Source organism: Candidatus Halobonum tyrrellensis G22 (assembly GCF_000495475.1).
Lineage (GTDB): Archaea > Halobacteriota > Halobacteria > Halobacteriales > Haloferacaceae > Halobonum > Halobonum tyrrellense.
In genome coordinates, this window is sequence record NZ_ASGZ01000008.1 from 55,285 (window position 1) to 112,173 (window position 56,889).

Consider the following 56,889-nt stretch of genomic DNA (forward strand, 5'->3'; position numbering starts at 1 on the left):
ACCGTCTCGGTCGACCTCGACGACGTCATCGCCGTCGAACGCGAGGAGCGCGACTTCGGCAACGGCGCGCGGCCGGTCGTCTCGTTCCGCCACGTCGCCGACGGGCGCGCCGTCACCTCGGAGGTCGGGCTGCCCTCGGGGCGGAAGACCAACCTGCTCGGCCGGTACATCCGGCTGCGCTACGCCGACGCCAAGGCGGAACTCGAGGAGTTCGACCCGAACGAGGCCGAACTGGAGGTGCTGGTCGCGCTCTACACCGCCGGGAGCGACGTGTCGCTGCCGGCCGTCGTCGACATCGACCCTCAGCGGCTGACGATGCTGCTCAACGGGTTGGCCGACGAGGGCGTCGTCGTCGACACCGTCGACGGCACCGAACTCACCCCGAAAGGGCGGATCGTCGTGGGTCAGCGGCTCGAATCCGTCAACACCTGACGCGGCACGCGACTTTTCACGGCTCCGTCCGACGTGAGCGCGTGACACGCTCCATCCGTCCAGTCGAATCCGGAGACGCCCCCGATATCGTCGACATCTACGCGCCGTTCGTGACCGACTCGTGGGTCTCGTTCGCGGAGACGCCGCCCGATGCCGCCGACGTTCGCGAGCGTATCGCCGAGACGACCGAGCGGTTCCCGTGGCCCGTCTGCGCGCGCGACGACGGGTCGGTCTGCGGGTACGCGTACGCGCACGTCTACCGCGGCCGGGGCGCGTACCGCTGGTCGGTCGAGAGTTCGGTCTACGTCGCCGAGGACGCCCGCCGCGCGGGCGTCGCCACGGCGCTGTACGAGTCGCTGTTCGCGCTGCTCCGCCTCCAGGGGTTCGTGAACGCCTACGCCGTGACCGCGCTCCCCAACCCCGCGAGCACGGGCTTTCACGACGCGATGGGGTTCGAGCCGGTGGGGACGCACGAGCGGGCGGGGTACAAACTCGGCGCGTGGCGCGACGTGCGGTGGTGGCACCGGTCGCTCGGCGACCACCCCGCCGACCCCGACCCGCCCGCCGACGCCGCGGCGCTCCGCGGCACCGACGAGTGGACCGCCGCGACGGCGACCGGCGAGGCGTCACTCGACGGGTAGTCGGCTCCCGTAGTTGCGGGGTAGTACCTACGTAGCGACCGGTCCGAGGCTACTCACTCCGAGAGCGGCGACCAGAGAACTCGCCGCACGGCCGGAGTGGCTGCTTCCGGCCGCTCACTGCTCGTTCATCGCTTCGCTCGCGATGTTGCGCCCGCGGGGTTTCAGGCTCACCTCGCGTCGCAGCCGCACCTCCTCGAGGACTTCGAGTTCGACCAGCCGTTCGAACGTCTCCTCGACCCGGTCGACGTCCATCCCGAGGAAGTTGGGCACCTCGAACGACGAGACGCCCGAGTACAGCGCCATCAGCACCTCGCGTTCGGACTCCGAGAGATCGATCGACCCCTCGTTTTTCGACTGGCCCTGTTCGAGAAACGACTTCATCACCGCGACGTGCCACGGCTCCCCCGAGAGGTACGTCCGCACGCTCGTCCCCTCGTCGTCGGTGTGTTCAGCCTCGATGATCTGGCGCTTCTCGTCGAAGACGGTGCGCTCGGACTCCTCGATGGTGCCGATGTCGTCGAGTTCCAACCGGACGAACCCGCCGCTCTGCTGGGCGACGCTGATCCCGTCGGCCTCTACCTTCAGCCGGGCCTTCTCCCACGAGGTGTCCTGGACGACGCCGCCCGCGACCGCAGGGTGACACGCGAACACCACCTGCCGGTCGAGGAAGGCGCTGTAGAGGTCGGTCCGGAACTCCTCGTGGTCCTCGGCGGCGACGAGGTAGACGTCCTCGCCGATCCGGAGGCTCACGTAGTTCGAGACGCGCTGGACCGACTGGTTCGTGTCGTACCGGCCGCCGAGCCCGTCCACCTTCGACAGCGGGATGGTCCGCTTGCCGTCGTTGCCGACGAACACCAGCCGCTTGTTCGAGAGGACGACCCGCCCGGCCGCCCACGAGACGTCGTTGAGCGAGCGGCCCCCCTTGACCGCCTGCGTGAACCGCCCGCGCGTGTCGGCCACCTTGTACTCGTCGCCGCCCGCGTCCTTTCCCTGCATCTACCGCACCCCCCCGAGCTTCGACAGCGCGGCGAACGCCCGCTTGCGCACCTGCTTGTCGGGGTCGCCGTCGGTGAGCCGGTCGAGCACCTCGCGGGCGCGGTCGCCGCCCACGTCGCCGAGCGCGTACGTCGCGCGGGCGCGCGAGTCGACCGGCGCGTCGTCGTCTCGCACGAGTTCGATCAGCGCCGACTCCACGTTGTGCCCCTCCAGCCCGGTGATGCTCGTCGCGGCGAACTGCGCGGTCATGCGGTCGTCGTCCGACAGCGCGCCGACGAGCGCGTCGACCGCCTCGTCGGGCGGGTGGTCGCTGGTCACGCGCCCGAGGAACCAGACGGCGTTGCGCCGCTGGCGCGACTGGTCCGCCTCCGCGAGAATCTCCACGAGCGGCCCGACGACCGTCGAGTCGTCGGCCTCGCGGAGTTCGGAGACGACCGCCTCCCGGACCGCGTGGCTCTGGTCGGTCGGCGCGTTCGCCAGCAGTTCGATGATCGAAAACACCGCGGCGCGCCGGACCGTGTCGTGTTCGTCGCCGAGCGCGGCTGCGAGCCGCGGCACCGGCTCCGCGCTGTCGGCGTTGCCGAGCGCGCTCGCGGCCAGCCGGCGGATCGACGGGTTGTCGTCGTCGAGCAGGTCCACCAGCGCCGCGAGCGCGGCGTCGGTGGCGATGGTGCCGAGCGCGTCGGCCGCCGCGGTCTTGACCCCGCCGTGGTCGTCGGCCAACTGCGCCCGGAGCCGGCTGACCGGCCGCGGGTCGCCGATCCGGCCGAGCGCGTGACACGTCCGTTCGCGCACCCGCGGGTCGTCGTCCGAGAGCGTCTCGACCAGCGGGCCGACCGCCTCGGCGTCGCCGATCCCCCCGAGCGCGTTCGCGGCCGCCATCCGGAGTTCCGGCATCGACGCCGACAGCGCCTCCGTGAACGCCCCCACCGCGACCCACTCGGCGGCGTCGGGTTCGATATCGGTCTCGGCGGCGAGCAGGCGTTCGAGCGCGTCCGGCCCGATTTCGTCCAGCCCGTCGATCGCCGCCGCGCGGACGCCCTCGTCGTCGTCCTCGGTCGCGAGCGCCACGAGCGTCTCGACCACCGCCTCGTCGTCCGGGTCGGCCACCTGGCCGACGACTTTCGCCGCCCGACCGCGGACCGCGGGGCTCTCGCTCTCGCGCGCGCGTGCGAGGAGTTCGTCCGTCTCGTTGTTTCGTGCGAGCGTGTACAGCGACATCGTCCTCCCCTCTAGTCCGCCCCGACGTAGCGGTAGATCCGGCTGCGTTTGGCCACCGGTTCGAACGCGCCCCGACAGCCCGGCGGAACGGTCTCGGTCTTCCCGACGACGAGGTAGCCACCCTCCCCGAGTGACGCGGTCAGCGTCTCGAACAGCGGCTCCTTGTACGCGCCGTCGATGTAGATGAGGAGGTTCCGACAGAACAGCAGGTCGACGTCCGACTTGGGTCCGTCGCGGATCAGGTCGTGCGTCTCGAACGTGACCCGCTGCTTGATCCGGTCGCGGACGCGGAACCGGGTGCCGTCCTCCTCGACGTACGGCTCGTACTCCGAGAGCGGGCCGAGTTCCGCGCCGATGTCGGTCGTCCGGGTCGTCTCGTAGACGCCCGCCCGCGCCGCCGCGATGGCGGGTTCGCTGATGTCCGTCGCCAGGATGTCGACCCGGCGCTCGGTCACCTCGTCGTCGTCGGCCGCGAGCATCGCCAGCGAGTACGGCTCCCGGCCGTCCGAGCAGGGGGCGCTCCACGCGTTGACCCGGCGGCGCTCGGTCGACAGTTCCCGCAACACCGGCCGGAGGTCCGCCCACATGTCGGGGTCGCGGAAGAAGCCGGTGACGTTGACCGTGAGCGCGTCCAACAGCGCCTCGCGCTCGTCGTCGTCGTCGCGGAGCACCCCGAGGTACTCGTCGTGGTCGGCCGCGTCCCGGCGCTGCATCCGCGCGGCGATCCGCCGTCCGAGGTACGCCTCGTTGTAGTAGCCCGGCTCGAACGGCACCGCGTCCTCGACGAACGCGATGACCCGTTCGAGCCCGTCGTCGCCGGCGCGGCTCCGGCTCATCGGCGCCCCCCGAGCGTCTCCACGTCGAGGATCGACACCACGTCGCCGTCGCCGAGCACCGCCGTCCCCGAGAGGCCGGGCGTCCCCGAGAGCACACCCTCCAGCGGCTTCACCACGACCTCCTCCTGGTGGAGCACCTCGTCGCAGTGGAGCGCGACCGAGCGCTTCGTCTCGTGGATCCGCAGCAGCATCCCCGGCCCGCCGGTTCCGCGACCGGCCGTCTCGTCGCCGCCGGCCGTCTCACCGCTGGCGGCCGTTCCGTCGCCGTCAGCCGTCTCACCGCTGGCGGCCGTTCCGTCGCCGTCAGCCGTTTCCCCCCCGTCGGACAGGGCGGGCGTCGAGACGCCGCCGCGGTCGTGGAGCACCGACGAGAGGCGGACGACCGGGTAGATGTCGTCGTCGTGCCGCACCACCTCGTCGCCGTGGACGGTGTCGACGGCGTCCGCCCGGGACACCTCCGCGATGTTCTTGATCGGGACGCCGTACTCGACGCCGTCGACGCGGACGAACATCACCCGGACGATGGCCACGGTGACGGGCAGTCGGATCTCGAAGCGCGTCCCCTCGCCGGGTGTGGAGTCGAGCGTGACCGTCCCGTCGAGTTCCTTCACCGTCGTCCGCACCACGTCCATCCCGACGCCGCGACCCGAGACGTCGGTCACCTCGTCGTTGGTCGAGAAGCCGGGGTGGAACACGAGTTCGCGCGCCTCGGCGTCGGTCATCGCCTCCACCTCCGCGGGCGTCTTGGCGCCCTTCTCGACCGCCTTCTCGCGGATAGCGTCGGCGTCGATGCCGCCGCCGTCGTCCTCGACGACGATGGTGACGTGGTCGCGCTCGCGGGTCGCGCGGAGTTCGATCGACCCCTCGGGCGGCTTGCCCGCCGCCTCGCGCTCCTCGGCCGACTCGATGCCGTGGTCGACCGCGTTCCGCAGGATGTGCACCAGCGGGTCGCGGATCTCCGTGAGGATCGTCCGGTCGAGTTCGATGTCGCGGCCGTCGATGTCGAACGACACCGACTTCCCCTGCTCGCGGGAGAGGTCACGCACCAGCCGCGGGAACGTGTCCACGACCGCCGACAGCGGGATCAGCCGCATGTCCATCACCGTGTTCTGGAGGTTCGACGATATCTTGTCGAGTTCGTCGAGGTTGCCCGAGTCGACGTCGGCCTCCTCCATCTCCCGGCGGAGTTTGATCCGGCTGGTCACCAACTGCTCGACCAGCCCGTACAGGTCGTCGAGCCGTTCGACGTCGACCCGGATCGACGAGATGGTGTCCGACGACGACCCCGAGTTGGACCCGGAGTCGGATGCCGACGCCGCGTCGTCGTCCCCGGTCTCCGTCTCGTCGCCCGCGTCGTCGCCCGCGTTGGCACCCCCCTCGTCGCCCGCGTCTGTCGCGTCGTTCGCCTCGACCGCGTCGTCGCCGTCCGCGCCCGCCGCGTCGCCGGGCGCGGGGTCGACCGCCCGCACCTCGACCGAGTCGGTCTGTCTGACCGCGTCGAGACCCGCCGCCACCGCCTCGCCCGACTCGGCGACGACGTAGCAGTCGAACGAGCCGTCGAACGCGCCGTCCTCGACCGCCTCCCGGTCGGGGTCGGTCGCGACCCCCGCGAACGCATCGTCGGCCGCGTCGAGCACGAAGATGGCGTCGACGCCCGGCATCTCCGTCTCCGCGAGCGTCACCGTCGCGCGGTAGACGCCCTCGCTCTCGCCCGGCGTCAGGCCGTGGTCGAAGCCGTCGGCGGCCGGCGCGTCCGTCGCCGCCGCGTCGTCGGCGTCGTCGGCGTCGTCCGAGTCGGTGTCCGTGTCGTCGGCGTCCGTGTCGTCGGCGTCGTCCGCACCGGCAGCCCCGCCGTCGTCGGCGTCGGCGGTGACGCCGGCCACCTCCTCGGCCGACACCGACCCGCTCTCGGCGAGCGACCGGAGCGCGTCGGCCAACTCGCCCGTCTCGACGGTCGCCTCGCCCGTGTCGTCGATCTGGCCGAGCATCTCGTCGAGGCTGTCGACCGCCTCGAACAGCAGGTCCATCAGGTCGCCCGACACCGCGATGTCGCCGTCGCGCACCTCGTCGAGCAGGTCCTCCATCGCGTGCGCCAGCCCGGAGAACTCGCCGAACCCCATCGCGGCGGCGTTCCCCTTCAGGGTGTGGGCGGTCCGAAACACGCTGTCCATCGCCGCCCCGTCGTCGGGGTCGGATTCGAGCGCCAGCAGCGCGTTGTTGAGGTCGGTGATCCCCTCCTCGCTCTCGCGGACGAACGCGCGGACGTGCGCGTCGGACATCACGGGGCCCCCCGGACGATGCCGCCGGCGACGTCCGCCAACGGGAGCACCGCGCCGACGCGGCCCGTCGCGGCCGCGCGCTTGGGCATCCCGTACACCACGGACGTCTCCTCGTCCTGTGCGACGACGAACCCGCCGGCGTCGGCGATGGCGTTGACGCCGTCGGAGCCGTCGTCGCCCATTCCGGTCAGCACCACGCCGACCAGCGGGTCGTCGACCTCGCGGGCGGCCGACTCCATCGTCACGTTGACCGACGGGCGGACGTTCTGTCCGCGGTCCTCGTCGACGAGTCGGACCCGGAGCCGACCGTCCCGGTAGTTCGACACCTCCATGTGGAGCCCGCCGCGGGCGACGAGCACCTCGCCGCGGCCGACCCGAGCGCCGTCGGTCGCCTCGCGCACGTCGAGTCCGCAGGCGGCGTCGAGGCGGGCGGCGAACCGGCCCGTGAACGCCTCGGGCATGTGCTGGACCACCAGCACCCGGATGTCGGCGTCGGGCGGCAGGTCGCACAGCACCCGCTCGACCGCGTCGGGACCGCCGGTCGACGACCCGATGACGACCGTCGTGTTGGGCGCGACGTCGGCCGCCGTCGACGCCGACCCAGCGGCCACCTCGGCGGGCCGCTCGCCGGCCCCCGAGAGGTCCGCGCCCGCGACCGACCGGACCGTCTCCACCAACTGCGATTCGAGCCGCGAGACGCCCATCGACACCTCGCCGCCGGGTTTCGCGAAGAAGTCGACCGCGCCCGCGTCGAGCGCCGCGAACGTCTCCTCGGCGCCCTCGTCGGTGTACGCCGACAGCATGAGTACCGGCGTCGGTCGCTCGGCCATCAGCCGCTCGACCGCCTCGATGCCGTTCATCCGCGGCATCTCCACGTCCATCGTCACGACGTCGGGGTCCGTCTCGGCGACGACCCGCACCGCCTCCTCGCCGTCGGCGGCCTCGGCGACCACCTCGACCCCGCCGGATTCGAGGATGTCGGTGATGAGTCCGCGCATGAACCGCGAGTCGTCCACGACGACCGTCCGTGGTCCGCCGTGCACGCTCACGTCCGCCCCCCGACGCCCGGCCCCGTGGCGTGTCTGGTCATGGACGCTCGTATCCACAGACGGCTAATCAAGCCACGGTCCCGAATATCGGCGGTGATATCACGAGGCGCACGATTAAGGAGGGGGACGGTCGCCTACGTGTATGGCGAGCAGTCAAAGTCACGGCGGACCCGCGGCCGAGGCGGCCGACGCCGACGAGTTGACACAGGTGCTGGAGTTCGGACTCGGCGAGGAGACGTACTGTCTCGACATCGCCTACATCGACGAGATCGTCGACGCGACCGACCTGACGGCGATCCCGAACTCGCCGCGGCACGTCGAGGGCGTGATGGACCTCCGGGGGAAGACGACCACGATCATCGACCCGAAGGTGTTCCTCGGCGTGGCCGAACAGGGCGCGCGCGAACGGATCATCGTCTTCGACCCCGCCGAGACGGGCGACGGCGGCACCGTCGGCTGGGTCGTCGACGAGGTGTTCCAGGTCCGCGACGTCACCCCCGACCAGGTGGACGACACCACGGTCAACGCCGACGAGTCCATCCGCGGCATCGTCAAGGACGACGACCGGTTCGTCGTCTGGGTCGAACCGCGGACCGAGTGAGCGACCGCCCGCCGCGCCCGCGCGGCGGGCGAGTCATCGTCGGGTCGCCGACGAGCCAACCGCTAAAATATCCAATCTGATACGTAGGCACGAACCGTTATACGACGGTCGTGGCTGGGGACACCCATGAGCGTACCGAGCGGCGTGGAGGGGTTCGACCGGGTGGTCGACGGGGGGCTCCCCGAGGGACGGCTGTACGTCGTCTGTGGCCCGCCGGGCAGCGGGAAGACGACGTTCTCCGCGCAGTTCATCGCCGCCGGTGCGACCGCCGACGAGCGGTGTCTGTTCATCAGCATGCACGAGAGCCGCGACGACATCGCTCGCGACATGGCGGGCTACGAGTTCGGGTTCGACGACGCGCTCGACTCCGGGCGGGTGACGTTCCTCGACGCGTTCTCGTCGGACGGCCAGCGCTTCTTCGGCATGCCCGGCGACCGCCGCGACACGGGCAGCATCACCAACCGCATCACCTCGTTCGTCGACTCACGGGACGTCGACCGGGTGGTCATCGACTCCACGATGCTGTTGCGCTACTTCACCGACGACGACGACGGCACGATGATCCGGTTTCTCTCGGCGCTCAAGCGGACGGACGCGACCACGTTCCTCATCTCCGAGATGACCGACCCCAGGGCGTACGCCGACGAACACTACCTCGCACACGGCGTCGTGTTCTTCCACAACTACATGGACGACGGCGAGATGCGCCGCGGCGTCCAGGTGGTGAAGATGCGCGGGAGGGACGTCGACACCGACATCCACGACCTGCGGTTCACCCCGGCGGGCCTCGTCGTCGACGCGCCGGAGACGGCGGCCCGGTGATGTACGAGGAGCGACTCGGGACCGACTGGACCGACATCTCGGACGACGAGGCCATCGACCGCGCGTTCGCGCTCGGGGTGGCGGCCGCGTTCGGCCACGAGGACCGCGTCGAGTTCGACCGCCTCCGGACGGCGCTCGACACCGCCTACGACCGGAGCATCATCGACTTGGCGTACGAGGAGGGTCGCGGGAAGGCCGAGGGGTTGCGCCGCGACGCCGACAGCGAGACCGACATCTGGGAGCACCTCGTCGGCGTGTCGGACGGGCGACCGACCGACCGAGGGGGCGACCCGGACACGGGGTCGGAGGACGGACCCGGCCCCGCCGGCGGGCGCCCGTCGCTGCTCGACCGGGCGGGTCTCTTGGAGGGCGGCGAGGAGATGGGGGCGCTCGGCCGACCGCCGTTGCTCGACCCGACCGACCGCGAGGACGACGAGTGACCTCCCCGAGTTCGACGGGGGGGACGGGCTTCATGGACAAAGGTTTTGACAGTTCGTTGCCTCCGTGCGGGTATGTCGGAGGAGTCCCCGCTGCCCCTCGATAACCCACCCGAGGGGCGGAGCGTTCTCGTCGCCGGCCCTCCGATGACCGGGAAGTACGACCTGATGTTCCGGCTGCTCGCGGACGCCGCCGACCGCGGGATCGTCATCACGACGGGCGACCCGGCGGAGACGGTGAGCGCCGACTTCGCCGAGGCCGCGGGCGTCCCCGCCGACGAGGTGGGCGTCGTCGACTGCGTCTCGAGACAGCAGGGGCTGTCCGTCGAGGACACCGAGCGGGTTCGGTACGTCTCCTCGCCCAAGAACATCACCGAGATCGGGATGAAGTTCACCGACCTCTTCGAGGTGTTCCGCGAGTACGACGAGCCGGTGGCGGTCGGACTCCACTCGCTGTCACAACTGCTGATGTTTCTCGACGCGCAGGACGTCTACCAGTTCGTCCAGGTGTTGACCTCCCAAGCCGAGAGCGAGGGGTGGTTCACGGTGGCGGTCATCGGGTCGACGATACACGACGAGCGCACGCTCCACACGATGTACGAGCCGTTCGACACCGTGATCAACACCCGCGAGAACGAGGAGGACGGCACGCGCGAACTCCGCGTCCGCGACCGGTCGCAGTCCTCGTCGACGTGGACCCCCTTCTGAACCCGTACCCCTAGCTCCGTCCGTCCGGCGGACCGAACGTCTCCCACCCCCCAGCGACCCGGTTCGCGAGCGCCGACGGGACGGCTACCGCGCGGCCACGACGAAGATGGCGTCCACCCGCGCCGCGAACCGTTCGGTGCCCGTCCCCGACCAAGACGCCGCCGACTCCCGAGACCCGACAGTGGCTCGCACCCACGCCGGAGCGACGCGTATCGCGGCGTTCAGTCGCTCCGGGTCGGCCGCCTCGTGTCGTCGGTCACGTTCGCCGCCGTCACCGAAGCGTCACCTCTGCGACCGCGGGCAACCTCCGGCCGGAGAGTGCATCGAGCCGCGGGAGGGCGGAAAGTGAGACTAGCTCGCTCAATGGACGAGTTTCGATCCGGTCACATTGGTGTCGGAGAAACGGTTTTGACGCTACGGCTGTAATACAGATGTATGTCTAATACGGATACGGAGAACGGAGACGAGCCGGAGAAGCCGAACATCAACGTCCGATTGACCCGGACCTTCCTCGACGACATCGACACGACGTGGAAAGAAGAGGGATACAACAGCCGAAGCGAGTTCATCCGCGACGCGGTTCGTGACGCGGTCAAGCATCCTGACCTGACGCGCGAGAGTTGGAAGGAGATCGCCGCGGTCGAACACGCGCGCCGCACCGGAGACAGCGAGACGTTCGACCGGGACGAGATCCTCGGCGATGAGTGACGGGGAGGAATGGACGTGGTAGTTTCGAGCGCCCGCGAAGCGAACCTACGACAAACTCGACGACCACGCCCGGACTCGGATCACCGACAAACTGGACGAGATCGTACACGACCAGTGGCGCGACCCTGACGACTATCTCGAGCCGTTGACTGGCGCCCCTCTCGAAACTCCGCATCGGACAGTTCCGTCTCGGAGCGCTCTGTGACCACGACGAGCGGGTTCTCGACATCTATACGATCGAACGACGAGGCGGCGCGTACAAGCCTGGAGACGACTAACTACCGGAGATGCGGCTCATGACGCTGTGAGTGGCAGCACTGATAGAGGGCTAAGAAATGCGAGTCTCCTCTTCCGCCATCCAGCAGAAGACGAGACTGCTATTCCCAATGCCTAGTCGTACTCCTCGATCCTAAAAGGGCGACTCCGAACAACACCGCATTACTCCCTGTGGAAACTCGTATACTTTGTGACACTGTCGACCGGTGCCGATAGCAACTATCGGATACACTGGATCTATCATAGGCTCAATTCCACGTCACGGTTAGAAAACAATTAGCTGCGCCGACGATAGAGTACGAGAACGAGTCCGATAATCCCCCCACCGATACAGAGTGCTGATAGAGCGTTGATCCCGGAACTGAAGGCGTCTTCACAATCCACAGCTATCGATGGATCATCGTCGTACTCTGCGTGGCATTCTTGCACCTGTCGTTGGTTCCAAAACCCAATTACTCCTCCCACGAGAATCAGCCCGAGAAGGAGAATCACGTTCATATTATCCAAGAACCGTGAGCCGACCATGCTCTCAGAGCGTATCTAAAGTAAAAGTACTTTGTGCGTCGACAGGTCGTAACTAGTACCGGCCGGACACCGTTCATTCTACTCAGTTCGCCGTTCAGATTCCGTGATGAGTGTTGACCTACTAGAGTTCGTCCACGCAGCCCCTCTATGCAGGCTGTAGTCCCCTCTTCCAATGGCGGGCGATTCGTATCGCGAGGATCGGTTTATCGACCGGACCGCCGCGTTTACCTCGCTGCCCACGAACCCCGAGCCGATGGTCGAGTTCGACCCCGAGAAGTTCGACGACAAGTACGCCCACTACTTCGCCGAACTCCAGCGGGCGTACAAGAACGCCTTCGAGGAGATGAACGACGCGTACGACTCCGAACTGGTCCACGCGATCGACCAGCAGGTGCTCAACGAGTCGGAGCCGTTCTACGACGAGGAACGCGGGTTCCGGGTCGAGCTACCGGAGAACCCGGCCGACCGGCTGACCGCCGTCGTCGTCGACGACGAGAAGCTCGCGGCGACGCTCGACGAGTACGTCGAGACGATCGAACGACAGCTGTACGACGCGTTCGACGTCGACCCGCCGGCCGAGGACTGAGCCGAGCACAAGGCATAAACCCGCCTACTGCCAACGAACGTGTAATGAGCACCGACTCTCAGGAGGCGGACGACGACCTGCGCGAACGGGTCACGAACTTCCTGCGGCGGAACTTCCCGCAGATCCAGATGCACGGCGGGAGCGCGGCCATCCAGCACCTCGACCGCGAGTCGGGCGAGATCCACATCGCGCTCGGCGGCGCGTGTTCGGGCTGCGGCATCTCGCCGATGACGATCCAGGCGATCAAGTCGCGGATGACCAAGGAGATCCCCGAGATCACCGAGGTCCACGCCGACACCGGCATGGGGTCGGGCGCGGACGGCGACCTCGGCGGGATGGGCCACTCGGGCGGCGACGGCATGTCGCCCTCCTTCCCCGGCGAGGGCGGCGACGGCGAGGAGGACGAGGGCCCGCAGGCCCCCTTCTGAGGCGACGCGCCGCTCGACGCCCCGATTTCTCCCGCTTTTCGCGCTCGTAGAGCCACAGCACCGCCGTTCTCGTCCGCCGCTCACGTCACCCGGGTCGCCGTCGTTCGCGTACCGTAAATCGAATACCGCGATACGAAACCGGCGATCTCCCGTCGCCACCGAACGGTCGCCGCCGATGTCCGCCGTTCGTCGACCGGAACTACTATCGCGGATTAGGCCGGCCTAAGATACATGCCAACCGACGGTGAGGACGACGCGGGACCGACGCGGCGCGAGTACGTGAAGTACGGCGGCGCGGTCGTCGGCGCGGGACTGTTCGCCGGCTGTTCGAGCGACGCCGGCGGGTCGTCGACCCCGACCGACGCCGGGGCGACGGCGACGCCGACCGAAACGGACACCGCGACCGGGACGACGGCGTCGACCGGGACCGAGACGGCCGACGGCGGGTCGTACTCGGTGACGATGTCGCCGATGGGGACGGTCGAGTTCGACGGCGTCCCGGAGACCGTACTCGCGGGCGGGACGAACTACATGGATGCGGCGGCGGCGGTCGGCCACGGCGACGCACTCGAGTCGGCCACCCACCCCACGTACGCCGTCCCGTCGCTGGAGTACTACTACGGGGCGCTCGACGTTCCGACCGACTGGATCGACTTCACGGACGCCGGCGGGTACAACAAGGAGACGCTGTACGAACTCGACAGCGACGTCCACTTCGTCGACCCGGTGTACCTCTCGACGGTCGACGGGTGGGGCGAGTCCGACGTCCGGGAAGTCGAGGAGAACGTGGGGCCGCTGTTCGGCAACATGTACAGCCGGAAACACCGCCAGCCGCCCGAGTCGTACGACGGCTCCTACGAATACTACACGGTCTGGGAGATGGCCGAGACGTACGCCGAACTGTTCCGCGAGACGGAGCGGTTCGCACAGTTACACCGGGTGCGCGAGGACCTCGTGAGCCACGTCGAGTCGAACCTCCCGCCGGAGGGCGAGCGGCCGCGGGCCGCGATGGTGTACCCCCGGGTCTCGGAGAACTCCTTTTACGTCCACAAACTCAACCAGCCGGGCTACTTCTTCGCGCACACCCGGCCGCTGGGCGCCGTCGACGTGTTCGCGGACATCGAGACCGACGAGTACGGCGGCAAACTCGTCGACTACGAGGCGATGCTCGAAACCGACCCGGACGTCATCGTCATGAACCACGGCATCTCCGGCTACTACGACGTCCCCGAGGTGAAGGCGGCCGTCGCCGACCACAGCGTCGGGTCGGAGCTGGCGGCCGTCGAAAACGACCGCTTCTACGCCTCGGGCAACCCGCGGCAGGGCCCGGTGATGAGCCTGTTCCAGTTGGAGATGACCGCCAAGCAGTTCTACCCCGAGCGGTTCGGCGAGTGGCCGGGCTACGCCGCCGACGGCTACCCGGAGATCCCCGAGGAGGAGCGACTGTTCGACCGGGAGCGGCTCGCGGCCGTCGTCGCGGGCGACGCCTGAGACGCTCCGACGACGTTCCCGCCGTCCCTCGCTCCCGCTCACGACGGCAACGTCCGCTCGGAACCGCCGGGAGGTTGAACATCCGGGCCAGCCGGCTCCCCGGAGATGGTCGACCCGGCCGACGCCGTCAGCGTCGCGGTGGCGGTGGAGTTCGTCGTGATGGCTTCGATACTGCTCCTCGTGGTCCCGTTCCGGGTCGCGGCGCCGCTCGTCCCGCTCCTGTTGGCGTTTCTGGTCGCGCTCCACCTGTACCGCTCGTGACCCGGACCGTTCCCGACCGCACCTCCCCACCCGACCGACCGAAAGGGATAGCACGGTTCGGGTCTTCCCCGCTGCCGATGGACGACACGACAGACGCGGCCGACTCTGCGGACGCGGAGGAGACGGGCGAGACGGAACGGACGGTCATCCGCGGCGGCCGCGACTTCGAGACGGAGTACCGACTCGGCGCGGAGGAGACGGGGGAGTTCCTGATCGCCCTCGGCGAACAGCTCCGCGACGACGACGAACTCACCATCGTCGGCGACGACTGGGAGCTCCCGTTCGCGTTCGGCGAACCCGCGGGGGTCGAGATCGAGTTCGAGGGGGTCGGCGAGCGGGAACTGGAGATCGAGATCGAACTCCCCGGCCGGAGCGAGGAGTCCGGCCCGACGGTGGAGTAGGCCGAGCCGAACCGATTCGGTTCGAATCGAGCCGATCCCGAAAACGACCGGGGGTTCGGGAGGGCTGTCGGCCCACCGCGGCCGGCCCGGCCGTCCCCGGGTCGTAGCGGGTAACTATCTATGTCCCTCCCGGCGGCCTACCCACCGCACTCGTGCCCTCCGTTCGACCCCCACGGCTCGGATCCTCGACCAGCATCGCGGACAGTCGGCTCGTGCGCGCGGTGCTGTTGGAGGCGGACCGGCTGACCGTCACCGCCGCGCTGTCGGCCGCGATATTCTCGTTTCTCCTCGTCGCGGGCGTGCTCTGGCCGTTCGAGATGCAGGACCTACTCACGGAGACGCGGGCGGTCCAGACGCTGTTCAACACGCTGTTGAGCGGCACCATCCTGCTGGTCTCCATCGTCGTCTCGATCAACTCGATCGTCATCTCGCAGGAACTCGGCCCGCTCCGCTCGCAGTACGACCGGATCGACGACACGCTCGCCTTCCAGTCGGAGGTCGAGGAGTTCGCGGCCGCGGGGGTCAGCCCGGCGGAACCCGTCGAGTTCCTCGAGTTCATCATCCGTTCGCTGCGGGAGGACGCCACCGCGCTCCGCGAGAGCGCCGCGGACGACCCGGCCGACCTCCGGGAGGCGCTCGAGACGTACGCCGACGACGTGCTCGACCGCCTCGACGTGGTTTCGACCACGCTCGACCGGTCGAACGCCCGCATCCCGCGGGCGCTGCTCGCGGGGCTGGAGTACCAGTACGCCCGCCACATCCACGGCGCGCGGCACGTCCGGGCGGCGTTCGACGACCGGCTGTCGGGGGCGGAGCGCGACCGACTCGACGACGTGGTGGAGACGCTGAAGTTCTTCGCGGCCGGCCGGGAGTACTTCAAGACGCTCTACTTCAAACAGGAACTCGCCAGCCTGTCGAGTTGGCTGCTGTACGTCTCGTTGCCCTCCATCGTGTTCACCTCGTACGTCCTGCTCGCCATCGACGCGGGACTGCTCCCGACGACGACGGTGTTCGGCGTCTCGCGACACCTGCTGTACGTCAGCATCGCGTACACCGTCGCGCTCGCGCCGTTCGTCCTGCTCACGTCGTTCGTCCTCCGGATCGCGGCGGTGTCGAAGCGGTCGGTCGCCGCCGGCGCGTTCGCGCTCCGGGACGACCCGTTGGGCGGCGACCGTCTCCCCGTCTCCGCGGAGGTGGAGGCGGCCGGGCGGTCCGACCCGGAGTCGGACGCCGACCGGTAGGCCGTCGGTCCGACCCCGCCCGGGGCCGATCTCAGTTCCGGACCGCCCGGCTACACGGGGGGACCGCAACACGTATTCTCCGCGGCGGTCACCGTGGGCGCATGAGCGCAGACTCGCCGGCGAACGTCCTGTTCGTCGTGCTCGATACGGTCCGGAAGGACCGACTCGGGCCGTACGGCTACGACCGGGAGACGACGCCCGGCCTCGACGCGTTCGCGGACGAGGCGACGGTGTTCGAGGAGGCGGTCGCGCCCGCGCCGTGGACGCTCCCGGTGCACGCGTCGCTGTTCACGGGGCTGTACCCCCACCAGCACCGCGCCGACCAGGAGAACCCGTACCTGGAGGGGGCGACCACGCTCGCGGAGACGCTCTCGGCGGCGGGCTACCGGACGGCGTGTTACTCCTCGAACGCGTGGATCACGCCGTACACCCACCTCACCGACGGGTTCGACAGCCAGGACAACTTCTTCGAGGTGATGCCGGGCGACGTGCTGTCGGGACCGCTCGCGAAGGCGTGGAAGACGATGAACGACAACGAGACGCTGCGGACGGTCGCGGACAAACTCGTCTCGCTGGGCAACGTCGCCCACGAGTATCTCGCCTCCGGCGAGGGCGCCGACTCGAAGACGCCCGACGTGATGGCGAGCACCCGCGAGTTCGTCGAGACCAGCGAGGCCGCGGGCGACGACTGGTTCGCGTTCGTCAACCTGATGGACGCCCACCTGCCGTACCACCCGCCCGACGAGTTCGCCGAACGGTTCGCGCCCGGCGTCGACTCCGAACAGGTGTGTCAGAACTCCAAGGAGTACAACGCCGGCGCGCGCGACATCGACGCCGACGAGTGGGAGGCGATCCGCGGGCTGTACGACGCCGAGATAGCCCACATCGACGACCAACTGTCGAACCTCTTCGCGTGGCTGCAGCGGACGGGTCGGTGGGACGACACCGCGGTCGTGGTCTGTGCCGACCACGGCGAACTCCACGGCGAACACGACCTGTACGGCCACGAGTTCGCGCTGTACGACCCGCTCGTCAACGTCCCGCTGTTGGTGAAACACCCGGCGCTCGACGCCGACCGCCGCGACGACACGGTCGAACTGGTCGACCTCTACCACACGGTACTCGACACGCTCGGCGTCGACGGCGGAACCCCCGCCGAACGGGGCGAGACCGCGGTCGAACGCGACCCCACCCGGTCGCTGCTCTCGGCGGAGTACCGCGCGTTCGAGGGCGTCTCCGACCCCGACCCGGGGCAGGTCGGCGGGCCGAACGGCGCGTATGGCTTCGTGGAGTACTCCCGGCCGGTGGTCGAACTCAACCAACTGGAGGAGAAGGCGGCCGCCGCGGGCATCGAGTTGGAGGAGGACTCGCGGTTCTACTCGCGGATGCGCGCGGCCCGCGCTCCCGACGCCAAGTACGTCCGCATCGACCGCATCCCCGACGAGGCGTACCGCCTCGACGAGGACCCCGACGAGACGCGGAACGGAGCGGGCGGGGAGGGACGGAGTTCCTCCGGGAGTCGGACGGCGTCCGACGGACCCGACGACGACCGCATCGCGGCCGCGGAGGCGGCGCTCGGGCGGTTCGAGTCGGCCGCGGGCGGCGCGTGGACCGACGCCGCCGACGGCCCGGTGTCGGACGACTCGCTCGCGGAGATGGACGAGGAGGCGACCGACCGCCTCCGCGACCTGGGGTACGTCGAGTAACGGTCCCGGTCTGTCGCGTTCGTCGGTCAGCCGCTCGGCTCGCCGTCCGCGTCGTCGCATCCGTCACCGCGCTCGCCACCCTGGCCCGCGTTCTCGGTCTCCCACGTCCGGACGAGCGCCGCGAGCGTCCGGTTGACGGGCGTCTCGACGCCCGCCGCCGCGCCGCGGTCGGCGACCGCACCGTTGATGGCGTCGGCTTCGGTCCGCCGGCCGGCCTCGACGTCCTGCCGCATCGACGACCGGTTGGCGGCGGTCGCCTCGACCACCTCGGTCAGCGCGTCGACCGCCCGGTCGTCGGCGAGGTCGACCCCGTTCGCGCGGGCGACGCGGGCCGTCTCGCGGGCCGCCCGCGCGGCGAGGTCGGCGCCCGGCGGGTCGCGGAGCGCGCCGTTGTCGACCCGCGCGAGCGCCGTGACCGCGTTGACCCCCGCGTTGACCGCGAGCTTTTCCCAGCGGCTCCGCGGCATCTCGGCGTCGGCCGTACAGTCGAGTCCCGCGGCGCGGAACGCCCGCGCGACCCGCTCGGCTCGCTCGCTCGCCCCGCCGTCGAGTTCGCCGACGCGCACCGCGCCGACGCCCGTACACCGGACGTGGCCCGGTCCGACGAGTTCGGCGCCGTACGTCGCCGTGCCCGCGAGCACGCGGTCGCCGAGTCGCGCTTCGAGCACCTCCTCGACCAGGCCGTTCTGGAGCGAGCAGACCAGGTCGACGTCGCCGGTCGCGAGCGCCGCCGCCGCGCTCGCGGTGTCGTACGCCTTCACCGTCACGAGCGCGAGGTCGGCGCGCAGGCCGGTGCCGTCGGTCGTCGCCTCGGGCCGCGTCGTCGCGTCGAGTTCGCCCGACACGCGGAGACCGTCGGCGCGGACGCGTTCGACGTGGGCCGCGCGGCCGACGAGCGTCACTCGGTGGTCGGGGTCGCGCGCGAGCAGTCCGCCGACGAGACTCCCCAGCGACCCGGCGCCGAAGACGACGACGTTCACGCCCGGGCGTCGACGGGGTGAGAGAAGAGCCGTTCGGTCCGCCCGTTCGGCGGCCCCCGACGGGCGGGGCCGCGTCGACTCCGGGGTCGGCCGGCGCTCAGTCCTCGGTCCAGTAGTAGAGGTCCTCCTTCGGCGCCCCGCAGTTGGGGCACTCCTCGGGGAGTTCGTCGTCGAGTTCGCCCATCTCGCCGCACTCGCTACACCGCCACATCAGGTAGCCCTCGCCGAACTCGTGGCCCGTCCGGGCGTGTTCGACGCTGAGCGCCTCGTACCCCTCGCGCATCGTGACGTAGAAGCCGGCGTCGTCGAACCCGCGGATGGTGCCGAGTTCGTTCCCGTCGTCGTCGTACACCGTCTCGCCGAGGTCGAGTTCTTCGAACTCCTCGTCGCTCACGTCGTCGGGGTCCTCGCCTGAGTCTCCAACCATGGGTCGTGATTCGCCGGCTGCGTGTTAAATACCATCGGCGGAGTCGAGAAATCCGCAGGAGGGTGTCGCCATCACGCCACGACGAGGTCGGTTCGCTACCCCTCTCGGCTCCCGGCTCCGACGCCCGACCCGCGCTACATGAAGTCCGCGATGGAGCCCTGTTTGTTCTTGTCGTTCTCGAAGACGGATTCGAGCGAGCGGTCCAGGATTTCGAGGCGCTGTTTGGTGTACTCCCGGCAGTCGAACTCCTCGGCCACCTGGATCGCGGTGTCCATGTACTTGTTCACCGACCCCTGGTGGACCGTCAGGGTCATCCGACCGCCGCACTCGCGGCAGTCGCCCGTCAGCGGCATCCGGCGGTACTTCTCCCCGCAGTCGAGACAGCGCGTCTCCTGCCGGCTGAACGCGCGGAGGTTGCCGATCAGGTCGGGGAGGAAGTGGTACTCGATGACGCGTTCGGCCACGTCCGTCTCGTCGACGGCGCGCAGTTTCCGCGCGAGGTTCAACTGCGCGTCCATCTTGTCCATCATCGACCCGAGCGTCTTGTACGCCGAGAGGTCGGGTCCGAGCGCGATGTCGGAGGTGTCGTGGGTGTGGTCAAACCCGCGGTACTCGTCGTCGGTGCCGAGCGTCGCCTCGGCTATCTCGATGTCGACGTCCTCGGGGTCGGCCATCGAGAGCGTCGCCTCGTAAAACTCCTGGGGGTACTGCCGGACGATGTCCATGTTGTGCGCCTCGTCGTCGATTTCGCTGGGGTCGATCCGCGACGACATCACGAGCGGCGCGTCCATCCGCCCGCCCCGTTTGTCCGGGAGGTACTCCTTCGAGAAGTTGAGCAGGCCGTCCATCAGGAGCATGACGCAGTCCTCGTCGCCGTCACACTGCTTCTGTGACAGGTCGTTCGCGACGAGCGAGTGCGTGCCCTCCACGGTGAGACAGTACGTGTGGTCGGTGTCGGAGTCGACGTACTCGACGGACGCGACGGGTTCGACGAGGCAGTCGTCGGTCCCGCCGTCGAACGCGCGTCTCGCTCGCGCCCCTCGGGTTCGGATCTGCTCGCGGAGTCGCTCCTCCTTCCGATCGAGGTGGAACCCGACCCGGTTCGCGAACTCGACTGCGTCCTCGGAACTGACCGTGATCACGAAGCTCCGAGCCGACTCGGCGGGGTCGTCGATCGAGTAGTAGTCGGGGAACTTCCGGTTGAGCGGCACGGGGTCGACGACGCTGGCTCGGCCGGCGATGCCGAGTCGCGTGAGAAGCGCGAGTAGGTCCTCCTTCAGTTCGCGACTCACCGTCGTCGCGGACACCTCGATCGCGTTCCTGTCCGCCGTTCCGTCCCCGCTGAAGTACCCGCTCAGGTACGCCTCGACGATCCGGTCTTCGGCGTCGAACACGCACTGGGGAACGCGCTTCGTCTCCGCCAGCGAACCGGCGTCGAGGACGGTGTCGAAAAACGCTCGAAGCAGTCGCCCGGACGCGGTCACTTTCGCGCGGTTCTCCCGGTAGGGGTCGACCCCGAACTCCTCGCGCAGTACGTCGAGGTAGAACTCGCGCGCCTGCGCTTCCGTCCCGCAGACCGTCGTCTGATGGATCGTCCCCTTCGGCGTCTCCTGTTCGCGTGCGAACCCCTCCGCGGCGTAGTATCCGAGGAGCGTCGCGACCCGTTCGTCGAGTTCGACGGTCCGATCGACGGCGGTCGAGTCGCGTTTCACCCCTAGCTTCACTCCGCTCGGGACGGAGTCGAGGAGCGCGTCGGTCGATCCGAACAGTTCCCCGAGGAGCGCCGCCGGGAACCGCTCCCTGTAGACGTAGTTGCTCAACGCCTTCTTCGAGAGGCCGAGGTGCTCCGCGGTGCTCTCGAGCGGGTAGAACGTTCCGTCCCACTCGTCTTCGAGCGCCTCGGCGAACAGGTCGTACAGGTCGTCCTTGTTCACGCCCTCGATCATCAGCCGGTCGTCGTCGACCACGTCGCTCCGCAGGAACTCCGCGAGGAGGTCGAACGTTCGCGTCCCGTTCCCGTCGACGTCGACGGCGTCGAGGTTGGACGGCGTCACGACGCTGTCGTCGTTACCGACTGCGTCGGCGCGTTTCGAGCGGATCTCCCCGTCGTCGAACACGTGCATCTCGTGGTCGGGCGTCACCGTGATCTCCCGCCCGCTCCGGGTCTCCACCCGGACCATGTGCTCCGGCGCGCGGTGTTTGCTCACCGCCTCGACCGGCTTCAGAACCTCCTCGCCCTCGTCCGTCAGCGACGGGACGAACACGTCGCCGTCGAGTTCGGAGACGAGCGTTCCGAAGTCGTCCTCGTCCGGGTCGACCAACCGGTCCTCGACGAACTCGTCGATCCGGCCGTGGTGCCACTCGTCGGTCTCGTCGCGGTACCAGAGCTTCGTCTCCGGGTGAAAGCAGTTGCGACGTTTCGCCGCGTGGAAGTACGGGTGCGCGTACCCCACCGCCGCGCTGGTGAAGCCGACGACCCGGCCGACGACGGCGGCGGAGGTGTGCGGCGCCATCCCGAACACGAGTTCGCCCACCAGGTCGTCGCGCTCGTTCACCTCGTAGAACGGCTCGAGCCCGTAGAACTCCGCGAGCAGGTCGTCGACGAAGTCGGCGGTCCGCATCATGTGTTCGGCCGCGCCGTCCGAGAGCACGATGTCCTGTACTTTCAACTCGACCAGTTGGTCGTCGTGGACCAGCGGCTCGCCGTCGATGTCGGTCTCGTAGCCGAGTTCGCGGAAGTGCTCGGCGGTCACGTCGAGTTCCTCGGGGCGGACCGCGGTGACGGGGAGGTCGGTCATGTCGTAGCGGACGGTGCCGTCCTTGAACGCGCTCACGCCGTGTTTCGCGCGCAGGACGCCCTTCTCGACGGGTTCGGGCGTCTTGTTCGCGGAGGTGAGTCCCTTCACTCCCTTGAGGATCTCGAAGCTCGACTCCCGTTCGCCGACGCCGTCCAACGCGCTCCAGTACTCGTCGTTGAGGTCGACCGAGAACCAGTCGGGGCTCTCCACCTCCCACCCACAGTGGGGACACTCCACACGCCCCGACTCGTCCGGCTCACAGACGGTCCCGCAGTCGTCACACTCGAAGTACGGCTCGGTGTGCGTCTCGCAGTCGGGGCAGGCGGTGTGGTAGGTGCGCGCGCCGCAGTCGGGACACTCCCGTTCGCCGAGGCGGACGTCGACCACGCCGCGACCCTTGTCGGTCCGGGTGCTTGCGGCCTCGCCGACCGACCGCTGGCTCCCCCCGGCGTCGCCGATGGGGAAGAGGGTGTGGACCGCCGGCGAGAGGTCGCGGCTCTCGGATTTTTCCGGGCGGCCCATCCGGTTGCCCACTCGGGTGGGGGCGCGCTCGCGCACCTCGAAGGGGGCCACCTCGTTGACGGCTCTGACGGCGTTGTCGCCGCCCGTCCACTCGCGCGCCTCGCGGCTCACGTCGTCGGGCTCCCACTCGCGGCGGAGCCCGTCGGTCACGCCGAGCTGTCGCAACAGCGGCCTGAAGTCGGGGATCCGGAGCGCGTCCGGGGTTTGGGTGTGTTCGACCAGGAGGCGTTCGAGCGCGTCCCGCAGTTCGTCGGTGTGCTCGACGGCGAGGACGCCGCCGGTCACCTCGCCCGCGGCGGCAGCGTCCGCGAGCGCCTCGAACTCGGAGACGGAGACGTCGTGCCAGCAGTAGGTGTACGCCGGGTGGAGCGGCGCGTCGTACGCCTCGGCCCACTCCAGCGCGCTGTCGGCGTCCGGGTCCGAGAGGTCGACCAGCGGGTCGTCCCGGAGCGCCTGCACGTCCGCGCCCGCCGCGTCGAGGTCCTGCTCCCACCACTCCGCGACGTAGGAGGCGGGCGCGAGCGGGTGGTTGTTCTCGACGAACTCGCCGTAGTTGACGAGGTACTCGCCCAGATCGATGATCTCCTCGACGCCGTTCCTGACCTCCAGCGCCTCGGCGGGGTCGTCGATCCGGCGCACGTCGCCGTTCGCCAGTTTGACCGTCGGTCCCTCGATGGAGTCGACGGGCACCACCCCGCCCGCCTTCCCCGGCCGCTCGGTCTTGATCTGCGTGCCGGTCGCGAGGAAGTCGTCGACGAGATGCATCGTCGCGGGGTGGACGCCCGCGGTCGCGAACCCGTGGTTGCGCGCGCGGCCGTACCGCAGTCGGAACCCCCCCACCTCCGAGGGGTGGCCGAACACCGGCCGCCCCGCGATCAGGTCGCGGAGGAACTTGGTCTGCGGTTCGACGCGCGCCGGTCCCGACGGCGCCGCCCCGCCCTCGTCGCCGTCGTCGTCCGCCTCGCCCTCGTCGGCGTCGGCGGTCCCCTCGCCGTCGTCGTCCGCGTCGTCGCTCTCGTAGTAGGTGCCGTCGATCAGGTCCTGGAGCCACGGCCACTCCACCTCGTCGAGTTGGCGGGTGTACCGCTGGATCTTCGGCGCCTTGAGCGCGATCCCCTCCGCGAGCACGAGACACATCCCCCCGCGGGCGGAGTTGGTGTCGACCCGCTCTAAGTCCCTGAAGCCCGACACCTCCTCGTCGCCCGTCGCCTCGCCGTCGAGCATGATCGGCATGTGCTCGGCGATGAACTTCGCCTCCGCGTCCTTCGGCGTGTACTGGAGGCCCGTCTCCTTGTCGTAGAGCGCGACCTCCTCGGCGTACCGCTCCACCTCGTCGCCCCGGGCGGCGTACTCCTCGACGTCGAGTAACGACCGCGCGTAGTCGGCCACGAGCACCGACAGCGCCTGTGCGGTCCCGCCCGCCGAGCGGATCGGCCCGGCGTAGTAGACGTTGACGAACTCGGTGCCGTCGTCGTTCTCCAGCAACTCGACCCGGTCGATCCCCTCGATGGGGGCGGCGACGACGCCCTCGGTCAGGAGGGCGACCGCGGTCCGGACCGCCCCCTCGATCTTCCCCTCGCGGCTGTCGTACTCGCCGACGGTGCCGTCGACGAAGTCGGTCACGAGTTCGAGCGCCGCCTCCTCGCGGGACATCTCGCCCTCCAACTCGCGGACGCGCTCGGCCACCCCGGGGATGCCGAGGATGTTCTCGACCCGGTCGGCCATGTCGCGCGCGACGGGGATCTCGATCTCGGTCGCGGGGTCGCGCCCGCGCGCCCGCGCCGCCTCGGCGCGTTCGAACGCCTCGTCCAGTCGGTCCTCGATACGGGTGAAGTAGCGCTCGTCGTCCGGTCTCATGCGTGGTCGTGTCCCCCTCTCGCTTCCGCCGTCGGCCCGGTCCGGTCCGGTCGGCTCGGTGACGACCCCCCGCAGTCGGGCGAACTCGCGGCTCGGGGGCGTCGTCGATGCACGTCACTCCTCTGCGCCGCGGAGGACAAAAACCATCCGCTCGCCGACAGCCCACCCCGCCGCCTACAGCCAGAGGTCGAGGTCGGTCACCTCGTCGTGTTCCCGTTCGAGCGGCGTCTCGAACGCCCGGAGGTACACCTCGCCCGCGAACACCGTCGCGGCGTTGAGGTGGCCCGCGACCGACTGCCCGCTGGGCCGCGAGAGCACCGCGTGGGTGTGCGCGAACCGGTCGCCCTCCAGTAGGGCGACGTTGCCGACGCACGCCGCCACCTCCAGGGGTTCGTCGAACTCCACCGAGCGGTACTCCTGGTCCTCCTGGTCGTAGAACCACACCTCGGCGTCCCGGACCGCGCCCATCGCGTTGAACCACGCGGCGTCCGCGTCCACGCGCTCCGCGAGCGCCTCTATCTCCTCGCGCCAGTCCGCCCCGTTGTCGAGGCTGGCGAGGTACTCGCCCGCCGCCTCCACCTCGCGGTAGTTCACACCCCCGGCGACGGCCGACCGCGAGTAAAGCCTTGCTCCCGAAGCGAGGGTTCGAGTCCGCCGACGCGACCACCCGCCCCGTGTCCCGACGAGTCGCCGCGCGGCGCGCCGCGGGAGCGCGACACGGCGCCGCGAGCGTTCGGCGCCGACCGGCGTCGCCGTCCGCCCGCTCACCCCGGAAACAGGCTGGCGTGGACCGGCGCGCGTTCGGGGTGGTCGCCCGTCCCGTCGTCGTCCTCGGGTTCGTCGCGGACGGTGCGCGCGTCGACCCCCTCCGCGAGAAAGCCCCGGAGCGGCGGGCCGACCGACTCGGGTTCGACGAGGAACGCGTCGTGGCCGTGGTCGGACTCCACCACGTGGTGGGCCGCGGGCGCGTCGGCCTCCGCGAACGCCTCGCGGAGCGTCCGGGAGTCCTCGACGGTGAAGTGCCAGTCGCCCGTAAACGAGACCAACAGCGCCTCGCCCTCGAACGCCGCGAGCGCGGCGGCGTCGGAGCCGTACTCCGCCGAGAGGTCGTAGTCGTCCATCGCCCGCGTGAGGTAGCGGTAGCTGTTGGCGTCGAACCGCTCGACGAACCGCTCGGCGTTGTAGTCGAGGTACGACTCCACCTCGCGATAGGGGAAGAACGACCCCGCGGGGTCGTCGCCGCGCCGGCCGCCGCGGGCGTCCCGGCCGGCGGCCCGGCGGCCGAACTTCCGCTCCATCGACGCCTTCGAGAGGTACATCACGTGGCCCAACTGGCGGGCGGTCGCCAGCCCGTCGTCGGGGTCGGGGTGGTCGTCGCCGTAGTAGTCGCCGCCGTCCCAGTTGGGGTCGGTCGCGATGGCGCGCCGCGCGATGGCGTCGAGCGCGAGACACTGGGGGTCGAGCCGCGCCGCCGCGGCGATGGCCGCGACCCGGCGCACGTCGTCGGGGTAGCGCGCGGCCCAGTCGAGCGCGTTCATCCCGCCGACGCTCCCGCCGACGACGGCGTGGAGGCGGCCGACGCCGAGTTCGTCGAGCAGGCGGCGCTGTGCGCGCGTCCAGTCGCCGACCGTGACCGCGGGGAAGCGCGTCCCCCACGGCTCGCCGTCGGGCGCCTCGCTCGCGGGTCCCGACGAGCCGTAACAGGAGCCGGGGACGTTGACGCAGACGGCGTAGTACTCGCGGGTGTCGACGGCCTTCCCCGGGCCGACCACGTCGCCCCACCACGCGCGCGCCTGGCCCGCGGTGCCGGCCTCGTCGCCGGTCCGGCGGCCGCCCGCGTCGGTGACGTGGTGACTGCCGGTGAGCGCGTGACACAGGAGGACCGCGTTCGAGCCGTCGAACTCGCCGTACGTCTCGTACGCGAGCGTCAGGTCGGGCACCGACTCGCCGGAGGCGAACTCGAACTCGCCGACGGACTCGACGGGCATCACGACACCTCCTCGATGGCGCGGTCCAGGTCGGCGATAACGTCCGCGGCGTCCTCGATGCCGACCGAACACCGCAGCAGGTCGGGCGTGACGCCCGCCGCGGCCTGCTCCTCCTCGGAGAGTTGGGCGTGGGTGGTGCTCGCGGGGTGGATGATCAGCGTGCGCGCGTCGCCGATGTTGGCGAGGAAGGAGGTGAGCTCGACCGCCTCACACAGTCGCTTGCCCGCCTCGAACCCGCCTTCGAGTCCGAACACGACCATCCCGCCGAACCCGTCGAGGTAGCGCGCGGCGTTGTCGTGGGTCGGGTGCTCCTCGAACCCGGGGTAGGTGACCCACGACACCTCGGGGTGGTCGCGGAGGTGCTCCGCGACGAGACGGGCGTTCTCGCAGTGGCGGTCCATCCGGAGCGGGAGCGTCGACAGCCCCTGGAGGGTCTGCCACGCGTCGAACGGCGACTGGCCGTTGCCGAGCGCCCGAACCGCCCTGTGGCGGACGACCTGTGCGAACGCGCGCTCGCCGAACCGTTCGGCGAAGTCGACGCCGAACGCGGCGTTCTCGCCCGACAGTTCCGCGTAGTCGGCCTCGGGGTGGTCCCACGGGAACGTCCCGCCGTCTATCACGACCCCGCCGACGGTGGTGCCCGCACCGTGGATCCACTTGGTGGTCGAGTCCCACACGATATCCGCGCCGTGTTCTATCGGCCGACACAGCGCGGGCGTGCCGAACGTGTTGTCGACGACGAGCGGTACCGCGTGCTCGTGGGCTATCTCGGCCACCCGCTCGAAGTCGGCCGTCACCAGCGACGGGTTGGCGAGCGTCTCGACGTGGACGAACGCGGTGTCGTCGTCTATCGCCTCCCTGTACGCGTCGTACTCGGTGGTCGGGACGGTCCGCGCCTCGACCCCCCGTCGGGAGGCGACGTGCGAGAGGTACGCGCTCGTCCCGCCGTACATGTCGGTGCTCGCGACGACGTTGTCGCCCGCCCGCGCGAGCACGGTCGTGATGGAGTCGATGGCCGCCATCCCCGACCCGGTGGCGACGGCGTCCGCTCCGCCTTCGAGGCTGGCCAGCCGCTCTTCGAGCACCCGCGTCGTCGGGTTGGAGATCCGGGTGTACACGTCCCCCTCGCGCTCTAGGGCGTACAGCGCCGCCGCGTCGTCGGCGCCGCCGAAGGCGTACGAGGTGGTCTGGTAGATGGGCGGCGCGCGCGCGCCCGTCGCCGGGTCGCCCGTCCACCCGGCGTGGAGCGCCCGCGTGCGGAAGCCGCGCGTGTCCTCGTCCTCGTCGCTCATGTACTACGGGAATATCCTCCCACGAGTTTATGCACGGTAGTTACGGCAAGTCGTGCCGTGGTCGGCCGCGTCACCGCTCGGCGTCGTCCCCGTCCCGTTCGCCGCCGACGAAGCACTGCTGGCCGCCCAGCGGCTCGCCGCGGTCGTCGGCCGCCGCGGCCGTCGGTAGCCCCGTCGGCGGCCGCACCGGGTCCGCCCGGCGGAGCCGGCGGAGTTGTCCGAGGAGTCCGGAGGCGTACACCGCGCCCGCGACGCCGAGGAACGCGACCGCGGGCACGGCCGCGGGGAGCGGTCCCGTCACCGCGCGGAGCACCGCCAGCCCGAGCGCGAGCGCGCCCGCGACCACCGCGAGCACCGTCGTCGTGACCAGCGGCGCGACCCGGCGGTTGGCGGCCTCGTTGAACCGGATCCACTCGGCGTAGCCCGCGACCACGCGCCGCCGGTACGCCTCGCCCGACTCGGCGTCCGTTGCCGCCTCGACCGCCGCGCCGTCGATGCCGACCACGCGCGTCGACGCGGTGTAGGTGATGCCGGCGAGCAGGGTCGCGGCCGCGACCGCCGCGACGCCGACGGCGGCGTAGGCGTTCGACGCCGCGGTCACGTCGCCCGCGAGCGCGAGCGCCGACACCACCACGCCGAGGAGCGCGGTCGTGAACTGGAGGAGTTGGGCCGCCTTGCGTTCGATCTCGCGGAGCGCGGCGAGTTGGGCGTCGAGCGTCGCGCGCGCCTCCCGCCGCGCAAGCGTCAGCGCGGCGGTCGACCCGTCGCCGGGACCGGAGGACATGTTCCACCCATCCGCGTCCGAATACAAGCCCTTTCGCCCCCGGAACGCGGTACCGCGTGTCGCGGGAAGCGAAACGCTTTATCAAGGCCCGCCGGAACCGGCGGGCATGGCCGCAATCGAGCTGCGTGGCGTCACCAAGCGGTACGGCGACGTCACCGCCGTCAGGGACCTCGACCTCACCGTCGAGGAGGGGGAGGTGTTCGGCTTCCTGGGCCCGAACGGGGCGGGCAAGTCGACGACGATCAACGTGTTGTTGGACTTCGTCCGTCCGACCGAGGGGCGCGCGGAGGTGCTCTCGCTCGACGCGCAGGCCGACTCGGTCGCCGTCCGCGAGCGGACGGGCGTGCTCCCCGAGGGGTACGACGTGTACGACCGGCTGACCGGCCGCCGGCACGTCGAGTTCGCCATGCGCTCGAAGGACGTCGACGGCGACCCCGACGCCCTGCTCGACCGCGTGGGGATCGCCGACGCCGCCGACCGGAAGGCGGGCGGCTACTCCAAGGGGATGCAACAGCGGCTCGTGCTCGGGATGGCGCTCGTGGGCGACCCCGACCTGCTGATCCTCGACGAGCCCTCCTCGGGGCTCGACCCGACGGGCGCCAAGGAGATGCGCGACATCGTCCGCGCGGAGGCGGACCGCGGCGCGACCGTCTTCTTCTCGTCGCACGTGCTCGGGCAGGTCGAGGCGGTCTGCGACCGCGTCGGCATCATGCGCGAGGGACAACTCGTCGCCGAGGACAGCATCGAGGGGCTGCGCGACGCCGCGGGCGGCGAGGAGACGCTGGTCGTCACCGTCGACGCCGCCGACGAGTCGACGGTCGACGCGGTCCGCGCGCTCGACGGCGTCTCCACCGCGGCGTCCGACGGCGGCACCGTCACCGTCACGTGTGCGAGCGACGCCAAGACGCGCGTCATCGCCACGCTCGAGGAGGGCGGCGTCGAGGTGAAGGACTTCACCACCGAGGAGGCCTCGCTCGAAGACCTGTTCCTCCACTACACCGGCGACCGCGACGCCGACCCGGCCGACCGAGCCGACGCCGACGACCGCGACGAGGGGGTGTCGGCGTGAGCCTCGAAGCGGTCGCCCGAAAGGACTTCGAGGACGCGGTCCGCTCGCGGTGGCTGCTCGCGCTGTCGGCGGTGTTCGTGCTGCTCGTCTCGGCGGTGGTCTACCTCGTCCGGCCGGGCGAGGGACAGACGCTCACGACCGGGCAACTGCTCGGCTCGCTGTACATCCGCGACGCGCTCGTGACGACGCTCGTCCCGCTGATCGCGCTGATCGTCGCGTACGGCGCCGTCGTCGGCGAGCGGGCGTCGGGGTCGCTGAAGCTGCTGCTGTCGTTGCCCCACTCGCGGGCGGACGTGGTGTTCGGCAAACTCGTCGGCCGCACGGCCGCCATCGCGGTGCCCATCGCGGTCGGGTTCGTCCTCCCGGCGTTCATCGCCGCGGTCGGCCCGCTCCGCCTGCAGGTCGGCGTGTTCGTCGGCTACGTCCTGCTCACGGTCCTGCTCGCGGCGGCGTTCGTCGCCATCGCGGTGGGGTTCTCCGCGGCGGTCGCCTCCAACCGCCTCGCCATCGGCGGGGCCATCGGGCTGTTCTTCCTGTTCGTCCCGCTGTGGGGCGCCGTCCAGTTCCCCCTCCGGCTCTACTTCGTGGTCGGCGGCGCGCCCGGGTGGCTCCCCATCTCGGGCCAGCAACTGTTCGCCGCCCTCCGGCTGATCAACCCCACCGGCTCGTTCAAGATAATCGCCGGCGAGTTCGTCTCCGGCGCGCTGTTCGCCGGCGGTTCGGGCGAGTTCGGGCTGTCGATGGAGGTGGCCGCGTTCGCGATGCTGGTCGCGTGGCTGCTCGTCCCGCCGCTGCTCGGTCTCTGGCGGTTCGAACGCGCCGATCTCTGAACGGGACCGGCTACTCCTCCTCTTCCTCTTCCTCTTCCTGGTCGGGCGGCCACGAGACGCCGCGTTCGGCGAGCAGGTCGGCGAACTCGTCCTCGTTCAGTTCGGGCACGCCCTCGTCGTCGGCGTCCGAGCGCTTGCTCGCGCCGGGGTCGTCGCCGACCACGAGGTAGTCGGTGTTGCCCGACACCGACCCGGTCGCGTCGCCGCCCAGCCGCCGGACCAGGTCCTCGGCGTCGCCCCGCGGGACCGACAGCGACCCGGTGAACACGACCGTCAGCCCGTCGAGCGGCGCGTCGTCGCCGGCCCGGGGTTCGGTCTCCTCGGGCGCGACGTGCGCCAGCAGGTCGTCGAGGACGGCCGCGTTCCCCTCGTCGTCGAAGAACTCGCGGACCGTCTCGGCGACCGTCGGCCCCACGTCGTCGACCTCCCGCAACTCCGCCTCGCCGGCGCTCCTGACCGCCTCGAACGAGCCGAACCGGCGGGCGAGGTTCCGCGCCGTCGAGCCGCCCACCTTCGGTATCCCGAGCGCCGCGAGGAACGCCGGAAGCGGCGGCTCGCGCGCCGCCTCTATCTCGTCGATCAGGTTGCCGGCGCTGGTCTCGCCCCACCCCTCCAGGTCGGCCAGTTCGTCGCGTCGCCCGGGCAGGCGGTAGAGGTCGGGCAGGCGCTCGACCAGGCCCGCCTCGCGCAACTGCTCGACGCGCTCGGCGCCGAGCCCCTCGATGTCGAGTCCGCCCCGGCTCGCGTAGTGGACGACCGCCCGCTCGGCCTGTGCCTCGCAGGTCAGCCCGCCCGTACAGAACGCGACCGGGCCGTCGCGTTCGACGTCGCTCCCGCAGACCGGGCACGTCTCGGGGAACGCGAACGGTTCGTCGCTCCGCGACTCCACCACCTCGTCGACCTGCGGGATGACGTCGCCCGCGCGTTTCACCCGGACGCGGTCGCCGACGTTCACCCCCAGCGCGGCTATCTCGTCGGGGTTGTGCAGCGTCGCCCGCGAGACGGTGACGCCGCCCACGTCCACGGGGTCGAGCAGCGCCACGGGCGTCAGCCGGCCCGTCCGCCCCACCTGGACGACGACGTCCTCGACGGTCGTCACCTCCGAGCGCGCGGGGAACTTGTAGGCGAACGCCCACCGGTACGACCGCGCGGTCGCCCCGAGTTCCTCGCACGCCGCGCGGTCGTTCACCTTGATCACGACGCCGTCTATCTCGTAGTTCAAGCGCTCGCGCTCGGCCATGAGGTCGTCGCGGTAGTCGACGGCCGCCTCGACGTCGCCGACGAGTTCCGCCCGACTGTCGGTGTGGAGCCCCAGCGCGTCGAGCGTCGACAGCTCCGCCCACTGGCTGTCGGGTTCGGCGGGACCGTCGCCGTCGGCCTCCCACCCGAGCACGTCGTAGAAGAAGCAGTCGAGCGGCCGCTCGGCGACCGCGTCGACGTCCAGTTGGCGGAGGGTGCCCGCGGCGGCGTTCCGCGGGTTGGCGAACGGCTCCTCGCCCGCCTCGACCCGCTCGCGGTTGTGCCGCTGGAACGCGTCCCGGGGGATGAACACCTCGCCGCGGACCGCGAGAAAGTCCGGATACTCGCCGCTCAACCGCTCGGGTATCGAGCGTATCGTCCGGACCTGCGCGGTCACGTCGTCGCCCGTCTCGCCGTCGCCGCGGGTCGACGCCCGGACGTACCGGCCGTCCTCGTAGACGACTTCGACCGACAGTCCGTCGAACTTCGGCTCGCAGACGTACTCGACGTCCCCCACCTCCCGCCGGACCCGTTCGTCGAACTCCCTCACGTCGTCGGCCTCGCCGCTCTGGTCGATGGAGCGCATCGGCCGGACGTGCTCGACCGACCCGAGTTCGTCGAGCGTCTCGCCGCCCACCGCCTGGGTGGGCGACCCCGCGGTGTCGAGGTCGAACGCGGCTTCGAGGTCCTCCAGCCGCGCGAACAGCGCGTCGTACGTCCGGTCGGCGACCAGCGGGTCCGCGCGGGTGTAGTAGCGGTAGTCGTGTTCGCGCACCGCGTCGCGCAACAGCGCGGCCTGGTCGGCGGCCGCCGCGGGCGAGAGCGCGTCCGTCGGCTCGAAGTCGGCGTCCGGGTCGACGAGGTAGGGGTTGTCCGGGTCGGCGAAGCGGAGGTCGGCGGGGTCGACCTCGGCGTGCTCCTCGAGGTGACTCATGCACCCGCGCTTGGGGTCGCCCGCGCGTGAATCCATCGACGGCGACCGCCGACGCCGCCCGAGACGGTCGCTCCGGCGCGCTCCGGACGGACCGGGTTGGCCCGCCCCCTCCCCTTTCCTCCCCGCCCCCGGGTCGAACGCACCGAAGTGGCGATGCTTGCACGCCCCGCGAGGCTTATCCCCGGCGCCCCGGAAACCGCGGGTATGCACGACGAGGACGAGGAGTTCCTGCTCCTCAACCCGGGTCCGGTCCCCGTCCGCGAGGACGTTCTGGAGTCGATGGCGGAGCCGATGGTGTCACACCGCTCGGCCGACTTCGAGGCGGTGTACGAGCGCGCACAGGACGGACTCGACTACGTGTTCGAACACTCCACCCCCGACGGGAGTTCGACGTCGGCGGGCGGCACGTCGCTCGTGCTCAACGGCACCGCGACGATGGGGATGGAGGCGGCCGTCGCCAACCTCGCGGGCGACGACGACGAGGTGGTGTCGCTGGTCAACGGGAAGTTCGGCCGCCGGTTCGCGCGGATCGCCGACCGCCACGCGGGGAGCGTCACCCGCGTGGAAGCCGACTGGGGCGACTCGGTCGACGTCGACGACGCCGCCGCGGCGATATCGGACGACACCGCCGTGGTGACGATGGTCCAAAACGAGACGTCGACGGGCCTGCTCAACCCCGTCGAGGCGGTGGGCGAACTCGCGGCCGACCACGACGCCCGGTTCGTCGTCGACGGCGTGACGAGCATCGGCGGCGACGAGTTCCGCGTCGACGACTGGAACGTGGATATCGCGCTCACGGACGCCCAGAAGGCGCTCGAAGCGCCGCCCGGCGTCTCGGCGATGTACGTCACCGACGGGGTCGAGGCGGCGCTCGACGGCGAGTCGGCGCCGTTCTACGAGGACCTCGACTGGCACCTCCGGAAGGCCGAGAGCCACCAGACGCCGTTCACCTCGGCGGTGCCGCTGTTCCGCGCGCTCGCCACCGCGGTCGAGGCCATCGAGGCGGAGGGGATGCCCGCCCGCATCGACCGCCACCGCCGGCAGTCGGCGGCGTTCCGCGAAGGGTTCGCGGCGCTCGGACTCGACCGGTTCCCCGAGCCGACCGGCGAGACGGAACTGTCGAACACGGTGACCGCCATCGCGCTGCCCGACGCCATCCGCGGCGACGCCGACGACTTCTTCGACGCGGTCGCCGAGCGGAACGTCTCCATCTCGGGCGGGCAGGCCCACCTCGGCGGCGACATCTTCCGCGTGTCGAACATGGGGTCGCTCCCCGACGCGAGCGTCGTCCGCGGCGTCCGCGTGGTGGGCGAGGCGCTCGGCGACGCGGGCGTCGACGCCGACGTGGATGCGGGGGTCGACGCCGCCGAGTCGCGGCTGAACGACTGAGCCCGGTCCGGTCGGAACGCGGAGCGGGGTCGCGTTCCGGTTCCGCTCCCCCGTTTTCGGCGGCTCAGTCGATCCGGTCGATCTCGTCGTCGACCAGCCCCTCGTCTTCGAACAGGTCGGCGAGTTCGGCCATCGACGCGACGCTCACGTCACACGACGGCGCGACCGCGGGCTTCGGCTCGAACCCGACGGCCAGCCCCGCCACTTCGAGCATCGGGAGGTCGTTCGCGCCGTCGCCGACGGCGACGGTCCGGTTCATCGCCACCCCCTGCTCGTCGGCCAACCGCTCCAGTTCCCGGTCCTTCGTCCCCTCGATCAGCGGTCCCTCCACCTCGCCGGTGAGCCGACCGCCGCGGACGGGCAGGCGGTTCGCCACTATCTCGTCCACCTCGGCCCCCTCGGCGTCGAGCGCCGCCGCCACGCCGCGGTCGAACCCGCCGGTGAGGATGGCGACGTAGTGACCCGCCTCCCGGAGCCGTCGGATCACGTCGGCCGCGTCCGGCCTGAGTTCCACCTCGCCGTACGCCTCGGCGGCCTCCTCCTCCTCCAACCCCTTGAGGAGTTTCGCCCGCTCGCGCAGGCTCTCCGCGTAGCTGATCTCGTCGTTCATCGCCTTCCCGGTGATCGTCGCCATCTCGCCCGCGACGCCCTCGCGTTCGCCCAGAAGCACCGTCATCTCCGAGTCAGAGAGCGTCCCGTCGAAGTCGAACGCGACCAGTTTCGCCATACCCCCGCTCGGACCGGCGCGGGCTTGAAACCAGGCGGTGTCCGCCCCGCGCTCGCGTCGCCCCACCCGCTCGCGCCGCCCCCGCCGTCCGGCCGCCGGACCGACCGTTCAACTGCCCGCCCGCTCGTTCGGCCGTCCGACCGCTCGTCCGACCGTCCGATCGGGACCGCGACACGCTCCGTACGACTCCCCTTCCCATAGCACCTGTCCGCATACTCCACCCGAAACGGAGGGGTTGGCGATCCGCGTTCGTGGACATCCGCGGCGACCGGGCCGGGCAGGTACGGCCGCCGAGGAAAGGCTTACCCCCGCGCCGGGAATTCGGGCGAGCATGAAGGTACTGGTGACCGACCCGGTCTCGGAGGCCGGGCTGGACCTCTTACGCGATGCGGGTCACGAGGTCGTGACCGGCTTCGACCTCGAGGGGGAGGCGCTGTTGGACGCCGTCGCGGACGCGAACGCGCTGGTCGTTCGCTCGGGGACGGACGTGACCGCCGAGGTGTTCGAGGCGGCGCCGCACCTCCAGATCGTGGGGCGTGCCGGCATCGGCGTCGACAACATCGACATCGACGCCGCGACCGAACACGGGGTCGTGGTGGCGAACGCGCCCGAAGGGAACGTCCGCGCGGCCGCCGAACACACCGTCGCGATGGCGTTCGCGGTCGCCCGCTCGATCCCGCAGTCGCACGGCCGGCTGAAGGACGGCGAGTGGGCCAAGGGCGACTACCTCGGCCGCGAGGTGAACAACAAGACGCTCGGCATCGTCGGACTGGGCCGCGTCGGGCAGGAGGTCGCCAAACGCCTCGACTCGCTCGGGATGGACCTGGTCGTGTTCGACCCCTACATCAACGAGGAGCGCGCCGCGCAGTTCGGCGCCGAGTTGGTCGACGACCTCGACGACTGTCTCGAACGCGCCGACTTCGCCACCGTCCACACGCCGCTTCTGCCCGAGACGGAGGGGATGATCGGCGAGGCGGAGTTGGAGGCGCTCGGCGACGGCTACCTCGTCAACTGCGCGCGCGGCGGCATCGTCGACGAGGCCGCCCTCGCCGAGGCGGTGGAGAACGGCCCGGTCCGCGGCGCCGCCCTCGACGTGTTCGCCGAGGAGCCGCTGCCGGAGGACTCGCCGCTGCTCGACGTCGACGACGTCGTGTTGACGCCGCACCTCGGCGCGAGCACCGAGGCCGCACAGGAGAACGTCGCGCTCGACACCGCCCGGCAGATCCTCGCGTCGTTCGACGACGAGCCCGTGATGAACGCGCTCAACGCGCCGTCGGTCGACGAGTCGGCGTTCCCCCGGATCGAGCCGTACCTCGACGTCGCCGAGACCGCGGGCAAGATCGCGGCCCAGCTACTCGGGTCGCGCATCTCGTCGGTCGAGGTCCACTACGAGGGCGACATCGCGGCCGAGGAGGTCGACCTCGTCACCGCGAGCGCGCTCAAGGGCGTGTTCTCGCCGCTGGAGTTCGAGGTGAACGCGGTCAACGCCCCCCAACTCGCCGAGGACCGGGGCATCGAGGTGACCGAGAGCAAGACCCGCCAGACCGACGACTTCCAGAGTCTCGTCACGGTCACGGTCACCAACGACGACACGTCGATGTCGGTCTGCGGCACGCTGTTCGCGGGCGACGACCCCCGGATCGTCCGGATCGACGGCTACCGCGTCGACGCGGTGCCGTACGGCCACATGCTGGTCGCGCGCAACCGCGACGAACCCGGCGTGATCGGGCTGGTCGGGACGACGCTCGGCGAGGCGAACGTCAACATCGCGGGCATGTTCAACGCCCGCGAGACGTTCGGCGGTGAGGCGCTGACGGTGTACAACCTCGACGAGGACGTGCCCGACGAGACGCTCGAGAAACTGCTCTCCGACGAGCGGGTCATCGAGGCCACCCGGATCACGCTCGACGAGGCGGACGCCGACTCGACCGCCGACTGACCCGGCGAACGGAGCGCCGGGAGTCGGTCGCCGGTCCCGCTCGACCGCGCTCCGTCGTTCGTCCGGCCCGAACCGGGACCGCGCTACCGCCGCGAGCGGAGCGCCCGCACCCGTCGCCGGCCCCACGCGACCCCGCGTAAGAGCGCGTCGCGGACCGCGTTCGCGGCCCGGCCGTCGGCGTCGTCGCCGTCCCCGTCGCCCCGTTCGGTCCGAGCGGCGACCGCCCCCCGATCGCCGCTCACCCGGCCGTCGCCGTCCGTGTCGCTCCCGTCGGGCAACAGCGCCTCGTACCGGTCGATCAGGTCCGCCCGCCGCTGTCGTTCCTCGTCCAGCCGCGCCTTCAGCCGCCGATTCTCCCGGCGCAGCCGCTCGATCTCCGGGCCGTCCGAGCGCTCGACCTCGGGGGCCGCGTCGCGTCCGGTTCCGCCCGGCCCGCCGTCGGGATCGTCGCCCGCCTCCGAATCCATGAGAGTTACTACCACGCCGAGCCTCAAAAGCCCTCGTCGGACGGACGAGTGACGGACGCCGCTGAGCGGGGTGGGGAGCGGGCTGTCGGTCGGCCGCCGCGCCGGCGGTGCCGGCGGGCCGCCCCGCGGACTCAGCCCAGCAGGTCGAGCACCGCGTCGACGCTGTTCGCGACGGGTTCGGGGTCGTCGCCCGCGGCGAACGCGGCGTCGGGGTCCTTCAGCAGGTGGCCGGTGGTGAGACAGACCACGTCCTCGTCGGCGCCGACGACGCCGTCGTCGCGGAGACGGCGCAGCCCCGCGAGCGACGCGGCGGAGGCGGGTTCGACGCCGATACCCTCGCTCGCGAGCGCCCGCTGGGCGTCGACTATCTCGTCGTCCTCGACGGCGACGGCGGTGCCGCCCGTCTCCCGAACCCCCGGGAGCGCCTTCGGCGCGTTGACCGGGTTGCCGATCCGGATCGCGGTCGCGCGCGTCTCCACGTCGGGCCACCGGCGCACCTCGTCGGCGCCGTCGGCTATCGCCTCGACGAACGGCGCGGCGCCCGCGGCCTGTACGCCCGTGAGCTTCGGCACCTCGTCGACGGCCAGCGCGCCGGCCGCGACGAGTTCGCGGAACGCCTTGAACAGCGCCGCGGTGTTGCCCGCGTTGCCGACGGGGAGGACGATCCGGTCGGGGTACGTGCCGTAGTCGGCGTGGAAGCGTTCGAGTATCTCGAAGCCGATCGTCTTCTGCCCCTCCAGCCGGAACGGGTTGAGCGAGTTGAGCAGGTACGCCTCCTCGCGGGCGGCGAGTTCCTGGACGATGTCGAGACAGTCGTCGAAGTTGCCGTCCACTTCGAGGATCCGGGCGTCGTGGAGGCTCGCCTGCGCCACCTTCCCCGCGGCCACCTTCCCCGCGGGCAGGAGGACGAGCGTCTCCATGCCCGCGCGCGCGCCGTACGCCGCGAGCGCCGCCGAGGTGTTGCCGGTCGACGCGCACGCGAGTCGGTCGACGCCGAGTTTGCGGGCCACGCGGACGCCGACGGTCATCCCGCGGTCCTTGAACGAGCCGGTGGGGTTCATCCCCTCGTGTTTGACGCGCAGGCGGTTCACGCCCGTCCCCTCGCGGAGCCGGGGCACCTCGTGGAGCGGCGTGTGTCCCTCGGGCAGTGAGAACCACGCTCCGGCGGCGTCGCCGTCGTCGGAGGCGCTTCGCGCCTCGTCCTCCTCGAACGGCAGGGCGGCGCTGTACCGCCAGACGCCCTCGCCGTCGAACTCGTTCCACCCGGGCGGGTCCGCATAGCGGACCTCCAGCAAGCCGTCGCAGTCGTCACAGGTGTAGCGCACGTCGTCGAACGGCGCGAACGTCGCGCCGCATGCGATACACTCCAGCCAGACGCCGTCGTCGGCGTCCGCCGGGGCCGACTGCGGGGACGCGTCGAGCGCGAGACTCATGCCGGGAGGGTCGGACGCGGGGGGTAAAAGTCGGCGGTTCGTGGCGGGAAGTGCCGGTCGGGGAGTCGCGGGTCGCGGACGGCGACCGACCCCGACCGGCGGCCGCGGCCCGGCGGGGGGTTTACGCCCCGCCGGTCGGACGCACCCGCATGGAGAAGACGGTGTTCAGACGCGAGAACCGCGGCGACGACGCGGTGGCGGCCACCGCGGTCCGGACGCGGCACGCCGACCACGACCGGGTCCAGTTGGACGGGTTCGTCGCGCCCGGCGAGACGCCGCGCGAGCAGGCGGACCGCGCGCTGTCGTTCGCCGACCGCCTCCTCGACGAGTACTGCGGCGGGAGCCTCGACGACGTGACGGTGATCCGCCACTACGTCCGCGAGGACCTACTGCCCGAGGCGGAGTTCGAGATCGGCGAGGCGTGCCGCGAGCGGTTCGCGCCGCCCGACCTGCCGGCGACGGTGATGGTCGGCGTGAGCGACGTGGTCGGCGGCGACCACGCGGTCAAGATGGAGATGGCGGCGACGATACCGCACGACCGCGAGGAGACCGAGGTGGTCGAACTCCCGCCGCCGCCGGGGTACACCAACAGCGCCGAGCGGAGCGAGTGAGCGGACGGGCGCCCCGGCTCCCCGCTCCCGTGTCGCGCGGGGGGCGCGGGGGTACGACTCCGTGTGGGGGTACGACTCCGCGTCGGGGTACGACTCCGCGTCGGGTTACGGCTCCGCGTCGGGTTCGTCGTCGCCGAACTCGTCGATGCGGCCGTGGACCGTCTCCACCCACTCGTCGAGTGCGGCGTGGAGCATCTCCTTCGCCTGCGGCAGCGGCGTCGCGGTGTACTGGTAGACGTAGCCGCCGGGGTCGAGCAGCCGGCGCTCCCGTTCGGCGAGTCCCTTGTCGAGGAGGGTGGTGAGCGAGCGGTTGACGTTCGAGCGGTCCCGGTCGAGGACGCCCGCCAACTCCTCGACGGTGCTGCCGGGGTTCTCGAGGAGACGGAGGTACGTCCGGCTCTCGTGTTTCTGGATGCCGAAGACGCACGCCATCACGTGCTGAAAACTGGGGTCGTCGGTGTCGATGAGGTCCTCCATCTCGGGGGGGTCGCTCATGTCGTTACGTACGTGGGCCGAGGCGACGATAAATCCCGCCGGTGTCGGCGGCCGCTCGGGGTCCCACCGGCGGCGGGCGCGCTACGCCGACTCCGACCCGGCGTCGGGTTCGCTCCCGCCCGTCTCGGCGCGGACGTACCCCATCCGCTCGATGCACGCGCGCATCTCGGCCTCGTCGGCGTGCTTGTGGAGGCGGGTCGGCGTGTCACAGTAGAACGTCTCCCCGTCGTGACGCAGGGTCATGTCGCGCCGGCTCCCGAACAGGTCCGTCGTGACGACGATCCGCCGCCCCTCCCGGAGCGCGGCGAGTAACTCGTCTGCGGTCAACTCCCCGGCGTCGACGCGGAGCGGTTCCATGTACCCCCATGGGCCGGGGACGTTATGTTTCTTGTCGACCGGGCCGTACCCCGACTGTGAACGTCCGCTCGATAGACCACCTCAACCTCGCCATCCCCGACGACGGCATCGAGGCGGCCCGGCGCTTCTACGTCGACGGGCTCGGCCTCTCGCTCGACAACGTCGACCGATTCGAGTCGGGCGACAAGCCGTTCTTCGACGTCCGGCTCTCGTCCGAGCACGTGTTACACCTCCGACCGACCGACGGGTTCGTCGAACCCGACGGCACCGACTACCACCACGTCGCGCTGGTCGTAGAGGAGGATATCGAGACGGTGCGGGCGCGGCTCGCCGAGGCGGGGATCGATATCGAACGGGAACTGGACGGCCCGCTCGGCGCGACCGGCGAGGCGGACGCGGTGTACGTCCGCGACCCGTTCGGCTACCGCGTCGAGTTGAAGGAGCCGGTGGCGGAGGGGTAGGTCGCGGCCGTCAGTTCGTCGTCCACTTCGAACTACCGTCGTCGGCGTGTTCGACCGTCTCCGGCGGCGGCTCGACGCCCTCGGCGGCCTCCGCCGTCTCGACCTGTTTCTCCGTGTCGACGTGCCAGCGGTCGACGCTGTCCTCGTACTCCGCGAGGCGGTCGGACACCTGCGACTTGAGGTCGTCGTCGTTGACGTTCACCTCGAAGACGAACCGCGGCTCGCCGTCGTCGGCGTCGCGGTTGGTCCGCTGGATGTTCGCGGAGACGAGTTCGTTGTCGAAGTAGTACGGCGCGAGCTGGGTCATCACGTTCCGGTAGACGGTGCCTTCGACCTTCCGGACGGCCTTCCGGCCCGCCGAGTCGGCCGCGCGGGCGACGTGACCGATCGAGTCGCGCCACGCGTCGAGCGCGCCCTCGTTGTCGCCCTCGTCGACCTGCTCGTACGACTCCGAGAGCTTCTCGCCGGCGGTCTGGAGGTCGTCCTCGGGGGTCTTGCCCGCGCGCTCGCCCTCACCCTCGCCGACGCTCGCTTGGTCCGCCGTCTTCTCGTTGACGTCCTTCGAGAGTCGCTCGTGGACCTTCGGCCGCCACTCGTTCCACGCCGCGAACGCCGCGGGTGCCCGTTCCTCTCCCCCGACCTCCCGGAGCGCTCGTGTGATGCGTTCGCCGTGTTCCACGACGGCGTCCCACTCTCCGCGAACCCTGAACCCGGAGATGCTCTCCTCCATTCGTTGGGCGCGTCTACACGGCGGAGACGCATAAACGTCTCTGCCGTTATCGCTCGGTGAATACTGGAGCCGAAAACCGATCGACTGCGGCGAGGTAGCTCCCCGCACGGCCGGGTCGACGGTCGCCGACCGCCGAGTTGCCGCCCGCGTTCCCGTCGGGGTCAGCGGCGGCCGTAGGTGAGGCGGTCGGCGACGGCGTCGAGCCACGACCGCGCGCCCGCGAGCCACGCGGCCGGCGACACCCGCCGCGCCTCGCGGTCGGACACCTCGATGCGGCCGTCCGCGAACGGGTCCCGGCCCCCCTGGCGGTCGGTGCGCGCGTCGCCGTCACCGTCGTCGGCGGTGGCGTCCACGACCGTCGTCATGGCACACCGGCCGCACGCCTCCCGGTCGGCGCTCCAGTCGTTCGACACGTCACGCGGGTGGGGGACGACCCCGATAAGTCCTCGGCCCGCGGGTGCGACGGGCTTTTGGTGTCCGTGCGGTACTCCGGGGTATGGGATACCGCGTCGTGGACCCCGCGGACGTCGACCCGGCGCCGGACCGGCCGTGTGAACTCCGGCGTGTTGGCGAGGCCGCCGGCCTGGAGCGGATGGCGGTCAACCGGTTCCGCGCCCGGCCGGGCGAGGAGATACCGCTGGCGTACCACTACCACGACGAACAGGAGGAACTGTTCTACGTCGTCGCCGGGACGCTCGCCGTCGAGACGCCCGACCGGACGTACGAGGTGTCCGAGGGGTCGCTGTTCGCGGTCGACCCCGGCAGTCCCCAGCGCGCGCACAACCCCGCCGAGGCCGACGACCCCGTCACCGTCCTCGCGGTGGGGGCGCCGCCGGTCGCCGACGACGCCAACCCGTACGACCCCGACGCGGAGTCGGACGCGGAGGGGTGAGATGGCGGACGACGCGACCGAGACGGCGGGCGACCCCGAGCGCCCCGACCCGGTCGGCGGCCGGGACCGCCCCGAGCGCCCGGCCGACGTGCCGACGTGGGACGACGAGTTCCTCGACCGCGCGAGCGACCGCCTGCTGTTCAACTACGACCTCGCGCGCGACGAGACGGTCGGCGGTGAACGGTTCGACCTGACCGGCGAGATGCGCGTCGACTCCCGGAAACAGTTCCTCCACGAGTCGCTCACCTACGCGAACCACCACGCCGACGAGTACCTGTTCGCCCGCCGCGTCGACGGCGTGACGGTCGCGGATCTCGAACGCCTGGTCGAACTCGGCCACGAACTCGCCGACGAGCGGATCACCCCCGACGAGGAGCACTACGGCACCGACCTCTCGTTCGTCCTCGTCGCGCCCACGATACCCGAGGCGGTCCGCGAGTTCGTCCTCGGCTTCCGCGAGCGCCAGTTGCTGGCGTTCGGCTACTACGGCCACTACGAGGTCAACCTCGGCGTCGTCGCGCCCGACGACGAGGAGGCGGTCGCCAGCCGCGAGGCGGACGTGGTCGCGGCGTTCACGCCGTGGGACGACGTGCCCGACCGCCGCTCGGACGGCTTCCTCGCGCGGGTGCGCCGCGCGCTGGGGCGGTAGCGCGGCCGGCGGTGGAACTATCGGGTCCTCGCCCGCGTGGAGTCGGTCCTCGCGTCCTCGCCCGCGTGGAGTCGGTCCCGGCGACCCGTTCGTCGACCGCGGCGTCGACCCGTCGCGCGGGACCGCCGTGCCGCTCTCGGACCCCCGCGGCGGGGTGATCCGAGACGCGGCGGGCGGTCGGGCGAAGACGGCCGCTACAGCGTCTCCTTGTACGCTTCGAGCGTCTTCTCGACGTCCTCGTCGGTGTGGGCGTACGAGACGAACTGCGCCTCGAACTGGTTGGCGGTGAGGAAGACCCCTCGCTCCTTCATCTCCTGCCAGAACACCCGCTCCCAGCGTTCGGTGTCGGCGGCGCCGACGTCCGCGCCGGTCTTGGGGCAGTGGTCGTACCGCGGACACGACTCGCGCTGCTCACAGCCCGCCTCGCAGTGGTCCTCGAACGTCTCGGGCGCCTCGCGGGTGAACACCGTCTTGAACATCGAGTCGGTCCCGACGACGGTGTACTCGGGCGCCTGCTCCTCGACGATGTCGGTGATCCCCGACCGGAGCTTCTCGCCGAGGCGGTTCACGTGGTCGTACACGTCGTTCTCGGCGGCGTACGTCAGGTACTCGTGGCCCGCCGCCATCGTCACCGGGTGCCCCGAGAAGGTGCCCGACTGGAACACGTCGCCCGACGGGGTGAACTGCTCGACTATCTCGGCGCGTCCGCCGACGGCGCCCACCGGGAACCCGCCGCCGATTATCTTCCCGAACGTGGTCAGGTCGGGCGTGACGCCGAACTTCCCCTGTGCACACTGGAGACCGCCGACGCGGAAGCCGGTGATCACCTCGTCGAACACCAACAGCGAGCCGTACTCGTCACACAGGTCCCGCAGCGTCTCGTGGAACCCGTCGACCGGGCGGACGATGGCGGTGTTTCCGAGGATCGGTTCGGTCAGCACCGCCGCGATGTCGTCGCCGTGTTCCGCGAACACCTCGGTCACCGCCTCGGCGTCGTTGAACGGGACGGCGATCGTGTGGTCGGCGAAGCTCTCGGGGATGCCCGGCGAGGAGGGGTGGGTGTCCGTCGAGTCGCCGCGCGCCTCCACGAGCGTCGACTCCTGTGCGCCGTGGTAGCCGCCGCGCATCACGACCACCTTGTCCCGGCCGGTGTAGCCGCGCGCCAGTCGGACCGCCGAGACGGTCGCCTCGGTGCCGCTGTTGACGAACCTGAGCATCTCGACGCTCGGGACGTGCCGGGCGACGAACTCGGCGTGTTCCACCTCGACCTCCGTGGGCGCGCCGTACATCGGTCCCTGGCTGGCGTACCGCTGGACGGCCGACTGCACCGACTCGGGCGGGTCGTGTCCGTACAACAGCGGGCCGTACCCCATCGCGTAGTCGACGTAGCGGTTGCCGTCGGCGTCGACCACGTGCGCGCCGTCGCCGCGTTCGACGAAGAACGGGTACGGTCGGGTCGCGCGGACCGACGAGTTGACGCCGCCCGCGAGCACCGACAGCGCGCGGTCGTACAACTCGCGCGAGCGGTCGTGGTTCACGCGGCCGCACCTCCGCGGGGGCCGACGCCGTGGGTCGGCGCTCGGTGTGCGTCCATGGGTACGCCTTCGACCGTGCGCCCGAAAGGCTATCGGGTTCCCGGGGCGCCGGCGCCCGCAGCGCGGTCGTTCGCCCGCGCGGCGGCCGCTCGGCGGTCGACGACGGGTCGGACGCCGGCGAGAACAGGTTCGAAGGGTCGCGTCGAACGGGTCGAACGGTCCGGGTCGGTCCGGACTGTCCTCAGACCGCCTCGGGACCCTGCTCGCCCGTCCGGATCTGGTAGGCGTCGTCGACTGGGAGGATGAACACCTTGCCGTCTCCGGGTTCGCCGGTGTGGGCGGCCTCGCTGATCGACTCGGCGACCCGCGACGCCGGGATGTCCGCGACCACGCACTCGACTTTCACCTTCTGGTGGAGGTCGACGGTGTACTCCTCGCCGCGCCACTGCCCCTTGGTCGCGGGCTGTGACCCCCGGCCGGTGACGTTCGTCACCGAAATCGAGGGAGCGCCCGCCTCGGCGAGTCCCCGTTTGACGTCCGGAAGCTTGTCCGGGCGGACGAACGCCATGACGAGTTTGATCTCCTCGGGGTCGTGCTCGGGGGGTGCGTCCACGTCCTCGCCGCCGTCGGTGCGGAGTTCGTCGTCCATCTCCTCGCCACCGTCGGGCCGGACCGGCATATCCCTGCCGCCGTCGGTGCGGATCTCGGCGTCCGCGTCCTCGCCGCCGTCGGTCTCGACCTCGCCGCCGTCCGTCTTGATCTCGCCGCCGTCGGCGACCGTCGCGGGGTCGTCACCCGTGAACTCGGGGTACGCCGCCAGGCCGTGTTCGCCCTGGTCGAGCCCCTGCTCCTCCTCCGCCTCGCTCACGCGGAGACCGATCGTGGCGTCGACGACCCACAGCGTGGCCATCGTCGTCAGGACGGTCCAGGTGCCGATGACGAGCGAGCCGACCACCTGCATCGTGAGCTGTGCGACCGAGAAGCCCGCCACGTCGAAGAACGGGATCAGGATGGTGCCGATGAAGCCCGCGGAGCCGTGGACCGCGAAGACGCCGCAGACGTCGTCGACGTTGAGCGAATCGACGACCCACCGGTAGACGAGCGGCGTCTGGACGCCGCCGATGAGACCGATGATCAGCGCGCCCCACCACGTCACGTGCGCGCACGCGCCGGTGATGGCGACGAGGCCCGCGAGCAGGCCGTTCGCGCCGAACAGCGGGTCGGGCTTCCCCTCCCAGACGGCCGTGACGACCGTCGAGGAGACCATGCCGACCCCCATCGCGAGTGTGGTGTTGAGCGCGACGCGGCCGAGCGCGGCGCCCATGAACTCGCCCTCGCCGGTGAGGACGGTCGCCTGGGTGCCGACGTTGAAGGCGTACCAGCCGAACGCGAGGATGAGCGTCCCGATGACCGCGAAGACGACGCTGTGGCCCGGGATCGGCCGGGCGTTCCCGTTGCTGTCGAAGCGGCCGCGCCGCGGGCCGACCATGTAGGCGGCGGTCAGCCCCGCGATGCCGCCGAGCGCGTGGACCACCGTCGCGCCCGCGAAGTCCTTGTAGCCCGCGCCGATCGCCTGTCCGAGGTAGCCGGCCGACGAGAGGAGGCCGTCACCCCCCCACGCGAACCCGGCGATGACCGGGTAGATGACCGCCACCATCACGACCGCGTAGACGACGTACGCCGAGAACTTCATCCGCTCGGCGACCGCGCCGGAGACGATGGTCGCGGCGGTCATGGCGAACACCGCGCCGAACAGCCAGCCCACCCACGCACCGGGCGAGCCGATGTACGAGAACGCGGCGCCCACGTCGAACGCCGCCCCGGGCGTGGTGGCGTACCCCGCGAGCGCGGACACCGCCGAGCCGACCAGGAAGAACGTCAACACGCCCGCCGACCAGTCCCACATGTTCTTCATCACGACGTTGCCCGCGTTCTTCGCGCGGACCTGTCCCGCCTCCAGCAGCGCGAACCCCGGCTGCATGAAGAAGATGAGGAACGAGACCACCAGCACCCACACCGCGTTGATGCTGTCCGCGACGGCGGTCACGTCGACCTGCAGCGGGAGCGGCGTCACGCCGCACCACCACCCGCTACACGTTCGTCGATCCTTTCACCGTATTCCGTGTGTTCCGTGTCGGTCTGCACGCGATATGGGCTGAATGCGAGGCACATAAACCCACGAGTTGAGAATCACAAATTTATGTATGAATATTCAGCTCAACGTCAAATTTCTAGGTGGATATAATCCGTACTAGGACGTACTCCCGACGGTTTTCGAGCAAGTGTTGCGAGCAGCGTTGACGCACGTAGTGTAAGAACGGTTATATTTGTGTGGGATTACCCCTCGCGCGCCCCGATTTTCGCACGCGCGTACACCGGCGATCCGGGTCGCCGTCGGGAGTCCCGGGCGGACGGGGGGCGGGACGGAAGCGGGTCGGCCGAATCAGGGGGACGGTCACTCGAGCGCCACCACCACCGCCTCCGCGAGCGCCGGAAAGGTGGCCTCGTCGGGGACGACGTCCACCGCGACGCCGCGCGCCGCCGCCGTCTCGCTCGTCGGGTCGCCGATGCAGCCGACGACCGCGGCGTCGAGTCCCGCGACGGCGTCGTCGCGCACGTTCCGGTCGGCGGCGGCGTCGAGGAAGTGTTCGACGGTGAGCGACGAGGTGAAACACGCGCCCGCCAACTCGCCCGCCGCCGCCAACTCCGCCGACTCGCCCGCGCCTGCGGGCCGGGTCAGCCGGTAGAGCACCGTCTCGTGGACCGTCGCCCCCGCCTCGCGCAGGCCGTCGAGCAGGACCGGGCTGCCGTGGTCCGACCGCGCCACCTCGACGCCGACGCCCGCCACGTCGGGCGAGAGCGCGTCGACCAGGCCCGTCGAGGTGTACTCCTCGGGCACCAGGTCGACCGTCCACCCCGCCGCCCGGACGGCGTCGGCGGTGCTCGGTCCGATGGTGGCCACCCGGGCGTCGCCCGGCGTCCACCCCGCCTCGGCGGCGAGTTCGACCCCCGTCTTCGAGGTGAACACCACCCACGCGGCCTCGGCCGGCGTCGCGTCCGTCGGTTCGACCGCGAGCATCGGGTCCGCGACGGGGTCGACGCCCAGCTCCTCCAGCAGGTCGACGGCCGTCGCGAGTCGCTCGTCGTCCGGGCGGAACACCGCGACGCGCGGTCGGGAGTCCGTCACTCCTCCCCCCCGTCGTCGGCCGTCCCGCGGCCGCGGAGGAACGCCACCACGCGCTCGCGGGTCGCCGCCACCTCGCCGATCACGGTCACCGCGGGCGGTTCGATCCCCGCCTCGTCGCGGGCGTCGACGACGGTGTCGAGCGTGCCCGTCGCCACCCGCATGTTCGGCCACGTCCCGCGTTCGACCAGCGCGACCGGCGTCTCGGGGTCCATCCCGGCCTCCCGGAGCGCGCGGGTGTAGTCGGGGAGTCTGCCGACGCCCATCAGGACCACCAGCGTGCCGCCGGTCGCCGCGAGCGCGTCCCAGTCGACCGCCGACTCCTCCTTCTCGGGGTCCTCGTGGCCGGTGACGAACGAGACGGAGGAGGCGTGCTCGCGGTGGGTGACGGGGATGCCCGCGACGCCCGGCGCGGCGACCGCCGAGGTGACGCCCGGCACCACCTCGAACGGCACGCCCTCGCTCGCGAGGTGTTCGGCCTCCTCGCCGCCGCGGCCGAACACGAACGGGTCGCCGCCCTTCAGCCGCACCACGCTCCGCCCCTCGCGGGCGAGTTCGACCAGCCGGTCGTTGGTGTACTCCTGGCTCGTCCTCTCGCCGCCCGCGCGCTTGCCGACGTCCTCGCGGCGCTCCTCGTCTATCGAGTCGAGTATCTCCGGGCCGGGGAGTTTGTCGTGGAGCACCACGTCCGCCTCGTCGAGCAGGCGGCGCGCGCGGACGGTCAACAACCCGGGGTCGCCCGGACCCGACCCGACGAGGTACACCGTGCCCGCCGCGGGCGCGCGTGCGTCCGCGTCGTCGCCGGCGTCCGTCCCCGCACCGTCGTCGGCGTCCGTCCCCGCCTCGCCCGCCCCGGTGGCGTCGTCCGCCATCTACTCCTCCCGCTCCGTCGGCGTCTCCCCGTCCGGCGTTCCGTCTTCCGCCGGCGTTCCGTCCTCCGGTGTTCCACCGTCGGCGGGGTCGTCCCGTTCGGGCGAGGCGTCGATGCCGTCCTCGCCGCCGTCGTCGGCCTCGCGTTTCGCCTCGGCGATGATGTCGGCGGCGCCCCGGTCGGCGAGGTCAGCGGCGAACTCCGCGGCGGCGTCGGCGTGGCGTTCGACCGGCAGGTCGCGGGTGGCGGCCACCTCGCGCTCGCCGTCGGTCGAGAGCACGCGGACGCGGGCGTTGACGTGCTCGCCCTGTACGAGCGCGGCGACGCCGATGGGGGCGACACAGCCCCCGCCGAGTTCCGCGAGCACGGTGCGCTCGACGGTCGTGGCGACGCGGGTCGGCGGGTGGTCGACCGCCTCGCGGACCGCCTCGGTCACCTCGGGGTCGGCGGTCGTGACCGCGACCGCGCCCTGTCCCGGCGCGGGGACGAACTCCGAGCGGTCGAGCCGCTCCACCTCGTACTCGTCGCGGACGTAGAGGTCCGACCGGCGCAGCCCCGCCTCCGCGAGCACGATGGCGTCGTACTCGACGTCGAGTTCGTACTCCAACGCGCCCCGCTGGAACTCGGAGAGGTCGTCGAACCACTCCTCGACCGAGCGCTCGAACGTCGACCCGCCGTCACCCCCGGGGTCGCCCTTCTCGTCGCGTTCGGCGTCGACGCGCCGCTCGTGTTCCGCCTGGAGTTGGGGCGCGACCAGTTTCTGGAGCCGGGTGTCGACGTTGCCGCGGAGCGGTTCGACCGTCAGGTCGGGCCGGGCGGCGAGCACCTGCGCCTTCCGCCGGAGCGAGGAGGTGCCGACGACCGACCCCGGCGGGAGGTCCTCGACGCCGCCGCCGTCGGGCGTGACCACCACGTCGCCCGACGGCGCCCGCTCGCCGACGCCGCCGACCCGGAGGCGGTCGGGGAACTCCGTGGGCATGTCCTTCAGCGAGTGGACCGCGGCCTCGGCCTCGCCGTCGAGCACCCGCTGGTCGAGCGCGCGGACGAACGCGCCGGTCTTGCCGAGTCGGGTGATGAGTTCGTCGGTGAGGCGGTCGCCGCGCGTCTCCACCTCGACCACCTCGACCTCGTTCCGTCGCCGTTCGAGCGCCTCGCGCACGTCCGCGGTCTGCCGGCGCGCCAACGCCGACCCCCGGGTGGCGAGTCGGAGCGGAGCTTCTGTCATACCCGTCGGTGGGGCGGGCGCGGGGAAAACACGCTCGTTTCGCGCCGCACGGCGGCGCGACGGCGCCCACGGCGGCCGGTTCGTGCCGCCGGAGCGGCGGGGTTGAAGTTTTATGGATCGCAGCCCAGTTACTTGTCAGATGTCGCGCTCGGCGTCGCCTCGGTGGGGGGGTGTCATCGTAGCCGTCGGTCTCGGATTCACCGCGGTCCACGCCCGATACCTCCTCCGGGCGCCGTCGGTCCGCGTCGCCGTCGGCAGCGCCGTCGCGCTCGCCACCGCCGCGGGGGTCGCGGCGCTGGGCGTCCGCCTCTCGCGGGCTACCGACGCCGAGCGACCCCGCGTCGTCGTCCGCGGCGTCGCCATCGGCGTCGGCGTGATGGCGCTGGTGTTCGTCATTGCCGTCGCGACCAGTCCGCTCCCCGCCATCTCGGCTAGGTATCTCCCCCACATGGCGGCGGACCTGCTCACGGTCGGGGTCGCGGTCGGCGCGCTGTTGGGCCTGTACGACGCCCGCTCGCGCCGCGACCGCCGCCGGGCGGAGGCGCTGTTCGCCAACCTGCCCAGCCCGGCCGCCCACGTCGACTGCTCGGGGGGCGAGCGGGTCGTCGTGGCGACGAACGACGCGTTCCGGGCGGCGTTCGGCCCGAACGAGACGTACGTCGGCCGGCCGCTCGACGACTGTGTCCCGGCGGCCGCCGAGGAGCGGTCGCTCTCGGAGGCGCTCGCGGAGGGGCCGCGCGCGCGGTTCCGGAGCGCCGCCACCGCCGGCCACGGCGTCCGCGAGTTCGTCACCGTGACCGTCCCCGAGAGCGTCCCCGACCGCGAGTACGTCGTCCTCTCGGACATCACGGCCGACGGGCGGCGCGAGCGCCGGCTGTCGGTGCTCAACCGGGTGCTCAGACACGACCTCCGGAGCGCGATGAACGTGGTGCTCGGACACGCGGAACTGCTCGCGGACGACCCCGACGACGACCACCTCGCGACCATCCGCGCGCGGGTCGACGGCCTCCTCTCGATGAGCCGCCGGGCGCGCGACCTCGACCACCTCCTCGACGGCGAGGCGTCCCCGCGGACGGTCGACCTCGTCGCGGTGGTCGTCGACCGCCTCGACGCGCGCGCCGCCGACGGGACGGCGTTCGAGCGCTCGCTCCCCGACCGTCCGGTGGTCGTCCGCGACGACGGTCTCCTGCGGGCGGTGCTCGACGAACTGCTCGACAACGCGGTCGAACACGCCGGTTCCGACCCGACTATCCGGGTGTCGGTGTCCGTCGTCGGCAACACCGCCGAGTTGACCGTCGCCGACGACGGTCCCGGCATCCCCGACAGCGAGCGGGCGGTGCTGTCGCGCGAACGCGAGACCACCCTCGACCACGCCAGCGGGCTCGGTCTCTGGTTCGTCACCTGGGTCGTCTCCGAACTCGGCGGCGACGTCGACCTCACCACCGGCAACCGGGGCGACGGCGGCGCGACCGTCACCGTCCGACTCCCGCTCGCGGCCGACTCGGCGGACGGGCGCGCGCTCGCCCCGACGGACGGCCACCGGAACTGACCCCTCGGGCGCCGGCCCCGAACGGGGTCGCCCGCCCGCTCCGGCACCGACCCGCTCGCCGGCGCCCGTCCGCTCCCGCACCGACCCGCTCAAGTGTTGCCGACCGGCGTGTCTTTATTACCCCCGAGCGCACACCCGGTCGTAATGACGGACGCCGCCGTCGCTCGCGGCCGCCTCCCGCGGGAGCGACGCGTCCCGCGACGGGCCCTCTAGGCCCCACTTCACCCCACCTTCCTCCGCCGTCGTCGCCCCGTCCTCGCCCGGTTAGCCTGCACGCCGCGATTTTATTTCAGATAACACGATCGCCGAATTTATACCGGAGAGGGCCACAGGTGTCGGTAATGACGCGCGTGGCACTGGCGTTCAGCGGTGGACTCGACACGACGGTGTGCGTCCCGCTCCTCGAAGAGGAGTACGGGTACGACGAGGTGATCGGCGTGACCGTGGACGTCGGTCAGCCGGCCGAGGAGTTCGACGAGGCCGAGGAGACGGCCGAGGCGCTCGACCTGGAACACTACGTCGTGGACGCTCGAGACGAGTTCGCCGACCTCTGTTTCGACTCGGTGCGCGCGAACGCCACCTACCAGGGCTACCCCCTGGGGACGGCGCTCGCGCGGCCGGTGATCGCGAACGCCATCCTGGAGGTGGCGGAGGAACACGACTGCGACGCGCTCGCACACGGCTGTACGGGCAAGGGCAACGACCAGTTGCGGTTCGAGGCGGTGTGGCGCGCCTCCGACAAGGAGGTGATCGCGCCCGTCCGCGAACTCGGTCTCACGCGCGAGTGGGAGACGGAGTACGCCGACGAGAAGGACCTGCCCGTCGAGGGCGGCAACGAGGGCGCGTGGTCCATCGACACCAACCTCTGGTCGCGGTCGGTCGAGGGCGACGACCTGGAGGACCCGACGTACGTTCCGCCGGAGGACATCTACGAGTGGACGGAGACGCCCGGGAGCACCGACGAGGAACTCGTCGACATCGAGTTCGACGACGGCTACCCGGTGGCGCTCGACGGCGAGGAGTTCGACCCTGTCGACCTGATCGAACGGCTCAACGAGACGGCGGGCGCACACGGCGTCGGCCGGACCGACATGATGGAGGACCGCATGCTCGGGCTGAAGGTGCGCGAGAACTACGAGCACCCCGCGGCGACCGTCCTGCTGACGGCGCACGAGGCGCTCGAACAGATCGTCCTCACGAAGTCGGAGCGCGACTTCAAGACGCTCGTCGACGACGAGTGGGCCCAGAAGGGGTACCAGGGGCTCGTGGACGCGCCGCTGGTCGACTCGCTGGAGGGGTATCTCGACGCGAGCAACGCGAAGGTGACGGGCACCGTCACCGTCAAACTCCAGGGCGGGCAGGTCCGCCCGGTCGCCCGCGACTCCGAGTACGCCGTCTACTCCGAGTCGGCGGCGTCGTTCAACACGGAGACCGTCGACGGCATCGAGCAGTCTGACGCGACGGGCGTCGCCAAGTACCACGGCTTCCAGGACCGCCTCGCCAACGAGGTCATGGAGCGCGCGACGGCGACCGAGTCGGACGAGGAGGACGACGAACAGACGCGGCTCACGACGGACGGCGGCGCCGAGGACGGCGAGGAGTGACGGCGGATGGTCCCCGACGACGACCCCGCGGCCGGCGCTGACGCCGACGCGGACGGCGACACGGTGGTCCGCCGCGACCGGTTCGCGGGCGGGCCGGCCCGGTCGTTCCTGTCGAGTCTCGCGGCCGACGAGCGCATCTTCGCCGCGGACCTCGCGGTCGACCGCGCGCACGTCGTGATGCTCGACGAGCGAGGGATCGTCGAGGGGAGCGACGCGACGGCCATCCTCGACGCCCTCGCGGCCGTCGAGCGCGCGGGCCACGGCGCCCTGCCCGACGGCGAGGACGTCCACGAGGCCATCGAGTCGGCGGTCGTCGACCGGGTCGGCCCGGAGGGCGGCCGGATGCACACCGCCCGCTCGCGCAACGACGAGGTGGCAACCTGCATCCGCTACCGGCTCCGCGGCGACCTGCTCGACGCCGCCGAGGCGACGCTGACGCTCCGGGGGGCGTTACTCGACGCGGCGGAGGCGGACGCCGACACCGTGATGCCGGGGTTCACGCACCGCCAGTTCGCCCAGCCCACCACGGCGGGCCACCTGTTGGCGTCGTACGCCGGCGCGCTCGAACGCGACACCGCGCGGCTGCTCGACGCGTACGACCGGACGAACGTCTCGCCGCTCGGCGGCGCGGCGTTCGCGGGCACGCCGTTCGACGTGGACCGCGAGCGCACCGCCGAGTTGCTCGGGTTCGACGGCGTGGTGGAGAACTCGATGGACGCGGCGGCGAGCCGCGACTTCCTCGTGGAGGCGTCTGCGGCGCTCGCGGGCGTCGGCGTGACGCTGTCGGGGCTGGCGACCGACGGCATCGAGGCGGTGAAGGACGGCTACCTCGCCCTCTCGGACGACTACTCGTCGACGTCGTCGATCATGCCCCAGAAGGTGAACCCCGACACGCTCGAACTCGTGCGGGCGGTCGCGGGCGACGCGGTCGGCGGGCTGGACGGCCTGCTCGCGACGCTGAAGGGGCTGCCGCGGGCGTACAACCGCGACCTCCAGCGGGCGACGACCCACGCTTGGGAGTCGGTCGACGCGGTGACCGAGGCGACCGAAGTGGCCGCGGGCGCCGTCGCCACCGCCGAGTGGGACGCCGAGGCGTGTGCGGCGGACGCGGCGGCGGGGTTCTCGACGGCGACCGGCGTCGCGGACGCGCTCGCGATGGCGGGCGTCCCGTTCCGCACCGCCCACGAACTCGTCGCCTCGGCCGCCGCCGACGCCGACGAACTCGACGACCCCGAGGCGCTCGCCGCAAGTCTTGACGCGGCCGCTGAAGACGTACTGGGTGACTCCCTCTACGCGTACGTGAGCCGGGAGGACCTGTCGGCCGCGCTCGACCCCGTCGGGAGCGTCGCCGCCCGCGACTCGCGCGGCGGTCCCGCACCCGACGCGCTGGCCGACTCGATCGCACGCGCGCGGACGACCCGCGACGACCACGCCGACGCCGTCGCGGCGCGCCGGAGCGCGCTCGCCGACGCGGCCGACCGACTCGACCGGGCGGTGAGCGACCGTGTCTGAGACGGCCGCCCGACCCGGTCGAGCGACCGCGGCGCCGGCCCCGCGACCGATCCCGGCCCCTCCGGGGCCAGTATCACTTATCCGACACCGGAACGGAACACGGCGGTTGTAGGCCTCCTAACTCTCGACGAGCCGCGCGTCCGAAATTTAATTCTTCGAACAATATCGGTGGATTGAAGTCCGGTAAGGGGGTACTCCGTGGTACGCCATGACCGAAGCCGAATGCGTGGAGTGCGGGGCGGACGTGACGCTCCACGACGACATCGAGGTCGGGGAGATCCTGGACTGTGACACCTGCGGCGCGGAACTCGAAGTCGTGGAGGTGTCCCCGCCGGTCCTCGCTCGGGCGCCGGAGCTCGAGGAGGACTGGGGGGAGTGAGATGAAGCTCGGCCTGCTCTACTCGCGGATCCGGAAGGACGAGAAGCTGCTGTTGAGCGAACTGCGCGACCGCGGCCACGAGGTCGAGAAGCTGGACGTGCGCGACCTGCGGTTCGGGCTGACCGCGGAGTCGGGCACCGCCGCGGCGGCCGCGGCCGACTGCGACCTGATACTCGACCGCTGTCTCGCCACCTCGCGGTCGCTGTACGCGGGCAAGTTCTTCGCCCACTACGGCGTCCCGGTGGTCAACAGCCCCGAGACCGCGGAGGTGTGTGCGAACAAGGTGAAAAACAGCCTCGCGCTCGACGCCGCGGGCGTGCCCACGCCCGCCACCGAGGTGGCGTTCACCAGCGACGCCGCGCTCGAAGCCGTCGAGTCGTTCGGCTACCCCTGCGTGATCAAACCCGTCGTCGGCTCGTGGGGCCGGCTGATGGCCAAGATCGACTCGCGGAACGCCGCGGAGGCGATCTTAGAACACAAGGAGACGCTGGGCCACTACGAGCACAAGGTGTTCTACGTCCAGGAGTTCGTCGACAAGCCCGGCCGCGACATCCGCGTGGTCGCGTGCGACGGCGAACCCGTGGCCGCGATGACCCGCTCGTCGGAGCACTGGCTGACGAACGCCGCGACCGGCGGCGAACCCCGGCCGTTCGAGTTGGACGACGAGGCCGAACGGCTGGTGCGGGAGGCGAGCGCCGCGGTCGGCGGCGGTCTACTCGGGGTGGACCTCATGGAGATGAAAGACGGCGGCTACACCGTCCACGAGGTGAACCACACGGTCGAGTTCAAGGCGCTCGACGGCGCCGTCGACGTCGACGTGCCCGCGGCGGTCGTCGACTGGCTCGAACTCACGGCGGAGGCGGCGAGCGGCGACGGGGTGACGGCGCCGGCATGACCGACGGGCGGGTCACGGCCGGGGTCGTCGGCGGCTCCGGCTTCACCGGCGGGGAACTCCTCCGGCTGCTCGCCGGCCACCCCGAGTTCGAGGTGGTCCAGGCGACCAGCCGGAGCTACGAGCGCAAGACCGTGGGACACGTCCACCCCAACCTGCGGTCGCTCGACCTCCGCTTTACGTCGCCCGACGACCTCGAGAGCGTCGACGTGCTGTTCACCGCGACGCCCCACGGCGTCTCGATGGAGCGGATCGACGAGTTCCGCGACGCCGCCGAGACGGTGGTCGACCTGTCGGCGGACTTCCGGCTGCCCGAGGCGGCGGCGTACGACGAGTGGTACGACGGCCACGTCGCGCCCGAGTACCTCGACGAGGCGGAGTACGCCCTGCCGGAGTTGAACCGGGAGAACCTCCCCGGCGCGGACCTGATCGCGGCGGGCGGCTGTAACGCGACGGCGACGATACTCGCGCTCAAGCCGCTCGCGGATTCGGGGGTCGTCACCGCCTCCGACCGCGCGGTGGTCGACGTGAAGGTCGGCTCCTCGGAGGGCGGGGCGGGCGGCGGCGCCGCCTCCTCGCACGCCGAGCGGTCGGGCGTGGTCCGGCCGTACGCGCCGACCGAACACCGCCACCAGGCGGAGATCGACGCGTACCTCGGGCTCTCGACGGCGTTTACGGTCCACGCGGTCGACATGGTCCGCGGCGCGTCGGCGACGTGTCACACGTTCCCCGCCGACGCGGTGACGAAGGGCGACCTCTGGGGCGCCTACCGCGACGCCTACGAGGACGAACCGTTCGTCGACCTGGTGGCGGGCGGCGGCGACGTCTACCGCTACCCCGAGCCGAAGGCGGTCGCGGGCACGAACCGCGCGGAGGTCGGCTTCGCGCTCGATACGGACAACGCCCGCGTCGTCGCGTTCGGCGCCATCGACAACGTGATGAAAGGCTCGGCCGGCCAGGCGGTCCACGCCGCCAACCTCGCGGTCGGCTTCGAGGAGACGGCCGGTCTCGACCAGCGGGGACTCCACCCCGTGGGGACGCCCTGATGGCCGACCCCGGATCCGAACTCGGAGCCGACGCCGGTGCCGACACGGAGCCGCCGGTCGTGGTGAAACTCGGCGGCGCCCGCGCGGTCGACCCCGCGGGGGCGGTGGGCGACGTCGCCCACCTCGCGGCGAACGGCCGGCGGGTCGTCGTCGTCCACGGCGGGTCGACCGCCGTCGACGAGACGCTAGAGCAGCTCGGCCGCGACCCCGAGTACGTCGAGACGCCGAGCGGCGTCACCGGCCGGTTCACCGACGCGGAGACGATGGAGACGTTCTCGATGGTCCTGCCGGGGAAGCTGAACACCGACCTCGTGGTCGCGCTCCGGAACGCGGGCGTGGACGCGCTCGGCCTCTCGGGCGTCGACGGCGGCCTCCTCTCGGGACCGCGGAAGTCCGCGGTCCGCGTTGTCGAGGACGGCAAACGGAAGATCCGCCGCGGCGACCACTCCGGGCGGATCGAGTCGGTCGACGCCGACCTGCTGTCGACGCTCTTAGATGCGGGCTACGTGCCGGTGCTCTCGCCGCCGATGCTCGGCGAGGAGGACGACGGCAGCGGCACCGCGGTCAACACCGACGC

Annotated in this window: 54 protein-coding genes (2 of these 54 cut by a window edge); 29 read left to right on the plus strand and 25 right to left on the minus strand. The window is 71.1% G+C overall.

Annotated elements, in window-relative coordinates; all coding sequences use genetic code 11:
* Positions 1-432: the 3' portion of a CheF family chemotaxis protein gene (locus K933_RS03280; protein WP_023393263.1), read on the plus strand. The gene continues 435 nt to the left of window position 1, outside the view; 432 of the gene's 867 nt are visible here — the last part of the coding sequence; its start codon lies off the left edge, out of view; it ends in the stop codon at positions 430-432.
* 41 nt (positions 433-473) lie between these two features.
* Positions 474-1,073 carry a GNAT family N-acetyltransferase gene (locus tag K933_RS03285; protein ID WP_023393264.1) on the plus strand — a complete coding sequence of 200 codons (600 nt, stop codon included), beginning with the start codon at positions 474-476 and terminating at the stop codon, positions 1,071-1,073.
* Positions 1,074-1,187: 114 nt separating this feature from the next.
* On the opposite strand, the gene K933_RS03290 is transcribed toward K933_RS03285, so the two are convergent.
* From K933_RS03290 to K933_RS03310, 5 genes are read right to left on the minus strand one after another with little or no spacing between them, the layout of a single operon-like run.
* Complete coding sequence (locus K933_RS03290; protein WP_023393265.1) at positions 1,188-2,069, minus strand: CheF family chemotaxis protein; 882 nt, start codon at positions 2,067-2,069, stop codon at positions 1,188-1,190.
* The gene (locus tag K933_RS03295) at positions 2,070-3,290 is read right to left on the minus strand and encodes a HEAT repeat domain-containing protein (RefSeq protein WP_023393266.1); all 1,221 of its coding nucleotides are present in this window, start codon (positions 3,288-3,290) and stop codon (positions 2,070-2,072) included.
* Positions 3,291-3,301: 11 nt separating this feature from the next.
* Positions 3,302-4,126, minus strand: coding sequence for a CheR family methyltransferase (locus tag K933_RS03300; RefSeq protein WP_023393267.1), 825 nt, complete (start codon positions 4,124-4,126; stop codon positions 3,302-3,304).
* Positions 4,123-6,405 (minus strand): chemotaxis protein CheA, encoded by a 2,283-nt coding sequence (locus K933_RS03305; protein ID WP_023393268.1) that lies wholly within the window; start codon positions 6,403-6,405, stop codon positions 4,123-4,125. The genes K933_RS03300 and K933_RS03305 overlap by 4 nt, the downstream gene beginning before the upstream one ends.
* A complete protein-coding gene (locus K933_RS03310) occupies positions 6,405-7,448 on the minus strand; it encodes a protein-glutamate methylesterase/protein-glutamine glutaminase (RefSeq protein ID WP_023393269.1) in 1,044 nt (347 codons plus the stop codon). The genes K933_RS03305 and K933_RS03310 overlap by 1 nt, the downstream gene beginning before the upstream one ends.
* A gap of 148 nt (positions 7,449-7,596) precedes the next feature.
* On the opposite strand from K933_RS03310, the gene K933_RS03315 reads away from it, so the two are divergent.
* The 12 genes from K933_RS03315 to K933_RS03365 all read left to right on the plus strand — a co-directional run bounded on the left by K933_RS03315 (position 7,597) and on the right by K933_RS03365 (position 17,645).
* Complete coding sequence (locus tag K933_RS03315; RefSeq protein ID WP_023393270.1) at positions 7,597-8,055, plus strand: chemotaxis protein CheW; 459 nt, start codon at positions 7,597-7,599, stop codon at positions 8,053-8,055.
* 126 nt (positions 8,056-8,181) lie between these two features.
* Positions 8,182-8,877 (plus strand): RAD55 family ATPase, encoded by a 696-nt coding sequence (locus tag K933_RS03320; RefSeq protein WP_023393271.1) that lies wholly within the window; start codon positions 8,182-8,184, stop codon positions 8,875-8,877.
* Complete coding sequence (locus K933_RS03325; RefSeq protein WP_023393272.1) at positions 8,877-9,317, plus strand: hypothetical protein; 441 nt, start codon at positions 8,877-8,879, stop codon at positions 9,315-9,317. The genes K933_RS03320 and K933_RS03325 overlap by 1 nt, the downstream gene beginning before the upstream one ends.
* A 72-nt stretch (positions 9,318-9,389) precedes the next feature.
* On the plus strand, positions 9,390-10,022 hold the full coding sequence (locus tag K933_RS03330) for an RAD55 family ATPase (RefSeq protein WP_049947557.1): 633 nt from the start codon (positions 9,390-9,392) through the stop codon (positions 10,020-10,022).
* 435 nt (positions 10,023-10,457) lie between these two features.
* Positions 10,458-10,730 (plus strand): ribbon-helix-helix domain-containing protein, encoded by a 273-nt coding sequence (locus K933_RS03335; protein WP_049947558.1) that lies wholly within the window; start codon positions 10,458-10,460, stop codon positions 10,728-10,730.
* A gap of 1,054 nt (positions 10,731-11,784) precedes the next feature.
* Positions 11,785-12,117, plus strand: a complete 333-nt coding sequence (locus K933_RS03340; protein ID WP_049947567.1) for a DUF5783 family protein — start codon at positions 11,785-11,787, stop codon at positions 12,115-12,117.
* A 44-nt stretch (positions 12,118-12,161) separates the two neighbouring features.
* On the plus strand, positions 12,162-12,545 hold the full coding sequence (locus tag K933_RS03345; protein WP_023393276.1) for a NifU family protein: 384 nt from the start codon (positions 12,162-12,164) through the stop codon (positions 12,543-12,545).
* Positions 12,546-12,776: 231 nt separating this feature from the next.
* The gene (locus K933_RS03350; protein ID WP_023393277.1) at positions 12,777-14,036 is read left to right on the plus strand and encodes an ABC transporter substrate-binding protein; all 1,260 of its coding nucleotides are present in this window, start codon (positions 12,777-12,779) and stop codon (positions 14,034-14,036) included.
* Between the two features lie 105 nt (positions 14,037-14,141).
* The gene (locus K933_RS18580) at positions 14,142-14,297 is read left to right on the plus strand and encodes a hypothetical protein (RefSeq protein WP_200862279.1); all 156 of its coding nucleotides are present in this window, start codon (positions 14,142-14,144) and stop codon (positions 14,295-14,297) included.
* Positions 14,298-14,374: 77 nt separating this feature from the next.
* Positions 14,375-14,698: an amphi-Trp domain-containing protein gene (locus tag K933_RS03355; RefSeq protein ID WP_023393278.1), complete on the plus strand. Its 324-nt coding sequence runs from the start codon at positions 14,375-14,377 to the stop codon at positions 14,696-14,698.
* A 152-nt stretch (positions 14,699-14,850) separates the two neighbouring features.
* A complete protein-coding gene (locus tag K933_RS03360) occupies positions 14,851-15,939 on the plus strand; it encodes a hypothetical protein (protein WP_152529744.1) in 1,089 nt (362 codons plus the stop codon).
* 101 nt (positions 15,940-16,040) lie between these two features.
* Positions 16,041-17,645, plus strand: a complete 1,605-nt coding sequence (locus K933_RS03365; RefSeq protein WP_023393280.1) for a sulfatase — start codon at positions 16,041-16,043, stop codon at positions 17,643-17,645.
* A gap of 26 nt (positions 17,646-17,671) precedes the next feature.
* Here the strand turns inward: K933_RS03365 and K933_RS03370 are convergent, their stop codons facing one another.
* The 7 genes from K933_RS03370 to K933_RS18250 all read right to left on the minus strand — a co-directional run bounded on the left by K933_RS03370 (position 17,672) and on the right by K933_RS18250 (position 28,293).
* Positions 17,672-18,625 (minus strand): ketopantoate reductase family protein, encoded by a 954-nt coding sequence (locus K933_RS03370; protein ID WP_023393281.1) that lies wholly within the window; start codon positions 18,623-18,625, stop codon positions 17,672-17,674.
* A gap of 97 nt (positions 18,626-18,722) precedes the next feature.
* Entirely contained in the window at positions 18,723-19,052 is a 330-nt protein-coding gene (locus K933_RS03375) for a DUF7130 family rubredoxin-like protein (protein WP_023393282.1), read from the minus strand.
* 134 nt (positions 19,053-19,186) lie between these two features.
* The gene (polC, locus tag K933_RS03380; protein ID WP_023393283.1) at positions 19,187-24,229 is read right to left on the minus strand and encodes a DNA polymerase II large subunit; all 5,043 of its coding nucleotides are present in this window, start codon (positions 24,227-24,229) and stop codon (positions 19,187-19,189) included.
* A gap of 174 nt (positions 24,230-24,403) precedes the next feature.
* Positions 24,404-24,823, minus strand: a complete 420-nt coding sequence (locus K933_RS03385) for a PPC domain-containing DNA-binding protein (RefSeq protein ID WP_023393284.1) — start codon at positions 24,821-24,823, stop codon at positions 24,404-24,406.
* A gap of 170 nt (positions 24,824-24,993) precedes the next feature.
* A complete protein-coding gene (gene metX, locus K933_RS03390; RefSeq protein WP_023393285.1) occupies positions 24,994-26,217 on the minus strand; it encodes a homoserine O-acetyltransferase MetX in 1,224 nt (407 codons plus the stop codon).
* Positions 26,217-27,509, minus strand: coding sequence for an O-acetylhomoserine aminocarboxypropyltransferase/cysteine synthase family protein (locus tag K933_RS03395; protein WP_023393286.1), 1,293 nt, complete (start codon positions 27,507-27,509; stop codon positions 26,217-26,219). The genes metX and K933_RS03395 overlap by 1 nt, the downstream gene beginning before the upstream one ends.
* A 70-nt stretch (positions 27,510-27,579) precedes the next feature.
* Complete coding sequence (locus tag K933_RS18250; RefSeq protein WP_023393287.1) at positions 27,580-28,293, minus strand: hypothetical protein; 714 nt, start codon at positions 28,291-28,293, stop codon at positions 27,580-27,582.
* Positions 28,294-28,399: 106 nt separating this feature from the next.
* Between K933_RS18250 and K933_RS03405 the strand changes: the two genes are divergently transcribed.
* Positions 28,400-29,362 (plus strand): ABC transporter ATP-binding protein, encoded by a 963-nt coding sequence (locus tag K933_RS03405; RefSeq protein ID WP_023393288.1) that lies wholly within the window; start codon positions 28,400-28,402, stop codon positions 29,360-29,362.
* Positions 29,359-30,192 (plus strand): ABC transporter permease subunit, encoded by an 834-nt coding sequence (locus K933_RS03410; protein ID WP_023393289.1) that lies wholly within the window; start codon positions 29,359-29,361, stop codon positions 30,190-30,192. The genes K933_RS03405 and K933_RS03410 overlap by 4 nt, the downstream gene beginning before the upstream one ends.
* A gap of 10 nt (positions 30,193-30,202) precedes the next feature.
* Here K933_RS03410 and ligA read toward each other — a convergent pair whose 3' ends face one another.
* Positions 30,203-32,365, minus strand: coding sequence for an NAD-dependent DNA ligase LigA (gene ligA / locus K933_RS03415; RefSeq protein WP_023393290.1), 2,163 nt, complete (start codon positions 32,363-32,365; stop codon positions 30,203-30,205).
* 204 nt (positions 32,366-32,569) lie between these two features.
* Between ligA and K933_RS03420 the strand changes: the two genes are divergently transcribed.
* Positions 32,570-33,754 (plus strand): pyridoxal-phosphate-dependent aminotransferase family protein, encoded by a 1,185-nt coding sequence (locus tag K933_RS03420; RefSeq protein WP_023393291.1) that lies wholly within the window; start codon positions 32,570-32,572, stop codon positions 33,752-33,754.
* A gap of 64 nt (positions 33,755-33,818) precedes the next feature.
* Here K933_RS03420 and serB read toward each other — a convergent pair whose 3' ends face one another.
* The gene (gene serB / locus K933_RS03425; RefSeq protein ID WP_023393292.1) at positions 33,819-34,481 is read right to left on the minus strand and encodes a phosphoserine phosphatase SerB; all 663 of its coding nucleotides are present in this window, start codon (positions 34,479-34,481) and stop codon (positions 33,819-33,821) included.
* Between the two features lie 331 nt (positions 34,482-34,812).
* Between serB and serA the strand changes: the two genes are divergently transcribed.
* Entirely contained in the window at positions 34,813-36,420 is a 1,608-nt protein-coding gene (gene serA / locus K933_RS03430) for a phosphoglycerate dehydrogenase (RefSeq protein ID WP_023393293.1), read from the plus strand.
* An 83-nt stretch (positions 36,421-36,503) separates the two neighbouring features.
* On the opposite strand, the gene K933_RS03435 is transcribed toward serA, so the two are convergent.
* Together K933_RS03435 and thrC are read right to left on the minus strand one after the other, a co-directional pair.
* Positions 36,504-36,887, minus strand: coding sequence for a hypothetical protein (locus tag K933_RS03435; RefSeq protein ID WP_023393294.1), 384 nt, complete (start codon positions 36,885-36,887; stop codon positions 36,504-36,506).
* A 131-nt stretch (positions 36,888-37,018) separates the two neighbouring features.
* Positions 37,019-38,320, minus strand: coding sequence for a threonine synthase (gene thrC, locus K933_RS03440; protein WP_023393295.1), 1,302 nt, complete (start codon positions 38,318-38,320; stop codon positions 37,019-37,021).
* 149 nt (positions 38,321-38,469) lie between these two features.
* On the opposite strand from thrC, the gene K933_RS03445 reads away from it, so the two are divergent.
* A complete protein-coding gene (locus K933_RS03445) occupies positions 38,470-38,931 on the plus strand; it encodes a hypothetical protein (protein ID WP_023393296.1) in 462 nt (153 codons plus the stop codon).
* 105 nt (positions 38,932-39,036) lie between these two features.
* Here the strand turns inward: K933_RS03445 and K933_RS03450 are convergent, their stop codons facing one another.
* Both K933_RS03450 and K933_RS03455 read right to left on the minus strand, forming a co-directional pair.
* Positions 39,037-39,426 carry a helix-turn-helix domain-containing protein gene (locus K933_RS03450; protein WP_023393297.1) on the minus strand — a complete coding sequence of 130 codons (390 nt, stop codon included), beginning with the start codon at positions 39,424-39,426 and terminating at the stop codon, positions 39,037-39,039.
* Between the two features lie 81 nt (positions 39,427-39,507).
* On the minus strand, positions 39,508-39,783 hold the full coding sequence (locus K933_RS03455) for a hypothetical protein (protein ID WP_023393298.1): 276 nt from the start codon (positions 39,781-39,783) through the stop codon (positions 39,508-39,510).
* A 56-nt stretch (positions 39,784-39,839) separates the two neighbouring features.
* On the opposite strand from K933_RS03455, the gene K933_RS03460 reads away from it, so the two are divergent.
* Positions 39,840-40,244 carry a VOC family protein gene (locus K933_RS03460; RefSeq protein WP_023393299.1) on the plus strand — a complete coding sequence of 135 codons (405 nt, stop codon included), beginning with the start codon at positions 39,840-39,842 and terminating at the stop codon, positions 40,242-40,244.
* Between the two features lie 10 nt (positions 40,245-40,254).
* On the opposite strand, the gene K933_RS03465 is transcribed toward K933_RS03460, so the two are convergent.
* Together K933_RS03465 and K933_RS03470 are read right to left on the minus strand one after the other, a co-directional pair.
* Positions 40,255-40,974 carry a DUF5828 family protein gene (locus tag K933_RS03465; RefSeq protein ID WP_023393300.1) on the minus strand — a complete coding sequence of 240 codons (720 nt, stop codon included), beginning with the start codon at positions 40,972-40,974 and terminating at the stop codon, positions 40,255-40,257.
* 161 nt (positions 40,975-41,135) lie between these two features.
* Entirely contained in the window at positions 41,136-41,387 is a 252-nt protein-coding gene (locus K933_RS03470; protein WP_023393301.1) for a hypothetical protein, read from the minus strand.
* Between the two features lie 83 nt (positions 41,388-41,470).
* Between K933_RS03470 and K933_RS03475 the strand changes: the two genes are divergently transcribed.
* The gene (locus K933_RS03475; RefSeq protein ID WP_023393302.1) at positions 41,471-41,866 is read left to right on the plus strand and encodes a cupin domain-containing protein; all 396 of its coding nucleotides are present in this window, start codon (positions 41,471-41,473) and stop codon (positions 41,864-41,866) included.
* 1 nt (position 41,867) lies between these two features.
* A complete protein-coding gene (locus K933_RS03480; RefSeq protein WP_023393303.1) occupies positions 41,868-42,515 on the plus strand; it encodes a hypothetical protein in 648 nt (215 codons plus the stop codon).
* Positions 42,516-42,709: 194 nt separating this feature from the next.
* Here the strand turns inward: K933_RS03480 and hemL are convergent, their stop codons facing one another.
* The 5 genes from hemL to hemC all read right to left on the minus strand — a co-directional run bounded on the left by hemL (position 42,710) and on the right by hemC (position 49,330).
* The gene (gene hemL, locus K933_RS03485) at positions 42,710-44,053 is read right to left on the minus strand and encodes a glutamate-1-semialdehyde 2,1-aminomutase (protein WP_023393304.1); all 1,344 of its coding nucleotides are present in this window, start codon (positions 44,051-44,053) and stop codon (positions 42,710-42,712) included.
* A gap of 238 nt (positions 44,054-44,291) precedes the next feature.
* Entirely contained in the window at positions 44,292-46,124 is a 1,833-nt protein-coding gene (locus tag K933_RS03490; RefSeq protein ID WP_023393305.1) for an ammonium transporter, read from the minus strand.
* A 381-nt stretch (positions 46,125-46,505) separates the two neighbouring features.
* Positions 46,506-47,237: a uroporphyrinogen-III synthase gene (locus tag K933_RS03495; protein ID WP_023393306.1), complete on the minus strand. Its 732-nt coding sequence runs from the start codon at positions 47,235-47,237 to the stop codon at positions 46,506-46,508.
* Positions 47,234-48,106 carry a uroporphyrinogen-III C-methyltransferase gene (gene cobA, locus K933_RS03500; RefSeq protein ID WP_023393307.1) on the minus strand — a complete coding sequence of 291 codons (873 nt, stop codon included), beginning with the start codon at positions 48,104-48,106 and terminating at the stop codon, positions 47,234-47,236. The genes K933_RS03495 and cobA overlap by 4 nt, the downstream gene beginning before the upstream one ends.
* A complete protein-coding gene (hemC, locus tag K933_RS03505; RefSeq protein ID WP_023393308.1) occupies positions 48,107-49,330 on the minus strand; it encodes a hydroxymethylbilane synthase in 1,224 nt (407 codons plus the stop codon).
* Positions 49,331-49,469: 139 nt separating this feature from the next.
* Between hemC and K933_RS03510 the strand changes: the two genes are divergently transcribed.
* From K933_RS03510 to K933_RS03540, 7 genes are all read left to right on the plus strand, one after another.
* Positions 49,470-50,879 (plus strand): sensor histidine kinase, encoded by a 1,410-nt coding sequence (locus K933_RS03510; protein ID WP_023393309.1) that lies wholly within the window; start codon positions 49,470-49,472, stop codon positions 50,877-50,879.
* A 341-nt stretch (positions 50,880-51,220) separates the two neighbouring features.
* Positions 51,221-52,483: an argininosuccinate synthase gene (locus K933_RS03515; protein ID WP_023393310.1), complete on the plus strand. Its 1,263-nt coding sequence runs from the start codon at positions 51,221-51,223 to the stop codon at positions 52,481-52,483.
* Between the two features lie 6 nt (positions 52,484-52,489).
* Entirely contained in the window at positions 52,490-53,995 is a 1,506-nt protein-coding gene (gene argH, locus K933_RS03520) for an argininosuccinate lyase (RefSeq protein ID WP_023393311.1), read from the plus strand.
* Between the two features lie 208 nt (positions 53,996-54,203).
* Positions 54,204-54,374: a lysine biosynthesis protein LysW gene (lysW, locus tag K933_RS03525; protein WP_049947560.1), complete on the plus strand. Its 171-nt coding sequence runs from the start codon at positions 54,204-54,206 to the stop codon at positions 54,372-54,374.
* Between the two features lies 1 nt (position 54,375).
* The gene (gene lysX, locus K933_RS03530) at positions 54,376-55,269 is read left to right on the plus strand and encodes a lysine biosynthesis protein LysX (RefSeq protein ID WP_023393313.1); all 894 of its coding nucleotides are present in this window, start codon (positions 54,376-54,378) and stop codon (positions 55,267-55,269) included.
* Positions 55,266-56,312 carry an N-acetyl-gamma-glutamyl-phosphate reductase gene (argC, locus tag K933_RS03535; RefSeq protein WP_023393314.1) on the plus strand — a complete coding sequence of 349 codons (1,047 nt, stop codon included), beginning with the start codon at positions 55,266-55,268 and terminating at the stop codon, positions 56,310-56,312. The genes lysX and argC overlap by 4 nt, the downstream gene beginning before the upstream one ends.
* A protein-coding gene (locus tag K933_RS03540) for an acetylglutamate/acetylaminoadipate kinase (protein ID WP_023393315.1) crosses the window boundary here: on the plus strand, positions 56,312-56,889 show its 5' portion. It continues 352 nt past the right edge of the window; 578 of the gene's 930 nt are visible here — the first part of the coding sequence; its start codon is at positions 56,312-56,314; its stop codon lies beyond the right edge, outside the window. Before argC ends, K933_RS03540 begins: the two co-directional genes overlap by 1 nt.

Excerpts from the sequence above, each read along its gene's own strand:
- K933_RS03290 (WP_023393265.1), bottom strand. The coding sequence starts at position 2,069 with ATGCAGGGAAAGGACGCGGGCGGCGACGAGTACAAGGTGGCCGACACG.
- K933_RS03295 (WP_023393266.1), bottom strand. The coding sequence starts at position 3,290 with ATGTCGCTGTACACGCTCGCACGAAACAACGAGACGGACGAACTCCTC.
- K933_RS03300 (WP_023393267.1), bottom strand. The coding sequence starts at position 4,126 with ATGAGCCGGAGCCGCGCCGGCGACGACGGGCTCGAACGGGTCATCGCG.
- K933_RS03305 (WP_023393268.1), bottom strand. The coding sequence starts at position 6,405 with ATGTCCGACGCGCACGTCCGCGCGTTCGTCCGCGAGAGCGAGGAGGGG.
- K933_RS03315 (WP_023393270.1), top strand. The coding sequence starts at position 7,597 with ATGGCGAGCAGTCAAAGTCACGGCGGACCCGCGGCCGAGGCGGCCGAC.
- K933_RS03320 (WP_023393271.1), top strand. The coding sequence starts at position 8,182 with ATGAGCGTACCGAGCGGCGTGGAGGGGTTCGACCGGGTGGTCGACGGG.
- K933_RS03325 (WP_023393272.1), top strand. The coding sequence starts at position 8,877 with ATGTACGAGGAGCGACTCGGGACCGACTGGACCGACATCTCGGACGAC.
- K933_RS03330 (WP_049947557.1), top strand. The coding sequence starts at position 9,390 with ATGTCGGAGGAGTCCCCGCTGCCCCTCGATAACCCACCCGAGGGGCGG.
- K933_RS03335 (WP_049947558.1), top strand. The coding sequence starts at position 10,458 with ATGTCTAATACGGATACGGAGAACGGAGACGAGCCGGAGAAGCCGAAC.
- K933_RS03340 (WP_049947567.1), top strand. The coding sequence starts at position 11,785 with ATGGTCGAGTTCGACCCCGAGAAGTTCGACGACAAGTACGCCCACTAC.
- K933_RS03345 (WP_023393276.1), top strand. The coding sequence starts at position 12,162 with ATGAGCACCGACTCTCAGGAGGCGGACGACGACCTGCGCGAACGGGTC.
- K933_RS03350 (WP_023393277.1), top strand. The coding sequence starts at position 12,777 with ATGCCAACCGACGGTGAGGACGACGCGGGACCGACGCGGCGCGAGTAC.
- K933_RS18580 (WP_200862279.1), top strand. The coding sequence starts at position 14,142 with ATGGTCGACCCGGCCGACGCCGTCAGCGTCGCGGTGGCGGTGGAGTTC.
- K933_RS03355 (WP_023393278.1), top strand. The coding sequence starts at position 14,375 with ATGGACGACACGACAGACGCGGCCGACTCTGCGGACGCGGAGGAGACG.
- K933_RS03365 (WP_023393280.1), top strand. The coding sequence starts at position 16,041 with ATGAGCGCAGACTCGCCGGCGAACGTCCTGTTCGTCGTGCTCGATACG.
- K933_RS03375 (WP_023393282.1), bottom strand. The coding sequence starts at position 19,052 with ATGGTTGGAGACTCAGGCGAGGACCCCGACGACGTGAGCGACGAGGAG.
- polC (WP_023393283.1), bottom strand. The coding sequence starts at position 24,229 with ATGAGACCGGACGACGAGCGCTACTTCACCCGTATCGAGGACCGACTG.
- metX (WP_023393285.1), bottom strand. The coding sequence starts at position 26,217 with ATGCCCGTCGAGTCCGTCGGCGAGTTCGAGTTCGCCTCCGGCGAGTCG.
- K933_RS03395 (WP_023393286.1), bottom strand. The coding sequence starts at position 27,509 with ATGAGCGACGAGGACGAGGACACGCGCGGCTTCCGCACGCGGGCGCTC.
- K933_RS18250 (WP_023393287.1), bottom strand. The coding sequence starts at position 28,293 with ATGTCCTCCGGTCCCGGCGACGGGTCGACCGCCGCGCTGACGCTTGCG.
- K933_RS03405 (WP_023393288.1), top strand. The coding sequence starts at position 28,400 with ATGGCCGCAATCGAGCTGCGTGGCGTCACCAAGCGGTACGGCGACGTC.
- ligA (WP_023393290.1), bottom strand. The coding sequence starts at position 32,365 with ATGAGTCACCTCGAGGAGCACGCCGAGGTCGACCCCGCCGACCTCCGC.
- K933_RS03420 (WP_023393291.1), top strand. The coding sequence starts at position 32,570 with ATGCACGACGAGGACGAGGAGTTCCTGCTCCTCAACCCGGGTCCGGTC.
- serB (WP_023393292.1), bottom strand. The coding sequence starts at position 34,481 with ATGGCGAAACTGGTCGCGTTCGACTTCGACGGGACGCTCTCTGACTCG.
- serA (WP_023393293.1), top strand. The coding sequence starts at position 34,813 with ATGAAGGTACTGGTGACCGACCCGGTCTCGGAGGCCGGGCTGGACCTC.
- K933_RS03435 (WP_023393294.1), bottom strand. The coding sequence starts at position 36,887 with ATGGATTCGGAGGCGGGCGACGATCCCGACGGCGGGCCGGGCGGAACC.
- thrC (WP_023393295.1), bottom strand. The coding sequence starts at position 38,320 with ATGAGTCTCGCGCTCGACGCGTCCCCGCAGTCGGCCCCGGCGGACGCC.
- K933_RS03445 (WP_023393296.1), top strand. The coding sequence starts at position 38,470 with ATGGAGAAGACGGTGTTCAGACGCGAGAACCGCGGCGACGACGCGGTG.
- K933_RS03450 (WP_023393297.1), bottom strand. The coding sequence starts at position 39,426 with ATGAGCGACCCCCCCGAGATGGAGGACCTCATCGACACCGACGACCCC.
- K933_RS03455 (WP_023393298.1), bottom strand. The coding sequence starts at position 39,783 with ATGGAACCGCTCCGCGTCGACGCCGGGGAGTTGACCGCAGACGAGTTA.
- K933_RS03465 (WP_023393300.1), bottom strand. The coding sequence starts at position 40,974 with ATGGAGGAGAGCATCTCCGGGTTCAGGGTTCGCGGAGAGTGGGACGCC.
- K933_RS03475 (WP_023393302.1), top strand. The coding sequence starts at position 41,471 with ATGGGATACCGCGTCGTGGACCCCGCGGACGTCGACCCGGCGCCGGAC.
- K933_RS03480 (WP_023393303.1), top strand. The coding sequence starts at position 41,868 with ATGGCGGACGACGCGACCGAGACGGCGGGCGACCCCGAGCGCCCCGAC.
- cobA (WP_023393307.1), bottom strand. The coding sequence starts at position 48,106 with ATGGCGGACGACGCCACCGGGGCGGGCGAGGCGGGGACGGACGCCGAC.
- hemC (WP_023393308.1), bottom strand. The coding sequence starts at position 49,330 with ATGACAGAAGCTCCGCTCCGACTCGCCACCCGGGGGTCGGCGTTGGCG.
- K933_RS03510 (WP_023393309.1), top strand. The coding sequence starts at position 49,470 with ATGTCGCGCTCGGCGTCGCCTCGGTGGGGGGGTGTCATCGTAGCCGTC.
- K933_RS03515 (WP_023393310.1), top strand. The coding sequence starts at position 51,221 with ATGACGCGCGTGGCACTGGCGTTCAGCGGTGGACTCGACACGACGGTG.
- argH (WP_023393311.1), top strand. The coding sequence starts at position 52,490 with ATGGTCCCCGACGACGACCCCGCGGCCGGCGCTGACGCCGACGCGGAC.
- lysW (WP_049947560.1), top strand. The coding sequence starts at position 54,204 with ATGACCGAAGCCGAATGCGTGGAGTGCGGGGCGGACGTGACGCTCCAC.
- lysX (WP_023393313.1), top strand. The coding sequence starts at position 54,376 with ATGAAGCTCGGCCTGCTCTACTCGCGGATCCGGAAGGACGAGAAGCTG.
- argC (WP_023393314.1), top strand. The coding sequence starts at position 55,266 with ATGACCGACGGGCGGGTCACGGCCGGGGTCGTCGGCGGCTCCGGCTTC.